Origin of the sequence: Clostridium oceanicum (assembly GCF_039521385.1) — a bacterium.
GTDB classification, from domain to species: domain Bacteria; phylum Bacillota; class Clostridia; order Clostridiales; family Clostridiaceae; genus Clostridium_F; species Clostridium_F oceanicum.
In genome coordinates, this window is sequence record NZ_BAAACG010000006.1 from 1 (window position 1) to 57,671 (window position 57,671).

49 protein-coding genes and 1 other annotated feature (1 of these 50 running past the window's edge) are annotated in these 57,671 nt (G+C 27.6%); of the genes, 47 read left to right on the forward strand and 2 right to left on the reverse strand.

Annotation, left to right across the window (positions count from 1 at the left end; all coding sequences use genetic code 11):
- Both ABDZ71_RS03425 and ABDZ71_RS03430 read right to left on the reverse strand, forming a co-directional pair.
- Positions 1-3,500: discoidin domain-containing protein (locus ABDZ71_RS03425; RefSeq protein ID WP_343758885.1), on the reverse strand; the 3,500-nt coding region annotated here is incomplete at its 3' end.
- Between the two features lie 308 nt (positions 3,501-3,808).
- Complete coding sequence (locus ABDZ71_RS03430) at positions 3,809-7,951, reverse strand: cell wall-binding repeat-containing protein (protein WP_343758890.1); 4,143 nt, start codon at positions 7,949-7,951, stop codon at positions 3,809-3,811.
- A 269-nt stretch (positions 7,952-8,220) separates the two neighbouring features.
- On the opposite strand from ABDZ71_RS03430, the gene ABDZ71_RS03435 reads away from it, so the two are divergent.
- From ABDZ71_RS03435 to rsmB, 47 genes are all read left to right on the forward strand, one after another.
- Complete coding sequence (locus tag ABDZ71_RS03435; protein WP_343758891.1) at positions 8,221-8,736, forward strand: PRC-barrel domain-containing protein; 516 nt, start codon at positions 8,221-8,223, stop codon at positions 8,734-8,736.
- Complete coding sequence (locus tag ABDZ71_RS03440; protein ID WP_343758893.1) at positions 8,729-9,772, forward strand: AI-2E family transporter; 1,044 nt, start codon at positions 8,729-8,731, stop codon at positions 9,770-9,772. The genes ABDZ71_RS03435 and ABDZ71_RS03440 overlap by 8 nt, the downstream gene beginning before the upstream one ends.
- Before the next feature lie 151 nt (positions 9,773-9,923).
- Positions 9,924-10,099: a binding site (T-box leader), on the forward strand.
- A 55-nt stretch (positions 10,100-10,154) separates the two neighbouring features.
- Positions 10,155-12,794 carry an alanine--tRNA ligase gene (alaS, locus tag ABDZ71_RS03445; protein WP_343758895.1) on the forward strand — a complete coding sequence of 880 codons (2,640 nt, stop codon included), beginning with the start codon at positions 10,155-10,157 and terminating at the stop codon, positions 12,792-12,794.
- 114 nt (positions 12,795-12,908) lie between these two features.
- Positions 12,909-13,160, forward strand: a complete 252-nt coding sequence (locus tag ABDZ71_RS03450) for an IreB family regulatory phosphoprotein (protein ID WP_343758897.1) — start codon at positions 12,909-12,911, stop codon at positions 13,158-13,160.
- Between the two features lie 97 nt (positions 13,161-13,257).
- Positions 13,258-13,665, forward strand: a complete 408-nt coding sequence (gene ruvX / locus ABDZ71_RS03455) for a Holliday junction resolvase RuvX (RefSeq protein ID WP_343758899.1) — start codon at positions 13,258-13,260, stop codon at positions 13,663-13,665.
- Between the two features lie 25 nt (positions 13,666-13,690).
- The gene (locus ABDZ71_RS03460) at positions 13,691-13,948 is read left to right on the forward strand and encodes a DUF1292 domain-containing protein (protein ID WP_343758901.1); all 258 of its coding nucleotides are present in this window, start codon (positions 13,691-13,693) and stop codon (positions 13,946-13,948) included.
- Between the two features lie 92 nt (positions 13,949-14,040).
- Entirely contained in the window at positions 14,041-14,493 is a 453-nt protein-coding gene (locus tag ABDZ71_RS03465) for a Fur family transcriptional regulator (protein ID WP_343758903.1), read from the forward strand.
- Positions 14,494-14,600: 107 nt separating this feature from the next.
- The gene (locus ABDZ71_RS03470) at positions 14,601-16,379 is read left to right on the forward strand and encodes a ribonuclease J (RefSeq protein WP_425544695.1); all 1,779 of its coding nucleotides are present in this window, start codon (positions 14,601-14,603) and stop codon (positions 16,377-16,379) included.
- A gap of 391 nt (positions 16,380-16,770) precedes the next feature.
- The gene (typA, locus tag ABDZ71_RS03475; protein ID WP_343758905.1) at positions 16,771-18,600 is read left to right on the forward strand and encodes a translational GTPase TypA; all 1,830 of its coding nucleotides are present in this window, start codon (positions 16,771-16,773) and stop codon (positions 18,598-18,600) included.
- A 76-nt stretch (positions 18,601-18,676) separates the two neighbouring features.
- On the forward strand, positions 18,677-19,489 hold the full coding sequence (mltG, locus tag ABDZ71_RS03480; protein ID WP_343758907.1) for an endolytic transglycosylase MltG: 813 nt from the start codon (positions 18,677-18,679) through the stop codon (positions 19,487-19,489).
- A 194-nt stretch (positions 19,490-19,683) separates the two neighbouring features.
- Positions 19,684-20,349, forward strand: coding sequence for an O-methyltransferase (locus tag ABDZ71_RS03485; RefSeq protein ID WP_343758909.1), 666 nt, complete (start codon positions 19,684-19,686; stop codon positions 20,347-20,349).
- Positions 20,342-21,565 (forward strand): peptidase U32 family protein, encoded by a 1,224-nt coding sequence (locus ABDZ71_RS03490; protein ID WP_343758911.1) that lies wholly within the window; start codon positions 20,342-20,344, stop codon positions 21,563-21,565. The genes ABDZ71_RS03485 and ABDZ71_RS03490 overlap by 8 nt, the downstream gene beginning before the upstream one ends.
- 23 nt (positions 21,566-21,588) lie before the next feature.
- Positions 21,589-22,215: a uridine kinase gene (udk, locus tag ABDZ71_RS03495; RefSeq protein WP_343758913.1), complete on the forward strand. Its 627-nt coding sequence runs from the start codon at positions 21,589-21,591 to the stop codon at positions 22,213-22,215.
- Positions 22,216-22,284: 69 nt separating this feature from the next.
- Positions 22,285-23,958, forward strand: a complete 1,674-nt coding sequence (locus ABDZ71_RS03500) for a penicillin-binding transpeptidase domain-containing protein (RefSeq protein WP_343758914.1) — start codon at positions 22,285-22,287, stop codon at positions 23,956-23,958.
- An 82-nt stretch (positions 23,959-24,040) separates the two neighbouring features.
- Positions 24,041-24,757, forward strand: a complete 717-nt coding sequence (gene sigK, locus ABDZ71_RS03505) for an RNA polymerase sporulation sigma factor SigK (RefSeq protein WP_343758916.1) — start codon at positions 24,041-24,043, stop codon at positions 24,755-24,757.
- A 324-nt stretch (positions 24,758-25,081) separates the two neighbouring features.
- Positions 25,082-26,143, forward strand: coding sequence for a type IV pilus twitching motility protein PilT (locus ABDZ71_RS03510; RefSeq protein WP_425544688.1), 1,062 nt, complete (start codon positions 25,082-25,084; stop codon positions 26,141-26,143).
- Positions 26,144-26,537: 394 nt separating this feature from the next.
- Positions 26,538-27,833, forward strand: a complete 1,296-nt coding sequence (locus tag ABDZ71_RS03515) for a glycosyltransferase family 2 protein (RefSeq protein WP_343758920.1) — start codon at positions 26,538-26,540, stop codon at positions 27,831-27,833.
- Positions 27,834-28,003: 170 nt separating this feature from the next.
- On the forward strand, positions 28,004-29,260 hold the full coding sequence (gene ftsA / locus ABDZ71_RS03520; protein ID WP_343758923.1) for a cell division protein FtsA: 1,257 nt from the start codon (positions 28,004-28,006) through the stop codon (positions 29,258-29,260).
- Between the two features lie 18 nt (positions 29,261-29,278).
- On the forward strand, positions 29,279-30,463 hold the full coding sequence (ftsZ, locus tag ABDZ71_RS03525; protein ID WP_343758925.1) for a cell division protein FtsZ: 1,185 nt from the start codon (positions 29,279-29,281) through the stop codon (positions 30,461-30,463).
- 379 nt (positions 30,464-30,842) lie between these two features.
- Positions 30,843-31,628: a sigma-E processing peptidase SpoIIGA gene (spoIIGA, locus tag ABDZ71_RS03530; RefSeq protein WP_343758927.1), complete on the forward strand. Its 786-nt coding sequence runs from the start codon at positions 30,843-30,845 to the stop codon at positions 31,626-31,628.
- 12 nt (positions 31,629-31,640) lie between these two features.
- Positions 31,641-32,348 carry an RNA polymerase sporulation sigma factor SigE gene (gene sigE / locus ABDZ71_RS03535; RefSeq protein ID WP_343758928.1) on the forward strand — a complete coding sequence of 236 codons (708 nt, stop codon included), beginning with the start codon at positions 31,641-31,643 and terminating at the stop codon, positions 32,346-32,348.
- Positions 32,349-32,420: 72 nt separating this feature from the next.
- Complete coding sequence (sigG, locus tag ABDZ71_RS03540; protein ID WP_343758930.1) at positions 32,421-33,194, forward strand: RNA polymerase sporulation sigma factor SigG; 774 nt, start codon at positions 32,421-32,423, stop codon at positions 33,192-33,194.
- Positions 33,195-33,426: 232 nt separating this feature from the next.
- Positions 33,427-33,696: a YlmC/YmxH family sporulation protein gene (locus tag ABDZ71_RS03545; RefSeq protein ID WP_343758932.1), complete on the forward strand. Its 270-nt coding sequence runs from the start codon at positions 33,427-33,429 to the stop codon at positions 33,694-33,696.
- 177 nt (positions 33,697-33,873) lie between these two features.
- A complete protein-coding gene (gene nrdR / locus ABDZ71_RS03550) occupies positions 33,874-34,335 on the forward strand; it encodes a transcriptional regulator NrdR (protein ID WP_343758934.1) in 462 nt (153 codons plus the stop codon).
- Positions 34,336-34,485: 150 nt separating this feature from the next.
- Positions 34,486-35,220: a peptidoglycan editing factor PgeF gene (pgeF, locus tag ABDZ71_RS03555; RefSeq protein ID WP_343758936.1), complete on the forward strand. Its 735-nt coding sequence runs from the start codon at positions 34,486-34,488 to the stop codon at positions 35,218-35,220.
- Positions 35,221-35,230: 10 nt separating this feature from the next.
- Positions 35,231-35,932, forward strand: coding sequence for a response regulator (locus tag ABDZ71_RS03560; protein WP_343758938.1), 702 nt, complete (start codon positions 35,231-35,233; stop codon positions 35,930-35,932).
- An 11-nt stretch (positions 35,933-35,943) separates the two neighbouring features.
- Positions 35,944-37,662: a two-component system histidine kinase PnpS gene (gene pnpS, locus ABDZ71_RS03565; protein ID WP_343758940.1), complete on the forward strand. Its 1,719-nt coding sequence runs from the start codon at positions 35,944-35,946 to the stop codon at positions 37,660-37,662.
- Positions 37,663-37,942: 280 nt separating this feature from the next.
- Positions 37,943-38,830 carry a phosphate ABC transporter substrate-binding protein PstS family protein gene (locus ABDZ71_RS03570; protein WP_343758942.1) on the forward strand — a complete coding sequence of 296 codons (888 nt, stop codon included), beginning with the start codon at positions 37,943-37,945 and terminating at the stop codon, positions 38,828-38,830.
- A gap of 357 nt (positions 38,831-39,187) precedes the next feature.
- Positions 39,188-40,111, forward strand: a complete 924-nt coding sequence (gene pstC, locus ABDZ71_RS03575) for a phosphate ABC transporter permease subunit PstC (protein ID WP_343758944.1) — start codon at positions 39,188-39,190, stop codon at positions 40,109-40,111.
- Positions 40,108-40,989 (forward strand): phosphate ABC transporter permease PstA, encoded by an 882-nt coding sequence (pstA, locus tag ABDZ71_RS03580; RefSeq protein WP_343759935.1) that lies wholly within the window; start codon positions 40,108-40,110, stop codon positions 40,987-40,989. Before pstC ends, pstA begins: the two co-directional genes overlap by 4 nt.
- Positions 40,990-41,002: 13 nt before the next feature.
- Positions 41,003-41,752: a phosphate ABC transporter ATP-binding protein PstB gene (pstB, locus tag ABDZ71_RS03585; RefSeq protein ID WP_343758946.1), complete on the forward strand. Its 750-nt coding sequence runs from the start codon at positions 41,003-41,005 to the stop codon at positions 41,750-41,752.
- Between the two features lie 177 nt (positions 41,753-41,929).
- A complete protein-coding gene (gene phoU, locus ABDZ71_RS03590; RefSeq protein ID WP_343758948.1) occupies positions 41,930-42,583 on the forward strand; it encodes a phosphate signaling complex protein PhoU in 654 nt (217 codons plus the stop codon).
- A 193-nt stretch (positions 42,584-42,776) separates the two neighbouring features.
- A complete protein-coding gene (locus ABDZ71_RS03595) occupies positions 42,777-44,111 on the forward strand; it encodes a DUF512 domain-containing protein (protein WP_343758950.1) in 1,335 nt (444 codons plus the stop codon).
- Positions 44,112-44,113: 2 nt separating this feature from the next.
- Entirely contained in the window at positions 44,114-45,430 is a 1,317-nt protein-coding gene (gene der / locus ABDZ71_RS03600; protein ID WP_343758952.1) for a ribosome biogenesis GTPase Der, read from the forward strand.
- Position 45,431: 1 nt separating this feature from the next.
- Entirely contained in the window at positions 45,432-46,433 is a 1,002-nt protein-coding gene (locus ABDZ71_RS03605; RefSeq protein ID WP_343758954.1) for an NAD(P)H-dependent glycerol-3-phosphate dehydrogenase, read from the forward strand.
- A gap of 554 nt (positions 46,434-46,987) precedes the next feature.
- Positions 46,988-48,469, forward strand: coding sequence for a stage IV sporulation protein A (gene spoIVA / locus ABDZ71_RS03610; RefSeq protein WP_343758956.1), 1,482 nt, complete (start codon positions 46,988-46,990; stop codon positions 48,467-48,469).
- A gap of 113 nt (positions 48,470-48,582) precedes the next feature.
- Entirely contained in the window at positions 48,583-49,584 is a 1,002-nt protein-coding gene (locus tag ABDZ71_RS03615; RefSeq protein ID WP_343758958.1) for an asparaginase, read from the forward strand.
- A 182-nt stretch (positions 49,585-49,766) separates the two neighbouring features.
- Entirely contained in the window at positions 49,767-50,645 is an 879-nt protein-coding gene (locus ABDZ71_RS03620; protein WP_343758960.1) for a YicC/YloC family endoribonuclease, read from the forward strand.
- 14 nt (positions 50,646-50,659) lie between these two features.
- Positions 50,660-50,941 carry an extracellular matrix/biofilm regulator RemA gene (gene remA, locus ABDZ71_RS03625; protein WP_343758962.1) on the forward strand — a complete coding sequence of 94 codons (282 nt, stop codon included), beginning with the start codon at positions 50,660-50,662 and terminating at the stop codon, positions 50,939-50,941.
- Positions 50,941-51,570 carry a guanylate kinase gene (gene gmk, locus ABDZ71_RS03630; RefSeq protein WP_343758964.1) on the forward strand — a complete coding sequence of 210 codons (630 nt, stop codon included), beginning with the start codon at positions 50,941-50,943 and terminating at the stop codon, positions 51,568-51,570. The genes remA and gmk overlap by 1 nt, the downstream gene beginning before the upstream one ends.
- The gene (rpoZ, locus tag ABDZ71_RS03635; protein WP_343758966.1) at positions 51,551-51,769 is read left to right on the forward strand and encodes a DNA-directed RNA polymerase subunit omega; all 219 of its coding nucleotides are present in this window, start codon (positions 51,551-51,553) and stop codon (positions 51,767-51,769) included. Before gmk ends, rpoZ begins: the two co-directional genes overlap by 20 nt.
- Positions 51,770-52,960, forward strand: coding sequence for a bifunctional phosphopantothenoylcysteine decarboxylase/phosphopantothenate--cysteine ligase CoaBC (gene coaBC / locus ABDZ71_RS03640; RefSeq protein ID WP_343758968.1), 1,191 nt, complete (start codon positions 51,770-51,772; stop codon positions 52,958-52,960).
- A 65-nt stretch (positions 52,961-53,025) separates the two neighbouring features.
- Positions 53,026-55,230, forward strand: coding sequence for a primosomal protein N' (gene priA, locus ABDZ71_RS03645; RefSeq protein WP_343758970.1), 2,205 nt, complete (start codon positions 53,026-53,028; stop codon positions 55,228-55,230).
- 27 nt (positions 55,231-55,257) lie between these two features.
- On the forward strand, positions 55,258-55,716 hold the full coding sequence (def, locus tag ABDZ71_RS03650; protein WP_343758973.1) for a peptide deformylase: 459 nt from the start codon (positions 55,258-55,260) through the stop codon (positions 55,714-55,716).
- A 1-nt stretch (position 55,717) separates the two neighbouring features.
- Positions 55,718-56,659, forward strand: a complete 942-nt coding sequence (gene fmt / locus ABDZ71_RS03655) for a methionyl-tRNA formyltransferase (protein ID WP_343758975.1) — start codon at positions 55,718-55,720, stop codon at positions 56,657-56,659.
- A gap of 205 nt (positions 56,660-56,864) precedes the next feature.
- Entirely contained in the window at positions 56,865-57,548 is a 684-nt protein-coding gene (locus tag ABDZ71_RS03660) for a zinc metallopeptidase (protein ID WP_343758977.1), read from the forward strand.
- Between the two features lie 17 nt (positions 57,549-57,565).
- Positions 57,566-57,671: the 5' portion of a 16S rRNA (cytosine(967)-C(5))-methyltransferase RsmB gene (rsmB, locus tag ABDZ71_RS03665; RefSeq protein ID WP_343758979.1), read on the forward strand. It continues 1,232 nt past the right edge of the window; 106 of the gene's 1,338 nt are visible here — the first part of the coding sequence; its start codon is at positions 57,566-57,568; the stop codon falls past the right edge of the window.

A 57,671-nucleotide genomic window follows, 5' to 3' on the forward strand; every position in this document is an offset into this window, starting at 1 on the left:
ATTCCTAAAGCTTTAATACTATCTTCAGTTTCAGTTGTTACAACGCCAGTACCACCAACGATAGTTATTTTAGTGTCTTCTTTCATGTGAGATTTAATATAATCTAAAGTTTTAGTGTTATCTTCTTTGTTAGTTCCTACTAATAGAACAGGGGCATCATTTTTATTTGCAATTACACTTGATGTTATTTGATCTGCAAATGCAAAGGCATTTGTTACAACTATGTTTGATACTTTATCGCTATACATTTTGTTTGCTATAGAAGTTGCTGTATCAAATCTTGTTTGTCCTCCTAGTCTTATAGCATTTTCAACTTGAGATTCTTGGTTAGTTTGTCCATTTTCATTACCTTGATTCTCTGTTTCTTCTTTAACTTCATTTGTTTGTTTTTCTACTTCTGTAACTCTATTATTTAACTCTTCAATTGTATTTTTAAGAGTTTCTATTTCTTTATTAGCATTTGCTAAATCTTCTTTTGCTTCATTTAATTGATTAGTTGATTCAGCTAAATCATTTCTAAGCTCTTGAGCTTGTGTAGTTAAAGTATCTACTTGTTTCTTTGTATCTTCTTTTAATTTAGTAGTTTCTTCTTTTGCAGATTCTAATTCTGTAGTTGTTGATTCAAGTTGTGCTTTAGCAGCATCTAATAGTTTTTGTAGTTCTGCTATTTGGGCTTTATTAGCTTCAACCTGTTTTTCCATAACACCTGGTAAATATGTTTGAGCTTTATCTCCTACAACAGGCAAAATAGTTGTAATTCTTTCTTCATTTATTTCTTTAAAAAGGTTGATTTCAGAAGCACTTGCTAATTTATCGCTACTCCATGGGTTTTCTGAATCTAAACCAGTAAATTTGATAGCTTTTATAGTTTGAGGGTTATCTATAACTATATTTTTAGCTGTGTTATCGTTAGCTAAAGTTCCTGTTTTTACTTGGGTAAAATTAGTACCATCAGTACTTACTTCTAGTTTGTATTCAGTTATTGTTCCATTAGCCTGTGGAGCTTGTGTTCTTGGAACATATTGAAATTTATTAATTTCAGTAGGAGTATCTAAAGTAATAGTAATACTTTGAGGAAGTCTTCCAATAGCACCTAATTTTGAATCCCAATTTGATTCCCATATAGTGCTAGTATCTCCATCTAATAAGTTTGCAGCAACATCAGTTTTATAAGTACTTGTTGTTTCTGCTGTAAGAGTGTTTTGAGGTATAACTTGTTCTGTAATAGTTTCAGTTTTTTCGCTAGTTTCATAAGTTCTAGTAGGTTCAGCTTCTGGTTTTCCTTCTAAAATTAGAACATCAAATGGTTTTAATTTTATGTTTACAGGCTTACCAGCTGTAACTTCAAATGGTATTTTAATTCCATCTCTTTCTGTAAATAAGTAAGTCTTTGCTTCTCCTTCTGGAATGTTAAATACTTTTTGAGGATCTATTGTAAATGTTTTTTCACTGTTTGAAGGATTTCTTAAAGAAAGTATAGCTTTTTCTTTTGACCAAGAAGCAAATCCATAAACTTGTCCAGCGTCTGGAGAACCGCCTACCCATTGGTTATCTGAAAGTAGTGCAAAATTTTCTTGAGACCATTTTATATTTTTAGCAAGATTATCCCAAATAAAATCTTTATGTTCTTCTGTTAAAGCATCAATCTGATCTTTTTGGATATGAAGTTCTTGTAAAGATCCACCAAGAGCAAATAACATTTTCATATCATGTAATAAAGAATCTTTAACATACTGCTGATTAAGATCATTATTAAATTTATAATTTGCATGAGTTGAGTATGTAACGCCGTGAGTCATAAGTTCATTTATAGTCATATAAGGATTTTCAACTACATTATGCTGACGGATAGCATTATCTCTGTAGTTTATCCATTGTTCTCTATCTCGAATTCCAGGAGCTTCTGGATTGCCAGTTCCTTCTCCAGATATTCCTTGGTCTGCATTGTCTCTCCAAATAGAATCTGTATACCATAACCAATAAGGAGAAGCCCATGTACCAACGGTGCAGTATATAAATACATCAGGAGAATGTTCTCTTATTTCAAGTAAAAGAGTTAAAAGATTTTCATATTCTTTAAATGTAGAAGCATCTGGACCAGAACTTTGAAGCCCCCTACCTACACCATCAAATTTAAAGGAAGTTACACCTTGATTATCTATCATATCAAAAACTCTATCTTTAAATACTTTATAGTAATTTTCGTTTGAAAGTTTGAATCTATAGCCAACAGGACCAAGTTCTGGATTGGCATTAGCTCTATTAGCACTACCTGAGTATCCTCCGAAAGGAGACATCCAAACTCCTAATTGACCATCATGATTAGCTGCTGTTTCTTTAAGATTTTTAAATTCATTTGGAAGAGAATTATGATTAAAACTCCAAACAGGATTAGCATCAATGTTATCCCAACCGTCATCTATTTGGTAGGAATCAACTGTAACCCCTCTAGAACCTAATGCTTCTCCATACATATTTATAAAACCTGTTAATTGTTCTTCTGTAGGTTGTACAGTTTCACCTGGTCCTAGCTCAGGATGGTTTTGATCATAATCATTCATAGGGAATGTCCACCAAGAATTATACATAAGAAGAGGTCTTCTAAAATGTAATCTTTCTCTTTCTAAATAGTATCTAAAGGCTCTTTTAACTTGGTTAGTTGGAGAAACACCAATTCCTGTTGTGTATGTTCTAGATTTACCAGGAGTAAGTTCGTTCATACTTCCTATGTTTATAGAAACAGAAGTATCTTGTACATTAATTTTTGCTAAAGGAGATTCAAGTCCCATAAAAATATCCTTAGCAGTTACAGGAGAACCATCATCATTATTTACTTTAGCTAAATTTTGATTCTCTATACTTAAATCAAATAACTTATAATCTTTTATGTTTACAGCATTGTCTATAGCTTTGTATGTAAATTCTTGTCTAATGTTATTTGAGTTATTTCTTAATATAACATTCCAAGTTAATTCAAAATGAACTCCATTTTTGTTGTATTCAAATACAGTTTCTATTTTCTTTCCAGCATCTCTATCAGATAATCTTATGCCTTTAGGGGCTGCAGGAAGATTAATAAGTTTAGGAGCAGTTTTAATTGTCATATCACTAGCAGATATATGAGAATCATTTGAAAGAGTTAAATCAAATAATTTATTCATTGTGATATTGTAAGTTTCATTAGTTATTTTGTTTATTATAGAAGATATTTTAAAACTTGTACCATCTTTAACAAAGTTTACATTTAGTGCGTTGTTAAAGAGTTTAAAATCGTTTTCGTTAACTGTAGCATTAGCTTCTCCTGGTTGAACAGATCCTGGAAAGGAAATGTTAGATGGAGTAGCATGGTTTGTAGCAGTTGATGGTAATGACGTCGTTATAGGTGATGATGCAAAAACAGTACTTCTTAAAAATGGTATAGTTGGTGCAGCAGCTTGTAATAGCATACACATGGAAATGGAACAAACAACTTTTTTGTATGCTGATGATTTTTTTATCATAAATATTTTCCCCCTTTAAAATAAGAAATAAGTTATAATGATGTACGTACCAATATTATTTAAAAAAATCGGGTAAATAAACCATTACATAAATAATATTAAAAAAATTGTGAAAAGTCAATAAAATTTTTAAAAAAAGTTTAATTAATTTAAAAATAAAAACTAAAGTTTAAAGTATATTAAAAAATAAATAGGAATTATTAATTAGAAATAAAAAATTTTATTAATAAATAATTAAAACTATAGTAAATAAAAGCTGTTGATAAAATCAACAGCTTTTAAGATATATTTTACAATTAAAATAATTTTTATTTAGTTAAGTTTTTTAATAAGTCAGAAGATACAACACCTTCGCCACCAAATACAATTAAATTATTATATTTATGTGCATCTATTAATTGGTTTTGTTTTTCAGTGTTCATACCATTTTTAACTAACATAATAGGTGCTTTTTCTTTTGCTGCATATACACTTCCAACTAATGAATCAGGGAAATCAGTTCCTGATGCTATAGCAATTTTTGAACCTTCAACATTAAAGTGGTTTAATACTTGAAGATTTGTTTCATATCTATCTTGTCCACCTAGTCTTGTTACACTAGAGGATAATTCTTTTAAGGCATTAAATGTTGAATTTGATATAACACCTTCGCCACCTATAGCTAATATTTTAGAAGGAGCTATAGATTTTATATATTCACTAGCTTCTTTTGTAAGGCCAGATTCAGGAGCTAGTATTATAGGAGTTTTATCCATTCCTGCAATACTCATTACGCTAAGAGCATCTGCAAAACCTGTACCACTTGCAACAATTATTGGAGAGCCTTTAGAAACATTTAAGTTTTTAACAGTTTCAAGGTTAGATTTATATCTATCATCACCTGCAAGTCTTTCAATATTTTTGATTCCTAAAGATTTAATACTATCTTCAGTTTCAGTTGTTACAACGCCAGTACCACCAACGATAGTTACTTTAGTGTCCTCAGTCATATGAGATTTAATATAATCTAAAGTTTTTGTGTTATCTTCTTTGTTAGTTCCTACTAATAAAACAGGGGCATCATTTTTATTTGCAATTACACTTGATGTTATTTGATCTGCAAATGCAAAGGCGTTAGTTACAACTATGTTTGATACTTTATCGCTATACATTTTGTTTGCTATAGAAGTTGCTGTATCAAATCTTGTTTGTCCTCCTAGTCTTATAGCATTTTCAACTTGAGATTCTTGGTTAGTTTGTCCATTTTCATTACCTTGATTCTCTGTTTCTTCTTTAACTTCATTTGTTTGTTTTTCTACTTCTGTAACTCTATTATTTAACTCTTCAATTGTATTTTTAAGAGTTTCTATTTCTTTATTAGCATTTGCTAAATCTTCTTTTGCTTCATTTAATTGATTTGTTGATTCATCTAAATCATTTCTAAGCTCTTCAGTTTGTGTAGTTAAAGTATCTATTTGTTTCTTTGTATCTTCTTTTAATTTAGCAGTTTCTTCTTTTGCAGATTCTAATTCTGTAGTTGCTGATTCAAGTTGTGCTTTAGCAGCATCTAGTAGTTTTTGTAGTTCTGCTATTTTAGCTTTATTAGCTTCAACCTGTTTTTCTATAGCACCTGGTAAATATGTTTGAGGCGTATCTCCTACAATAGGCAAAATAGTTGTAGTTCTTTCTTCATTTATTTCTTTGAAAAGGTTGATTTCAGCACCACTTGCTAATTTATCGCTGCCATAAAAATTCGCTGAATCTAAACCAGTGAATTTAATAGCTTTTATAGTTTGAGGGTTATCTATAACTATATTTTTAGCAGTATTATCGTTAGCTAAAGTTCCTGTTTTTACTTGGGTAAAATTACTTCCATCAGTGCTTACTTCTAATCTATATTCAGTTATTGTGCCATTAGCTTGTGGAGCTTGCTTTCTTGGAACATATTGAAATTTATTAACTTCAGTAGGAGTATCTAAAGTAATAGTAATACTTTGAGGGATTCGTCCAACAGTACCTAATCGTGAATCATAATTTGATTCCCATATAGTTTCAGTATCTCCATCTAATAAGTTTGCGGCAACATCAGTTTTATAAGTACTTGTTGTTTCCGCTGTAAGAGTATTTTGAGGTATAACTTCTTCTGTAATAGTTTCAGTTTTTTCGCTAGTTTCATAAGTTCTAGTAGGTTCAGCTTCTGGCTTTCCTTCTAAAATTAGAACATCAAAGGGTTTTAATTTTATGTTTACAGGTTTACCGGCGGTAACTTCAAATGGTATTTTAATTCCATCTCTTTCTGTAAATAAGTAAGTTTTTCCTTCACCTTCTGGAATGTTAAATACTTTTTGAGGATCTATTGTAAATGTTTTTTCGCTGTTTGAAGGATTTCTTAAAGAAAGTATAACTTTTTCTTTTGACCATGAAGCAAATCCATAAACTTCACCTTTGTTAGGAGAACCTCCTACCCATTGGTTATCTGAAAGTAGGGCAAAGTTATCTTGGGACCATTTTATATTTTTAGCAAGATTGTCCCAAAGGAAGTTTTGGTTTTCTTCACTTAATCTATCTACTTGGTCTTTTTGAATATGAAGTTCTTGTAAAGATCCACCAAGAGCAAATAACATTTTCATATCATGCAATAAAGAGTCTTTAACATATTGCTTATTAAGATCATTGTTGAAAATATAATTACTATGTGCTGAAAATGCAACACCATGAGTCATAAGTTCATTTATAGTCATATAAGGGTTTTCATTTACATTATGAATACGAATAGAGTTATCTCTATAATTTATCCATTGTTCTCTATCGCTAAATCTATTACCAACTTTATCCCATTTATAGCCATCTTCTGCTGTTGCTATTTCTTCTTGTCTACCAGTGCCTTCACCGGATATCCCTTGGTCTTCTTCGTCACGCCAAACACTATCACAGTACCATAACCAATAAGGAGATGCCCAGGAACCAACAGTACAATATATAAATACATCTGGTTTATGTTCTCTCATTTTTATAAGAAGATCTAATAAATTTTCATATTCTTTAAGAGTTTCAGGATTATTTCCAGGGCCAGAAACTCTAAGTCCTACACCAACACCATCAAATTTAAAGGAAGTTACACCTTGCTCATCCATCATATTAAATACCCTATCTTTGAAAACTTTGTAATAGTTTTCATTAGAAAGCTTAAATTTACCTCCAACGGCGCCAAGCTCTGGATTTGCACCGGTTCTATGATTACGACCGGAATACCCACCAAAAGGAGACATCCATACACCTAATTGACCATTATGATTGTGAGCTGTTTCTTTAAGGTTTTTAAATTCATTTGGAAGAGAATTATGATTAAAGCTCCAAACAGGATTAGCATCAATGTTATCCCAACCATCATCTATTTGATAAGAATCAACTGTAACACCTCTAGAGCCTAAGTTATTTCCATACATATTTATATAATCTGTCAGTTCTTGTTCAGTAGGTTGAACAGTTTCACCAGGCTCTAAATTAGGATGATTTTGATCGTAATCATTATTTATAAATGTCCACCAAGAATTATACATAAGTAGAGGCCTTCTAAAATGGACTCTTTCTCTTTCTAAATAGTATCTAAAAGATCTTTTCATTTGATTTTCTGGAGAAACACCAATTCCTGTTGTAAAGGTTCTAGTTTTATCAGTAGTAAGTTCATTCATGCTGCCTATGTTTATAGAAAGGGAAGTATCTTGTACATTAATTTTTGCTAAAGGAGATTCAAGACCCATAAAAATATTATTAGCAGTTACAGGAGATCCATCATCATTATTTACTTTAGTTAAATTTTGATTTTCTATGTTTAAATCAAATAACTTATAATCTTTTATGTTTACAGCATTGTCTATAGCTTTGTATGTAAATTCTTGTCTAATATTATTTGAGTTATTTCTTAATATAACATTCCAAGTTAACTCAAAATGAACTCCATTTTTGTTATATTCAAATACAGTTTCTATTTTCTTTCCAAAATCTCTATCAGATAATCTTATTCCCTTTGAAGTAGCAGTAAGATCAATAAGTTTAGGAGGAGTTTTAATTGTCATATCACTAGCTGATATATGAGTATCATTTGAAAGTGTTAAATCAAATAATTTATTCATTGTGATATTGTAAGTTTCTTTAGTTAATTTGTTTTCTATAGATGATATTTTAAAGCTGTTACCGTTTTTAACAAAATCTACATTTAATGCCTTGTTAAAAAGTTTAAAATTGTTTTCGTTAACTGTAGCATTAGCTTCTCCAGGATGAATAGATCCAGGAAAGGAAATATTAGCAGGAGTAGTGTGGTTTGTAGCAGTTGATTCTAATGAAGCTGTTATAGGTGATGATGCAAAAACAGTACTTCTTAAAAATGGTATAGTTGGTGCAGTAGCTTGTAATAGCATACACATGGAAATGGAACAAACAACTTTTTTGTATGCGGATGATTTTTTTATCATAAATATATTCCCCCTTTAAAATAAGAAGTTAGTTATAATGATGTACGTACCAATATTGTTATAAAATAGACTATATAAACCATTACATTCATAATATTAAAAATATTGTGAAAAGTCAATATTTTTTTAAAAAAGTTTAATTGTTTTAAAATTATGTTTAAAATATATTGAATTTAAAAATAAGTTTAATAATATATATTTGAAAAGTAATTTTTTAAAAGAATTTGTGAAAGACTAATTATAAAATCATAAGAAAAGAGGAAACTTATATGTATAGAAGTAAATTTTTCTATTTAATGGATGTGTTTTCTGAAAAAGGTAGAAAAATAGGAACAGTAAAGGATATACTAATAGATTTAAATAATTATGAATTAAAAGGGTTTTCAGTAATTTCTAAAGGTTTTTGTTGCAATAATCATTCTTTGCTTTTAAAAGATATAGTTTATATTAATGACAACATGATAGTAGATATAAATAAATTTAAAAAAGAAGGTAGAGCTTTTTTAAAATTTAGCAAGATAAAGAATATGGATATATTTGATATGAAAAGTAAATACATAGGATATTTAGATGACATTATAATAGATGAAAAAAAATTTAATATTAAAGGAATAATAGTATCTACAGGTATTTTTAATGATTTTATACAAGGGAAAAGGATTATACCATCAGAAGATATAATTTTTGGAGAAGAAAATATACTTTATTTTAATAATAAATGCAATAATATTGATTTTAAAATAACTCTTAAAAATAATAAGGAAAAAATTAAAGGAAATGATTAATTTGATAAAAAATAATGATAAATTCTATAAATACATTAAATATTTTATTTTAGGTATTATACTTTTATTTTTATTATTTTTAATATTTAAATTAAGAATAATAAGAGAACTATTAAACTTGATTTTGATATCTTTTATTTTTTATTATATATTAAAACCTGTACATAAGTTTTTAAAAAGTAAGGGAATAAATAATAAAGTTTCAGCTTTAATGTTAATAATATTTTCTATAATTTTTGTAACTTTAGTTATAACATCCATAATACCATCTATATTTAAAGAAACTACAGGAATGAACAATTCAATAAAAAATATAGAAAATATTTTAGATGGTTTTTATAAACATATAAAGTTTCTAAAAAATAATAAGACTATGTATATATTATTAGATAAAATAAGTGCAAAATTTAATAGTGCTATGTTAGAAATTGGAACTAAATTTTTAGAATACATATTAAATTTAGGCAGTAACTTATTAGATTTTGCCGTTATACCAATAATATGTTATTATTTTTTATCAGATGAAAAATTTATAAAAAGGAATATTTTTAGAATTTTCCCTATAAAAATAAAAAAAATAGCAGAAAATATAGCTAAAGATATAGATAAAATTTTAGAAAAATATATTATAAGTCAAATATTTTTATGTGCACTTATAGGTATAGTAACTTTTTTAATACTTATAATGCTAAAAATTGAATTCCCTATAGTTTTGTCTTTATTTAATGCTTTTTTTAATATTGTTCCCTATTTTGGACCTATAATAGGTGCAATTCCAGCTGTTTTTATAGCTTTTATTAAATCTCCAAAGAGTGCACTTTGGACTCTTATTTTATTATATTTACTTCAACAAATAGAAGGAAATATAATTTGTCCTAAAGTTACGGGAGAAAGCATAGATATGCATCCTTTAACAGTAATACTTTTGCTAACTATAGGTGGAAAATTAAGTGGATTTGTTGGTATGATTTTAGCAATACCTGTAGGAGTTATTATAAAAGTAATCTATGAAGATTTGAATTATTATTTATTTTAACTTATTATTTATTTTTATATGTTAATGAAATAAGTGATAATCTAGTGTAAAATATAATAGTATAAATAAATTTCTTCTTAATATATGAGAAAAGAGCATATTATTGACATAAAAGATATTTTTATTTATAATTTGAACATAATTGTATATTCAATGAGCTATGATTAAAATTAGTAAATATAGTTTTCTATTCAGAGAAAAAGTGGGTGGTGAAAACTTTTTAGAAGACGTATTGAAGCTATTTAGGAGCTGTAAAAGTAATAAGAGTAAATACAGTTTTTGTATTTAAATTAGGGTGGTACCGCGAATAAAACTTTCGTCCCTTTATGGAATGAGAGTTTTTTTGTTGTCTAATTATATTTATTATAAGGGAGAGGATCGTATGGAAAAGATTGGGTTAAATAAAATAAGAGAAAGTTATTTGAAATTTTTTGAAAGCAAAAAACATTTAAGATTAGAAAGTTTTTCTTTAGTTCCTAAAAATGATAATAGTTTACTTTTGATAAATGCTGGTATGGCGCCTTTAAAACCATATTTTACAGGGCTTAAAACTCCGCCAAGTAAGAGGGTTACAACATGTCAAAAGTGTGTAAGAACTGGGGATATAGAAAATGTAGGGAAAACATCAAGACATGGTACTTTCTTTGAAATGTTAGGAAACTTTTCTTTTGGAGATTATTTTAAAGAAGAAATTATTCCCTGGGCTTGGGAATATATTACGGAAGTTTTAAAATTACCAAAGGATAAGATTTTTGTAACAATTTATTTAGATGATGATGAAGCTTATGATATATGGACTAAAAAAACAGATGTAGATCCTAAAAAAATATTTAGATTAGGTAAAGAAGATAATTTTTGGGAACATGGTCAAGGACCTTGTGGACCTTGTTCAGAAATGCACTATGATAGAGGGGCAGGAGAAATAAAGTCTTCAGAAGACTTTATTAAAGCTAGTGATGAAGATAAAATAGTAGAATTTTGGAATTTGGTATTTACACAATTTGATAGAGACGAAAATGGAAATTATAATAAGCTAGAAAATCCTAATATAGATACAGGAATGGGGCTTGAAAGAATAGCTACTATAATGCAGGATGTACATACTATATTTGAAGTAGATACTATAAAGAATATATTAGATAGAGTAAGTAATATGTGTGGTGCTAAATATGGAAAAGATAAAGGAAAAGATGTATCTTTAAGAATAGTTACAGATCACATAAGAAGTATAACATTTATGATAAGTGATGGAATATTACCATCTAATGAAGGTAGAGGATATGTTCTTAGAAGACTTTTAAGAAGAGCTGCAAGACATGGTAAAACTTTAGGAATGAACAAATCATTTTTATATGAGCTTACAGATACAGTTATAGAAAATTCATATGAAAATTATCCAGAACTAAAGGAGAAAAAAGATTATATTAAAAAAATAATAAAATTAGAAGAAGAAAGATTTGATGAAACTATAGATGCAGGTATGCAAATATTAAATGATTATATAGTTGAAATGGAAAAATCAAAATCTAAAATTCTTTCAGGGGAAAATGCATTTAAATTATATGATACATATGGATTCCCTGTTGAGCTTACAGAAGAGATATTAGAAGAAAAAGGTATAAAAGTTGATAAAGATGGATTTAATAAAGAAATGAAAAAGCAAAGAGAAAGAGCAAGATCTGCTAGAGAAGAAACCACTTATATGGGAAAAGAAGATACTGTTATAGATAAAATATCATTAGATATAAATACTAAATTTTGTGGATATAATAGTTTAGAAATGGATTCAAAAGTTAGTATAATTGTAAAAGATGAAAAATTTGTAGATACCTTAAAAAAAGGAGAAGAAGGAGTAATCTTAACAGAAAAGACACCATTTTATGCAGAAATGGGAGGTCAAGTAGGTGATACTGGAGTAATATATGGTGAAGGATTTAAATTAGAAGTTTTAGATTGTAAAAAAAATATTTCTGGTAAAATAATTCACTTTGTAAAAGTATTAGATGGAATTATTTCAAAAGATTCTAAAGTGACTTTAAAAGTAGATGAAGAAAGAAGAAATTCTATAGGAAAAAATCATACAGCAACTCATATATTACATGCTGCATTAAAAGTTGTTTTAGGAGATCATGTAAAACAATCAGGATCATATGTTAACGAGGAAAGATTAAGATTTGATTTTAGTCATTTTGAAGCTTTAAATGGAGAAGAACTAAAAAAAGTCGAAATATTAGTTAATAAAGAGATTATGAAAGCTAATAAAGTAAATACTAAAGTAATGGATGTAGATGAAGCTAAAGAAGAAGGTGCTATAGCTTTATTTGATAACAAATATAAGGACGAAGTTAGAGTTGTATCAGTAGGAGATTTTAGCAAAGAACTTTGTGGAGGTACTCATATAGCTAATGCTGGAGAGATAGGTCTATTTAAAATAATTTCAGAAACAGGTGTTGCTGCAGGAATTAGAAGAATAGAAGCTATTACAGGAATAAAATCTATAGAGTATATAGAAGAAAGAAATCTTTTAATAAAAAATATAAGTGATACATTAAAATGTAGTGATGGAGAGATTGAAGTTAAATTACAAAATCAAATATCAGAAATAAAAGAAAAAGATAAAATAATAAATGAATTAAAATCAAAATTAGCTAGTGGTTCAGAAGATGACATATTAAATAATACTAAAGAAATAAAAGGTATTAAAGTAACTTTTGGAAAAGTTAATGATGTAGATGGAAATGCATTAAGAGAATTAGGAGACAAGATAAGAAATAAAATTGGAGAAGGATTAGTGGTTTTAGGTAGCGAATGTAATGGTAAGGTGAATTTTGTGGCTATGGCTACAAAAGAGGCGGTATCTAAAGGCATCCATTGTGGTAAAATTATAAAAGAAGTTGCATCTATCGCAGGCGGCGGCGGTGGTGGAAGACCAGATATGGCTCAAGCTGGTGGTAAAAAACCAGAAAAAATAGAAGAAGCACTTAATACTGTAGAAAGTATTGTTGAAAGTTTAGTTAAATAGTATACTTTTTATTGAATATGATTTATAATATAAATATATTAAAAATATAAAATATTATAAAAGTTTAAAAGTATATATTATAATTTTATAGGATTGTATGGTGAGGTGATTATAATGTGTAAAGATGAAACAATACAGTTTGAACCAGCAGAAAATAAGCAAATTTTGACTAAAGAAATATTAACAAAAGTATATGATGCATTATTAAAGAAAGGATACAATCCAGTTAATCAGTTAGTAGGGTATTTGATTTCAGGAGATCCTACATATATAACTAATTATAATGGTGCTAGAGCTTTAGTAAGAAAACTAGAGAGGGACGAAATTTTAGAAGAAGTTTTAAAATCATATTTAGGTATAAATTAGATTTATAAATAAAAATGCCCTTATGAGGGCATTTTTATTTTAAATATGGAAAGAATAATCAAATGTGTATTTATATTATAAAATTAGGAGAGAAAAAATGAGAATATTAGGACTGGATATAGGAGATAGAACTATAGGTGTAGCAATAAGTGATCCATTAGGGTTTACAGCTCAGGGTATTACTACAATAAGAAGAAAAAAAGAAGAAATTGATTTAGATGAATTAAAAAAAATATGTGATAAATATGGAGTAGATACCATAGTATCAGGTCTTCCTAAAAACATGAACGGAACTTTAGGTCCACAAAGTCAGAAAGTAATAGATTTTTGTGAAAAAATCAAAGAACATATAAATATTCCTATAAAAATGTGGGATGAAAGATTAACAACAGTAGCAGCTACTAAAGCAATGCTTGAAGCAGATCTTTCTAGATCAAAAAGAAAAAAAATAGTGGATAAAATAGCAGCTACATACATACTTCAAGGATATTTAGATAGTATATAAAAGAAGATTAAGGAGAGAATAAGATATGGATAATAATGTAAATGTATTAACACTAAAAGACGAAAATGGAAAAGAAACAGAATTTGAAGTTTTAACTAAATTAGATATAGAAAACAAGGAATATGTTATAGTAGTTCCTAAAGATGAAGATGTAGATGAAGCTATAGCTTTAAGAATAGATAGTAGCGATTCTGGCGAAGAACTACTTTTACCAGTAGATGATGATAAAGAGTTTGCTATGGTTTCAGAGGCATATGAATTATTATTTCAAGAAAATAATTAATGTAAATATTTAAATTAATAAAGTTTATCAATTGACAATCAATTGATTACGTATTAAACTTAAAATAAAAAGTAGTGAAGGTGGCGAGTAATATGGTAGATTTCATTCAGGAAGAATTGGAAAAACTAAAAGAAGATTTAAAGATAAAAGGATATAAGCTTACTCCTCAAAGGAGAGCTATCATAAAAATGATAATAAAAAATGAAGGTACCCACCTAACTACAGAAGAATTATATGATTTAGTAAAGAAAGAATGCCCAGAAATAGGGCTTGCTACAGTATATAGGACAGTTCAGCTCCTAGATGATTTAGGGGTTATATATAAATTAGACTTAGATGATGGATGCAGTAGATATGAACTAGTAAGTAAGGGTGAAAATCATCAACATCACCACTTGATTTGCAGTGAGTGCGGGAAAGTTATAGAAGTTAAAGATGATTTTTTAGAGCCCTTAGAAAACAGTATAGAAAAAGAATATAATTTTAAAATAAGAAACCATAGTTTAAAGTTCTATGGTATCTGTGATGAGTGCCAGAAAAAATAAGGTTTATTACGAAAATACTAATAAGAAAAGGAGGGAAGAGATTGAAAAATGAAAATGAAAAAGAAAAAGTTATAGTAAAAAATAGATCTATGGTAAAAAATAGACCTATGGTAAAAAATAAAACTGTAGCAAAAGATAAAGCTAAAGTTAGAGAAAAAGCTATAGTGAAAGATAAAAGTAAAGCTATAGTAAAAGATAAAAATAGAGAAAAAGTTAAAGAGAAAGTAAAGGATAAAATAAAAATTATTCCACTAGGTGGATTAAATGAAATAGGTAAAAATTTAACTGCTATAGAATATAGAAATGATATAGTAGTTATAGATTGTGGTCTTAAATTCCCAGATGAAGATATGTTAGGAATAGATGTTGTAATACCAGATATAACTTATTTAAAGAAAAACAGAGATAAAGTAAAAGGAATATTTTTAACTCATGGTCATGAAGACCATATAGGGGCGCTACCATATGTACTAAAAGAAATAAATGTTCCTGTATATGGTACTAAACTTACATTAGGGATAGTAGAGACTAAATTAAAAGAACATGATTTGTTAGATGTAGTTAAATTAAATAGAGTAAAACCAAGGGATATAATAAGACTATCTAATGTTTCGGTAGAATTTATAAGAACTAGTCATAGTATTGCAGATTCTGTAGCTATAGCAGTTCATACTCCTTTAGGAGCAATTCTTCATACAGGAGATTTTAAAATAGATTATACTCCTATAGATGGATGTGTAGCAGATTTAGCTAGATTCAGTGAGATTGGTAAACGCGGAGTAATTTTGATGATGGCAGATAGTACTAACGTTGAGAGACCAGGATATACTATGTCTGAAAGTACTGTTGGAGAAGCCTTTCAAGATATTTTTGCTGGAGCTAAAGGAAGAATTATAGTAGCTACTTTTGCATCAAATGTTCATAGAATACAACAAATAGTTAGAGCTGCTGAAAAATATGGAAGAAAAGTAGCTGTTTCTGGAAGAAGTATGGAGAATATAGTTGAAGTAGCAATAAAACTTGGATATATAACTACAAAGAAAAAAGATATATTTATAAGCATTGATGCTATAAATAAATATCCAAATAATAAGATTGTTATAGCAACCACTGGAAGTCAAGGAGAGCCGATGTCAGCTCTTTCAAGAATGGCTGCTTCAGAACATAGAAAAGTTAATATAATTCCTGGAGATATGGTAGTTATATCAGCAAGTCCAATACCTGGAAACGAAAAATTAGTATCAAGAGTGATAAACCAATTATTTAAAAAAGGTGCAGAGGTAATATATGAAAAATTAGCAGATATACATGTTTCTGGCCATGCGTGTCAGGAAGAACTTAAACTTATGCATACATTAGTAAAACCTAAATTTTTTATGCCAGTTCATGGTGAATATAGACATTTAAAGCAACATGTAGAGCTTGCATGGAAATTAGGACTTCCTCATAATCATGCTATGATTTGTGATATAGGAGATGTCGTTGAAATAACAAGAAGTAGTATTAAAAAAGCGGGATCTGTTGTATCAGGTCAAGTCTTCGTAGATGGATTAGGAGTAGGAGATGTAGGTAATATTGTACTTAGAGATAGAAAGCATTTATCTCAAGACGGAATACTTACAGTTGTAGTTACAATAGAAAAAGCTTCAGGGTCTGTAGTAGCAGGACCAGATATAATATCTAGAGGTTTTGTATATGTTAGACAATCAGAGGATTTAATAGAAGAAGCTAAAGAATTAGTTAAAGAAGCTCTTCAAAAATGTGAAGAAAAACATATAACAGAATGGGCTACTATTAAGTCTAATATAAAGGATGTACTAAGAGGCTTCCTTTATGAAAGAACAAAAAGAAAACCAATGATATTACCTATAATAATGGAAATATAATTTAGATTTAAAGAACACTGATTGATTTTTTCAGTGTTCTTTTTTAATAAATTTATAGTATTGTTTAAAATTAATTTGTCTAGTAATATTAAAATAAATACTGAATATCTTTTTAAATAATAGATATACCTTGTTTTAAAATTATATTAATATGGGTAGAATGATTTAATGGAACATTAGATTTAGATTTAAATCAATAATAATATGTTACATAAGTTGACTTTTTACGAGTATAATATTAAAATAGTAAAGTGAGTTGAATTGGGTACTAGACGGTATCCAATTTTTTTAAGTAATTATTAATGAGTTTTAAATATTATTTATATGGAAAGTATCATGAAATCATATAAAATCATATAAATTTTTTAATTAAATAATTGGAGGCAATAATATGGAAAAATTCGTAAGAAATGATATAAGGAACGTGGCAATAATCGCCCATGTTGACCATGGAAAAACAACTTTAGTAGATGCCCTTTTAAAACAAAGCCATGTGTTTAGAGAAAATGAAAAAGTAGAAGAAAGAGTCATGGATTCTAATGACATAGAAAAAGAGAGAGGAATAACTATACTATCTAAAAATACAGCTGTTAACTATAACGGTGTAAAAATAAATATAGTGGATACTCCAGGACATGCGGATTTTGGTGGAGAAGTTGAACGTGTACTTAAAATGGTAGATAGTGTACTATTAGTAGTTGATGCTTATGAAGGTGCAATGCCTCAAACAAAATTTGTAACTAAGAAAGCTTTAGAACTTAACTTAAAGCCAATAGTTGTAATAAATAAAATAGATAGACCAGATGGAAGACCAGAAGAAGTTTTAGATGAAGTTTTTGATTTGTTTGTTGAATTAGGAGCTAATGATGATCAATTAGACTTCCCAGTAGTATATTGTTCTGCTAAAGAAGGATTTGCTAAAAAAGAGTTAGATGATGAAAAAGACAATATGGAAGATTTATTTGATGTTATAATTAAGAATGTAAAATCTCCAGAAGGATACTTAGATGAGCCACTTCAAATGTTAGTAACAACTGTAGATTATAATGAATATGTAGGTAAAATTGGTATAGGTAAAATAGAAAGAGGAGAAATAAAAAAGAATCAACAAGCAGCTTTAATAAGAAAAAATGGAGAAACAGAAAATGTTAAAATATCTTCATTATATGTATATAATGGATTAGCTAGAGAAGAAACAGAAACAGCTAAACTTGGTGATATAGTAGCAATAGCAGGTATACCAGATATAAATATTGGAGAAACTGTTGCAGATAGCAGTAATCCAGAAGCACTACCATTTGTTGAAATAGATGAACCAACATTAAGCATGTATTTTATGGTTAACAATTCACCTTTTGCAGGACAAGATGGTAAATATGTTACATCAAGACATTTAAGAGATAGACTTATGAAAGAATTAGAAACTGATGTAAGTTTAAGAGTTGAAGATACAGATTCTGCAGATTCTTTCAAAGTTAGTGGAAGAGGAGAACTTCATCTTTCTGTTTTAATAGAAAACATGAGAAGAGAAGGATATGAATTCCAAGTATCAAAACCTATGGTTATATTCAAAGAAGAAAATGGAAAGAAAATGGAGCCGATGGAAATATTAACTATAGATGTTCCAGAAGAATTCATGGGCGTAGTTATGGAAAAACTAGGACCAAGAAAAGCAGAAATGATAAATATGACTTCTGCTGTAAATGGTTATACTAGATTAGAATTTAAAGTTCCTGCTAGAGGTCTTATAGGATTTAGAAATGAATTTATGACTGATACAAAAGGAAATGGTATCATGAACCATGTATTTGAAGAATATGCACAATATAAAGGTGAAATACCAGAAAGAACAAGAGGATCTTTAGTTGTATTTGAACCAGGTGAATCTATAACATATGGATTATTTAATGCTCAAGAAAGAGGTAAACTATTTATAGGACCTGGAATACCTGTTTATGAAGGTATGATAGCAGGAGAATGCTCAAGAGCTAATGATATAGATGTTAATGTTTGTAAAAAGAAACATTTATCTAATACAAGATCATCAGGAGCAGATGAATCATTAAAATTAGTTCCAGTAGTTAAAATGTCATTGGAACAAAGTCTTGAATTTATAAATTCTGATGAATTAGTAGAGATTACTCCTAACAATATAAGAATGAGAAAGAAAATCTTAGATTCTGATTTAAGAAGAAAAGCTGCTAACAGAAAAAATAGATAGTTTTGCTTAAAAACAACTAGCATGAGCGCAGTGTGCTGGTTGTTTATCTATATATAAATCTATAGAGGTGATTGGTGTGAAAAAAAAATATATATTTGCACTTTTGATTTTAACTTTAGTATTAATTTTAGGAGTTATTGGTTTTAGAAATTATAAAAGAAAAAATGATTTGGAAAAATTAAGATTAAAAAGACTACAGTCTACTGTAAATGTAACTATTCCAGAAGGATATAATATAGAGGAAATAGCTTCAAAACTAGAAAGTTTAAATATAATAAATAAAAAAGAATTTTTACATAGTGTAGATATTTATAAAGCTCCATCATATATAAAAAAAGATAACAAAAGAAAACATCAATTAGAAGGATTTCTTTTTCCTGATACATATAAATTTATGAAAGGGGAAAAAGGAGAAGACATAATAAAAACAATGCTTAATAGATTTGAAGAAGTAAGAAAAGAAATAGAAGATAAGAATAAAATAAAGATAGAAAATAAAGATATTGATAAAATAATGACTATGGCATCAGTTGTAGAAAAAGAAGCAAGGGTAGATAGTGAAAGAGGAAAAGTTGCATCTGTATTTTATAACAGATTAAATAAAAATATAAAGCTAGAATCTTGTGCTACAGTTATATATGCTTTAGGATATCATAAGGATAAACTGTTATATAAAGATTTGAAAGTTGATTCCTTATATAATACATATTTGCAAAAAGGGATGCCTGTAGGACCTATAAGTAATCCTGGAAGAAAATCTATAGAAGCTGCTGTTAAACCAGATAAAACTAATTATCTTTATTTTGTTTCTAAAAATGATGGAACTCATTTTTTTACAAATGATTATAATGAATTTTTGAAAATGAAGAAAAAAACTCAAGATATTTAAAATAAACTTAGGCTTATTAAGATAAATAACAAGTAAAAGATATGACGTAATTTCTTTGAGGTACTTACTTGAATTTTGTTTATAGCTTTATTATTAGTAGATTAAAGGAAGAAGTATTCTAAAAAATATTACCATGTTAATTAGGTGTTTATATGAATAAGCCTTATGTAACGACTAGTAATTTGGAGGAAAATATGAGTAAAATAGCTTATGATTATATGGAGAGTTATATAAGATCAAAAATAGCTGATCACGGTGGAATATTAAAAGAATTAGAAGAATATGCAAAAGAAAATTCTGTTCCTATAATACATAAAGAAGTGGCAAACTTTTTAGATTTAATGATAAATATTATAAAGCCTAAAAAAATATTAGAGTTAGGAACTGCAATCGGTTATTCAGCTATATTAATGCATGAAAAATCACAAGAAAATACTAAGATAACAACTATAGAACGAGATGAAAAAATGATCAAGATAGCTAAAACTAATATAGAAAAATGTGGACTTAATAAAGATATTCAAATATTAGAAGGGGATTGCCTTGATATTTTAAAATCTATGGAAGTTGAAAATTTAAAGTATGATTTGATATTTATGGATGCAGGTAAAGGACACTATAATGAATTTTTCCCTCATTGTTTAAACTTATTAACTGAAGATGGAGTTATAATAGGGGATAATGTTTTATTTAGAGGAATGGTAGCTTCTAATGATTTGGTAATTAGAAGAAAAATAACTATAGTAAAAAGAATGAGAAAATATATAGATATGATTAGTAATGAAAAGAAATTTACTACGTCAATAATACCTATGGGGGATGGCATTGCAGTGACTAAGAGGAGGAGAGAACATGAATAGTATAAAGCCAGAGATACTTGCACCAGCAGGTAATTTGCAAAAGCTAAAGACAGCTATAAACTTTGGAGCTGATGCAGTTTATTTAGGTGGAAGTAAGTTAAACTTGAGAGCATTTGCAGATAACTTTACTGATGAAGAGTTAAAAGAAGGAATAGAGTATGCCCATAAAAGAGGAAGAAAGGTATATGTAACTGTAAATGTATTTCCTCATAATGGAGATTTATATGGGTTAGAGGATTATTTGAAAAAATTATATGATTTTAAAGTGGACGCTATTATAGTATCAGATCCTGGAATAATAATGACTTGTAAAGAATGTGCACCTAATTTAGAAATACATTTGAGTACACAAGCTAATACAGTAAATTGGAAGTCAATAATGTTTTGGTATAAACAAGGCATAAAAAGAGTAGTTACTGCTAGAGAATTATCTTTAGATGAAATAAAAGAGATAAAAGAAAAAATACCAAAAGATTGTGAAATTGAAGCTTTTGTACATGGGTCTATGTGTATGTCTTATTCTGGAAGATGCCTTTTATCAAATTACATGACAGGAAGAGATTCTAATAGAGGAGCCTGTGCTCAACCTTGTAGGTATAAATATTATTTGATGGAAGAAAAAAGAAAAGAAGAATACTATCCAATCCTAGAAGATGATAGAGGTACATATATAATGAATTCAAAAGATTTATGTATGATAAAGTATATACCAGACCTTGTAAAAAGTGGTATAGATTCTTTTAAAATAGAAGGAAGAATGAAGAGTGCATTTTATGTTGCTACTGTAGTTAAGGCTTATAGAGCTGCTGTAGATGCATATTTTGATGATCCAACAAATTATAAATTTAATGAAGCCTGGATGGATTGCTTGGAAATGGCAAGTCATAGAAAATTTTATACAGGATTTTATTTTAATGAACCAAACAAACAAATATATGAATCTTCATCTTATATAAGAAATTGTGATATTATAGGTATAGTAAAATCATTTGATAAAACTAATAATGTAGTAGAAGTAGAACAAAAGAATAAGGTTTATGATGGAGATGAAATTAAAGTTCTTAGACCAGATGTTGAAATATTTAATGTTAATATAGAAAATATGGTTGATAAGGATGGAGAAAAAATAGAATCAGCACCAAGAGCTCAAATGATATTTAGATTTAATTCATCTAAAGAATTAAAAGAAAATGATATATTAATAAAAAATAAGTAACCAAAGGTTAGGGGGAAAGACTAATGAGAAAACCAGTCTTAATAGGAATAACTGGTGGAACTGGATCAGGAAAAAGTACTGTTGCAAATGAAATATATAATAAGTTTGATGAAGATTGTATTGCTATGATACAACAAGATTCCTATTATAAAGATCAAAGTAATGTTCCAATAGAAGATAGAAGTAAGAAAAATTATGATCACCCAGATGCATTTGATAACGATTTATTAATAGAACATTTAAATAGTTTATTAAATTTTAAAGCTGTAAAAAAACCTATATATAATTTTGAACTGCATAATAGAGAAAAAGATTTTGTGAATGTGGATCCTAGAGAGATAATAATAGTAGAAGGGATAATGATACTTCAAGATCCAAGATTAAGAGAACTTTTAGATATAAAAATATATGTTGATACAGATGCGGATGTTAGAATAATAAGAAGAATTTTAAGAGATATAAATGAAAGAGGAAGAACAGTAGATTCTGTTATAAACCAATATTTGAATATTGTAAGACCTATGCATCTTCAATTTGTAGAACCATCTAAAAGATATGCAGATATAATAATACCAGAAGGTGGACATAACAAAGTAGCAATTGATATGATGGTTGCTAATATAAAACACCTTTTAAATAAATCTGAATAATAAAATGATATTTTGAATAAACCACCTAATTTTGGCAATAATTTTAGCTAAGATGAGGTGGTTTATATTATGAAAAGATATTTGAATAAAAAAAGAATTTATAAGGTGCTAATAATATTTATATTGATTTTTTCAGTTCTTATATTAAGAATATATAAATTTCAATATTTGGATAGAGATAAGTTTGCTGTAATGGCTGATGCACAGTATGCATATAAGGAGCCTATATGGGAAAATAAATTTAAGCTCTTAGATACAAATGGTAAAGATCTTCTTAAATATAAAGATAAATATTATGCTGTTATAGTTCCTCAAAGTTTTGAGGACAATGAAAAAGAAGAAGAAAAAGTGTTATCCATATTATATACTCTTAAAAATTATAATAAAGATTATGATTTAGCAGAGAGTAATGTAACTAAAAGTGGAAAATTGTATTATGAAATAGATAAGAATACTTATGAAAAATTAATGAAAATGAAAAAGCTTAAAGGCTTTTATGTTTATAAAACTTCTGTAGTAGATAAAGATTATAATAATAGAAAAGAGCATTGGAAATTAGAAAATATGCTTTTAAATCCATATAAAAAGGATGGAAAGACCTTTAAAAACAAAGATTCTTTGGAGTATAAAATTTATGATAAAACTAAAGATAATGATATAGATAAAATTGTATATAATAAGGATTTAAATGGACAAATTATGTCTAATGAAATAGAAAAAGCAAGTAAAAGTGTTAATCCAAAGCTTACTTTAGATTCTAATATTCAAGATAAAATAAGAAAGGTTTTAGAAAATAAAAAATATAAAAAATATTCTCAAATTGGAGTAGCTTTGATGGAAAGTGACACTGGCAAAATAAGTGGTATGGCACAAAAGGATGAAACCCTTCCAAATGTAATTATAGGGGCATCTAGTAAAAATGGATTTCCACCAGGATCTATTTTTAAGGTTATAGTTGAAGAAGCAGCTTTAGAAAATGATGTTATAACAGAGGATGATAAATTTTATTGTAAAGGTCAATTTGAAAAAAACCATGAAGGGTGCCATGGGAATCTAAATTATAAAGATGCTTTCACAGTATCTTGCAATGATATATTTTCCCAAATAGGTAGAAAAGTAGGTTTTGGAAATATTGATGATATTATGAAAAGACAAGATTTGTTTGGTAAAGTTTTGAACTTGAATTATGAACAAAAAGGAAGTTTTCAACTCTCAAACAATAAGAAGCCTAGTTTAGAGGATGGAACATTATCTTTAATTTCTTTTGGACAATTGATGAGGATGACTCCTATAGAAGCTTTGTCTATGGTTAATGTAGTTGTTAATAATGGAGTTTATACAAAACCCTATTTATTAGAATCTTACGTTGATAACAATAATAAAACTTTACAAACTGAAAAAACTATTAAAAAGAAAATTATTGATAAAGACAATGCTATAAATATTAAAGATCAAATGATAGATGTAGTTAAAAAAGGTACAGGAAAGTTAGCTTATAATAAAAATATTTTAATAGGTGGAAAAACAGGATCCACAGAAAGAACAGAAAAAGATGGAAAAGGAAAAATTAAATCTAAATCAGATGGATGGTTTATAGGTTTTTTCGAAAATAATGGAAAGACTTATTCTATGGTAGTTTTTGTTCCTAATATAGATTCGGAAAAAGAAAGTGCAGGAAATACTGCAGTGCCTATATTTTACGATATAGTTAAAGAGTTAAATAAAGGTGAAATATTAAAATAAAATTATAAAATATAATTATACATGCAATTTTTTCTGTATGCTTACATATTATATTAATAAGCACTATTAGGGGGAACAACTTGTGTTTTTTGTAGAATGCTTATTAGATATGATTGGAAGTATGATACTTTTAACAGGGTATGTTACGGGTAATAGCTCGTTTCCACAACCTTTAAATGAAAAAGAAGAAAAGTACTATTTAAAAAAATTAAAAGAAGGAGATCCTTTAGCAAAAAACATATTAGTAGAAAGAAATTTAAGATTAGTAGCACATATAGTCAAAAAATATTCTTATCCAGGGAAAGATATTGATGATTTAATATCAATAGGAACAGTTGGATTAATAAAGGCTATAGATTCTTTTGATAATTCTAAAGGAACTAGATTAGCTACTTATGCTGCTAAATGTATAGAAAATGAAATATTGATGCTTATGAGGAATAATAAGAAAACTAAAGGAGAAATGTATCTTCAAGATCCTATAGGTATAGACAAAGAAGGAAATGAGATATCCCTTATGGACATATTAAGCACTGATGAAAATTCTATAATAGAAATAGTAGAAAATAAGATACAAATAAAAAAATTATATGGAAAAATAGATACAGCTCTTAAAGGAAGAGAAAAAAAAGTAATACAAATGAGATATGGGCTTAAAGATGGGAAACCTAAAACTCAAAGAGAGATAGCAGCAATTTTGAATATATCAAGGTCTTATGTTTCTAGAATAGAAAAAAAGGCTTTGAAGAAGTTATATAAAGAGCTTAATTGTGGGAGCAATTTAAAAAATGCAAAATGATTTATGATTAAGAATTAAGGATTAAGAATGTATTACATAAATATAATTCTAATTCTTAATTCTTAATTTTACCATTATATTTTAGTAAAAAAAAATTATTTAGAGTTAATATGTAAAATAGATTAAAAATATAGTGTTTATGAACGAAAATATAAAGGGGATTGTTAAACAATGTGTTAATAAATTTATATGATTATCTAAAAATATGCTTTATTAAATTAATATATTATTTATAACTTATATAATAAAAGATTAAAATAATAATATTAAATTTATAGGATAATAATAGATATTAAAGACAAAGGATAGATTGACGAAAGGAGAATGCCAGTGATATTATTAGAAAAATTACTAGAAAAAACTATTAAAGAAAAGGCATCAGATTTACATTTAACTGTAGGAGTATCACCTATAATAAGAAAAAACGGTGAATTAACTCATTTGGAAGCTGAGAAGATATCTCCTTTAGAAACAGAAAATTGTGCAAAAGAACTTTTAGGAGATTTATATGGAGAATACATAAAAAAAGGAGAAATAGACACTTCCTATTCAGTCCCTGGTCTTGGAAGATTTAGAGTGAGCATATTTAAGCAAAGAGGAAGTACAGCTATTTCAATAAGAGTAGTTACATTAAAAATACCTACATTAAAAGATTTAAAAATGCCAGAGGTAATAAAGGATCTCACATATAAAAAGAAAGGACTTGTATTAGTAACAGGATCTACAGGAGCAGGGAAAAGTACTACTTTAGCTGCAATGATAAATGAGATAAATGCTAATAAAGCTAGCCATATAATTACCTTAGAAGATCCTATAGAATTTCTACATAAACATAATAAATCAATAATCAATCAAAGAGAAATAGGAAGGGATACATTAAATTATAAAAATGCTTTAAAAGCAGCATTAAGAGAAGATCCTGATATAATATTAATAGGAGAACTTAGAGATTTAGATACTATATCAATAGCTCTTACAGCAGCGGAAACAGGTCACTTAGTATTTTCTACATTGCATACTATAGGAGCTGCAAAAACTATAGATAGAATTGTTAATGTATACCCACCATATCAACAACAGGAAGTAAGAATGCAATTAGCTAGTGTTATTGAAGGAATAGTCTGTCAGCAGTTAATTCCAAAAACAAATGGTAAAGGAAGAATTGCAGCTTTAGAAATAATGACAGGAACTAATGCTATAAGAAATATGATAAGAGAAGGTAAATCTTATCAGATAGAATCATCTATTCAAACAGGATCAAAATATGGAATGAAAACTATGGATATATCTTTAGCAGAACTTTATAAACAAGGCTTAATATCTTATGATGCAGCTTTAACATATGCAATGGATAAAGAATTAATTATGAAAATAATTAATATCTAAAATATGGAGATTATAGTAAATAAGAAGGCTTTAAAAGGCCTTTTTATTTATTTGGAGTTATTTACTATTAGTAGCTATTTGCTTTATGTATTATAATTAATAGTAAGAGTCTTATAAATGAAACATTGAATAATATATTAAAATAGAGTAAAGCTAAATATGACTATTATATAAATAAGTTTTTATATAATTAATAACATTAGAATAAATTTAATATACTTATATTAAGTATTTATTAATTATTTAGTTTGTTTATAATAATAATGCTTATTAATTCTATTATAAATGTAGATTTTTCATATAAGTTTAAATAATTTTAATATAATTGTCCATAATTGTATAGTAATTAATTTTCATTTATGCTAAAATAACTTTGAACCAAGGGGGGATACTGTTGGATATCATAAATGATATATTAACCTATAGTTCCAAAACAATAACTTACATAGTATATTTTGTTACAATGTATCAATTATTTATATCATTTTTTGGAATATGGAGAAGGAAAGACAAGAAAAAATATGATGATAAAACAAAATTTGCGCTTATTGTAGCTGCTCACAACGAACAATTAGTTATTGCTGATATTATAAATAGTTTAAAAATGTTAAATTATAATAAAAAATTATATGATATATTTGTTATAGCAGATAATTGTACTGATAAAACAGCAGAGATAGCAAGAAAAAATGGAGCTTTGGTTTATGAAAGATGTGACAAAAAGAGAAGAGGCAAAGGGTATGCCCTTGAGTGGATGTTTAGTAAAATATATAAAATGGAAAACAAATATGATTCCGTAGTTATTTTCGATGCAGACAATTTAGTTCACAAAGATTTCTTAAAAGAAATGAACCAAAAAGTGCTTCAAGGATACAAAGTAGTTCAGGGATACTTAGATAGTAAAAATCCTTTAGATAGCTGGATAACAGGAAGTTATTCAATATCATTTTGGACTATGAATAGAATGTTCCAATTAGCTAGATATAATTTAGGGCTTTCAAGTCAATTAGGTGGAACAGGATTTTGTATAGGTATTGATATATTGAAAGAATTAGGTTGGGGAGCTACTTGTCTTACAGAAGATTTAGAGTTCTCTTGTAAACTTGTATTAAATGGATATAAAGTTGGATGGGCCCACGATGCAATAATATATGATGAAAAGCCTTTAAAATTAGCACAATCATGGAGACAAAGAAAAAGATGGATGCAAGGCTTTGCAGATGTATTTAGTAGATACTTTTTTAAGCTTATGAAAAGAGCAGTAACAAAATTTAGTTTTACATCTTTTGATTGCGCACTTTATAGCATACAACCAATAGTAAGTATATTTATTGGTTTGTCAGTTATAATAGGTTTTATAAAATATATAATTGGTGCAGTTGCTTTAGTTAATAATTTTAGTAGTGTAGTTAGTTCTATAAACTTTAATCTTTCTACTATAAATTTTAATGCAGTTACTATAATTGTAATATTACTTTCATTATTGCAAATATTATATTTTCCATTTATCTTGGGACTTGAAAAAAAATTAAGTTTAAAGGTTATATTGTATTATATAGTATTTCCAATATATACAATAACCTGGTTCCCTATTTCTATACAAGGTATATTGGATAAAAATAAAAAAGAATGGAATCATACCGTTCATACAAGAAGTATGAATATAGAGGAATTAGAAAAAGTAAATTAAACTAAAAGGGAAAGGTATACTTTCTCTTTTTCTAATTTATGGTAAGCAATGGAAAATTAATTTAATTAAATTCTAATTATCATTATAATTATTAATTAAAATAAAAGGAAATAAGGCTTTTTTGTTGAATATATATTTTGATGGTTTTCTATGCAAAGGGGGAAGTCCGAATGAATGAATATATAGTTGGAGTGGATATAGGATCCTCTAAAATATGTGCAGCAGCAGGGAAATATGATAAATATGGTAAACTACAAATAAGAGGTATTACTTCTGTAAGTTATAGTGGCATGAAAAACGGAGTAATAGTAGATATGGACAATACTGCTAATGCTATAAAAAATTGTATAAAGCAATTAGAAGGTATGGTTGACACTCAAGTTTTAGGGTTTTATATTTCTTTACCATCTAGAATAGGAACGTTAGTTTCTAACCGGGGAGTGGTGGCTGTAGCCTCAGATGACAGAGAAATATCTCAAAAAGATGTAAAAAGAGTTATAAATGCGGCTAAAATCGTAAAAGTTCCGACCGATAAAGAGATTATAGGAGTTATACCAAAACAATATATCATAGATGGATACGATAAAATAAAAGATCCAGTAGGGATGAGTGCTTCAAGATTAGAAGTAGATTCATATGTTATATTAGCCGAAAGTACAGTTATTAGTAATTTATTTAAAACTGTTGAAAAAGCAGGATATGAAGTCCTAGGAATGGTATTTCAACCTATGGCTGATGCTGAAGTAGTTCTAAAAAAAGAAGAAATGGATTTAGGATGCGCATTGGTTAATATAGGAGCAGATTCAATCGATATATCTATATACAAAGATGAGAAGTTATCTTATACATCTTGTATAAATATAGGTGGCAATAGTATAACAAATGATATAGCTATATGTTTAAAGCTTCCTTTTTCAGAGGCAGAAAAGTTGAAGATTAAATATGGTATTATAGGGATAGATAACTTAGAATTAAAAGATAGTATAAAAGTAAATCTAGGTTATAATAATGTCATAAAAATAAACTCTTCTATGCTTTTAGACGTAATTGAAGCAAGAGCAGAAGAACTTTTAAAACTTATTATGAAAAATCTAAAAGAAAGTGGACAATATAGCCAAATATCAGGTATAGTTATAGCAGGAGGAGGTCTTGCAACAATAAAAGGTATAGAAGAGTTAGGAGAATATGTTTTTAAAAAGCCAGTTAGAGTAGGAACTCCAGACTACGTTGGAGCAATAAATCCAGCATATGTGTCAGCAGTAGGAACAGTAAGAGATGTTTTAAACACAATGAAAGCAAATAAAAGTAACAATAATGTAGAAGATGAAGCAGCTGTGGCTTGTGAAGAAACTTCTAAGAAAACTTCAAGTAAACAAAAGGGTCCAATAATAAAGATAAAAGAGTTTTTAACAGAATTTTTCGAATAACGATAAGGAGGTATTATTGTGCTAGATTTCGATGTAGATGTAAAGCAATTTGCTCAAATAAAAGTAATTGGATGTGGTGGCGGTGGAAACAACGCTGTAAATAGAATGATTATTGAAGGATTAAAAAATGTAGAATTTATTGCTATAAATACAGATAAACAAGCTCTAATGCTTTCACAAGCGTCTCAGAAGATACAAATAGGAGACAAGCTTACAAAAGGATTAGGTGCTGGTGCCAATCCAGAAATAGGACAGAAAGCTGCTGAAGAAAGCAAAGATGAGATATCTCAAGCTATTAAAGGTGCTGATATGGTATTCATAACTGCTGGAATGGGCGGTGGAACAGGAACAGGTGCAGCCCCTGTAATTGCTGAAATAGCTAAATCAATGGGTATACTTACAGTAGGAGTAGTTACAAAACCTTTCCCATTTGAAGGTAGAAAAAGAATGGTACATGCAGATATGGGAATTAATACTTTAAAAGAAAGAGTTGATACATTAGTTACTATACCTAATGAAAGATTATTAAGTATAGTTGACAAAAAAACTAGTTTAATGGAAGCTTTTAAATTAGCAGATGATGTATTAAGACAAGGTGTACAAGGTATTTCTGACCTTATAACAATTCCAGGACTTGTTAACTTGGATTTTGCAGATGTCAGAACTATAATGTTAGATAGAGGATTAGCTCATATGGGCGTAGGACGGGGCACAGGAGATAATAGAGCCCAAGAAGCAGCTAAGCAAGCTATATCAAGTCCTCTTCTTGAAACATCAATAGTAGGCGCTACTGGAGTGCTTTTAAACATAACAGGTGGTGGAGATTTAGGATTATTAGAAATAAATGAAGCTGCTGAAATAGTACAGGAAGCTGCTGATCCTGATGCCAATATAATTTTTGGTGCTGTTATAGATGAAAACTTAAAAGACGAGTTAAGAATTACTGTAATTGCTACTGGTTTTGAAGTTGAAGCAGAAGAGGAAGAACCAGAAAACACAAATTCTGTAAATATTAATCGTAATGTTAATAATAATTCAAATAACATAAGAGTAAATGGAAATGATTTAAATAGAAAACATGAATTAAATAGAGAACATGATATAAATAGAAAGCACGATGAAGCAGCAGCTTCATCAGAATATGATTCATTAAATGAAGATGATTTAGAAATACCAGCTTTCTTAAGAAGAAAAAGAAGATAAAAGGTTATATGGCTAGGTTTGCCATATAACCTTTTATCTTTAAAATTATTATATGCAATAAAAAGCACCTGTAAATTTTTATAGGTGTTTTTTGTTGTATATGAAAGTATAAAGTTTCTAAAATAAATTAATATTTCTTAGTGAAGTGATGATTTTTCTAGAAATATATGTTTTTCTTTTTCAAAAGTAATATTAATTTACGTATATATAGTGTTTTATTCATAAAAATATATATGCAAGTTAAAATTTAATATTTAATGATAGATTTTGATGTATAAAAGTATAAATTTATAATATGAAGTGACAAAATTTTAAATAGATAAGTTATATAATAGTAAATAAATGGAAAAGGTTTTACTATCATGATAGGGGGGGTATGGTGGTAATATATTTAGATGTATTAATTTTTCAAAATTTTATAGTGAATTTATTTCTCTTAGTTGTTACGTCACAAACGTTAAAGATAAGTAAAAAAATTTTAAGTTATGTTTTAGCTGCTTTTTTAGGAAGTTTATATGTTTTAGTTATTATTTATCCTAGCTTGAATTTTTTTAGTTCTATTATATTTAAAATTTTAGTAGCTTTTTTTATTGTTTGGATAGCTTTTAGAAAAAATAATATATTTTTTAATTTAAAAGCAACAGCAATATATATATGTTATTCAATGATTATTGCTGGTATATGTATTTTTATGGAATGTAGTTACAATAGTAGTTCTTTTAATATTATTATAGGCAATTTTTCCTATAAGAAATTATTGATGGCTTTGATGATTTTATATATTGTAGCATCTAAAGTTGTATGGTTTATAAAAGATAGAAAAGATATAAGTCAATTTATATATGATGTAAATATAGTATTAAATAATAGAATTACTAAAGTAAAAGCTTTTTTAGATACAGGAAATGAACTTAGGGAACCTGCAACAAATCTTCCAGTAATAATAGTAGATAGAGAAGTATTTTTGAACATAAACTTAGATGACTATGATAAATTTTATATACCTTATAGTGTTATAAATGGACATAGTGGAAATTTAAAAGGTTTTAAACCAGAAGGTATATATATAGGGGATGAAAAAAAACAAGCCATAATAGGTATTTCCGAGGAAAAGTTAAGTTCTATAAAAGATTATCAGGCATTATTATCAAGAGGAATTGTATAGGGAGGTATAGGGATGTTAAATTTTAAAATATTATTAAATAGAATATTAATAAAACTTAAGTTTTTGGCTAAAAATGTATACTACATAGGAGGAAACGATGCGCTTCCACCTCCACTTACTAAAGAAGAAGAGGTAAATTTAGTAATGCAACTTGTAGATGGAGATGAAAATATTAGATCTATCTTAATAGAGAGAAACCTAAGGCTCGTAGTATACATTGCAAGAAAATTTGAAAATACAGGCATTTGTATAGAGGACTTAATATCCGTAGGCACTATAGGACTTATTAAAGCTGTAAATACTTTTAAACCAGATAAAAAAATAAAATTAGCAACTTATGCTTCAAGGTGCATAGAAAATGAAATATTAATGTATTTAAGAAGAAATAGCAAAGTTAAAGCTGAAATATCTTTTTATGAACCTTTAAATATTGATTGGGATGGAAATGAGCTATTGTTATCAGATATACTAGGTACAGAAAATGATATAGTATATAATTTGATAGAAGATGAAGTAGACAAACAGTTACTCATTTTAGCTATGAAAAAACTTAATGATAGAGAAAAAGAAATAGTAAAGCTTAGATTTGGATTAACAGGTAAGGGAGAAAAAACTCAAAAGGAAGTAGCAGATATGTTAGGTATCTCTCAATCATATATATCCAGGCTTGAAAAAAGAATAATCAAAAGATTAAAAAAAGAAATAAGTAAAATGATATAGTTTGTCTTTAGTATAAAAAAAACCTCCTTTGGAAACAATTAAAATGCAATCATTCTAAAGGGGCTGATAATAATGATTACAAACAAGGTAGAAATATGTGGAGTAAATACATCAAAATTACCAGTGTTAAAAGACAAGGAAATGAAAAAATTATTAGTTAGAATAAGAAATGGAGAAAATGAATGTAGGGAAAAGTTTATTAAAGGAAACCTAAGATTAGTGTTAAGCGTTATTAAAAGATTTAATAACAGAGGTGAAAATGTAGATGACCTTTTTCAAGTTGGATGTATAGGACTTATAAAGGCTATCGACAACTTTGATTTAAGTCAGAATGTAAAATTTTCTACTTATGCAGTTCCTATGATTATTGGAGAAATAAGAAGGTATTTAAGAGATAATAATTCAATAAGAGTAAGTAGATCATTAAGAGACATAGCGTATAAATCATTACAGGTAAGAGATAGACTTGTAAAGAAAAATAACAAAGAACCTACAATATCTCAAATATCAAAAGAATTAGAAATACCTAGAGAAGAAGTGGTATTTGCTTTAGATGCTATTCAAGATCCTGTATCTTTATTTGAACCTATATATCATGATGGTGGAGATGCTATATATGTTATGGATCAAATAAGTGATAGTAAAAATTTAGATCAAGATTGGATAGAAAATATTTCTATAAAAGAAGCAATGAAAAAATTAAATGATAGAGAAAAACTAATAGTTAATTTGAGATTCTTTGATGGAAGAACTCAAATGGAGGTAGCAGACGAAATTGGAATATCTCAAGCTCAAGTATCTAGATTAGAGAAAACAGCTTTAAGACATATGAGAAAACATTTATAAAAAGATGTAAAGAAAATAAAGAACCAATAAATATTTCTTAATAGACTAATATTTCTATAGAAATAATATATTGGTTCTTTTTCTTTTTGGTATAAAGATATTTATAATACATAAATTTATAAATAATATAAAGTATTAATTGGATTTTGTAGAGGTTTATTTTTACATTCATATAATTATTATAAATATCATATATATTTATAGTAATTATTAATAATAGGGGGAGTAGCATATGGAAAGTATGGAATTGAATTCTATAGGAAGTTTAAAGAATATGGAAGTTATAGACATAAATACTGGAAGTAAAATGGGGTACATAAAAGATTTGAAAATAGATTGTGATGGTTATAAGATAGTATCCATAATACTTCCTTCTAGAAAAGTATCTTTCTTTGGGAAAAGCCAAGATATTGATATACCATGGAGTGATATAAAAAAAATAGGAGTAGATGTAATACTAGTAAATTCACAAGAAGATTTTCAAAAAACAGAAGATATGTAGTATGGAGGATAAAGTATTAAAGTCTACTAAATAAAATAACTAGTTAGCATATAAGTTTTATACAAATTGGTAATTACAGCTTTAATTTGTTATTTGTTTTCATATGCTTAGCTTATAATTGAATATGTGATATAATGATGAATATACGACTATTCTAAAGAAAAGGGTGTGGATAAATTGAAATGTCCATATTGTTCATATGGAGAAAGCAAAGTAGTTGATTCTAGATCAACAGAAGATGGAACTTCCATAAGAAGAAGAAGAGAATGTTTAAAATGTAATAAAAGATATACCACTTATGAGAAAATAGAGAATATACCTATTCTTGTTATAAAGAAAAATTTAAGCAGGGAGTATTTTGATAAGACTAAGATAATTAATGGGTTAATTAAAGCTTGTCAAAAAAGACCTGTATCAAGAAATCAAATTGAATTTATTGCTAGTGAAGTTGAAAGAAAAATAAATAATAAAATGCTTACAGAAGTAAGGTCAGAGTATGTAGGGGAAATAATAATGGATGTATTAAAAGATATAGATGAGGTTTCTTATGTTAGATTTGCTTCTGTATATAGGCAGTTTAAAGACATAAATACCTTTATGGAAGAAATCAAAAATTTAATGGGAAAAGATAAAAGCTGACGTGTATAATAATAGCACGCCAGTTTTTTGTAAAATATAAATTAAATATATTTAATGTTAAAACAAAGTTAACTTAGTTAAAAAAAGAAACATAATCTAGTGTTTTTATTTTTATTAATGTTAAAATAATTTTGAAAGGTGATAGAGATTATGAAGTTTAATTTAGATACTATCAATATATGTAATAATATTTTTATTAAAGTTTCCTTAGATAAAACTAATTTTATATTTTCAACGGCAGAAAATAATTTGGATTTTAATAAGAATTCAGAAATAGGACAAGACAATTTGGCTAAATTAAAAAACTGGTTTTCAGTAGAAAAAGTAGGTTATTTGAGTCAAATACATAGCAATAATATTTACGAATATAAAAATCAGATATGTGATAACTTAGAAGGGGATGCTATAATAAGTAATAAAAAATCTGTAGCTATAGGAATTTTTACAGCTGATTGTGTGCCTATTCTTTTGTATGATAAAAAAAATAAAGCAATAGCTGCTATTCACAGTGGGTGGAGAGGTACTTATAATCATATAACTATGGATACAATAGATAGATTAAACAAAGAATATAATACTAAAGCAGAAGATATAATAGCAATAATAGGACCTCACATATCAAAATGTTGTTATGAAGTTAGCGAAAGTCTTATAAGTAAGTTTAAAAATGATAATTTATATAATGATTTTATAATAGATGATGGTAATAGAAATTTAGATTTATCTCAATGTATAATTGCACAGCTTTTAAATAAAAAAGTAAGTAATGAAAATATTTTAGATTTAAATATGTGTACTTATTGTAATGAGGATTATAGATTCCATTCTTATAGAAAAGATCAAAATACAGGGAGACAGTTTTCTTTTGTATATATAAGTGAGTAGGAGGAGTAGTATGTCAGTTAAAAAAGTATTGATGGTTGATGATGAAGAACATATTTGTGAACTTGTGAAATTTAATATAGAAAAAAATGGGTATAAATGTATATGTGCTAATGATGGATTAGAAGGATTAAAAATGGCTAAAGAAGAAAGACCTAATCTTATATTATTAGATCTAATGCTTCCTGGTATGGATGGATATGAAGTATGTAAAGAGATAAGAAAAGATAGTAATATATCTAATACGCCTATAATAATGATTACAGCAAAGAGTGAAGAATTAGATAAGATACTAGGATTAGAATTAGGAGCAGATGATTATATAACAAAACCCTTTTCAGTTAGAGAGATGATTGCAAGAGTAAAAGCAGTTTTAAGAAGAGTCTCTTCAGTGCAAGAAGTTACTAAATCTTATAAATTCGGTAATATAGAAATAAATTTTGAAAAACATTTTTTAAGTAAAAATGATAAAAAAATAGATTTAACTTTAAAAGAGTTTGAACTTTTGGAAGTTTTAATTAGAAATAAAGGGAAAGTTATGAAAAGAGATTTTCTTTTAGATAGAATATGGGGATATGAATATATAGGAGAAACTAGAACGGTAGATGTTCATATAAGACATTTAAGAAAAAAAATAGAAGATGATGATAAAAATCCAAAATATATAGAAACTATAAGAGGAATAGGTTATAGATTTACTAATGATTTTAATTAAAGGTGAGTAGTATGAAAAAAAAGATAATGATATCTATGCTAGGTGTGTTAGTTCTTAGTTTAACTATTGTGTCTTCTTTATTTATGATAATAATAAATTATCAATATGTTGAAAATGCAAAAAAAGAATTAAAAAATACAAACTATATGTTTATAAACATATACAAAGAGCAGAAAGGGGATATTAAAAAGTTTTCATCTTTTTCTAAGAAGCTCTTAAAAGAAAGCGATATAAGAATAACTTTAGTTGATAAAAAGGGAAAAGTTTTATCTGATTCTAAAAATGATATATCTAAATTAGATAATCATAATAAAAGAGATGAAGTAATTGATGCAAGACAAAAAGGACAGGGGTATAGTATAAGGCATAGTGCTAGTATATATTCAGATAGCTTATATTATGCTACAAAATTTGATGATTCTTATATTATAAGAACTTCTATGAAAATGAAACAAGTATCTTTTTCAGAAGGAGAATATTTTAAATATTATATATACATAATAATTTTTTCTCTTGTGGTTTCAATACTTTTTTCATCAAGATTATCTCATGCTATTGTAGAACCTATAAAATATTTAAATTTTATAACATCTAGAATGGCAAAAGGAGAGCTTGATAGAAGAGTCACAATAACATCAGATGATGAAATAGGAGAACTTGGAAAGACTTTCAATAATATGTCTGATAAATTAGAAAATACTTTAAGAGAAGTTATAGATAAGCAAAATAGATTAGAAGCCATATTAAAAAGTATGGATAGTGGAGTTATAGCTATAGATAAAGAATTTAAAGTAATAATGATAAATCCATATGCTAAAAAATTATTTGGTATAAAAGGCGATGTTATTGGTGAAAATCTTATGGATAAAATAAGAGATTTTGAATTTGAAAATATATTTAGAAATGATGATATAGATAATAAAGAAATAAATATATTATGGCCTAATAAAAGAGATTTAAGAGTTAAAACAGCTGATATAGTAAGTAAGTATGATTTAATAGGTAAAGTGGCTGTAGTTCAAGATGTAACAGATATAAAAAGGCTTGAAAAGATGAGAGAACAATTTGTTGCAAATGTATCTCATGAACTAAAAACTCCTTTAACTTCAATAAAAGGTTTTGCTGAAACTTTAAAATATGTTGAAAATAAAGATACAAGAGAAAAATTTTTAAAGATAATTAATGATGAAGCAGAAAGATTAACAAGATTAATACAAGATATACTTGTTTTATCTAACATAGAAAAAAATAAAAACACAGAAGAAATGCAAACTTTTAATATAAATGATTTAATAGAAGATGTTTTGTATTTAGTTAAAAAATCTGCAGATAATAAGAGTATATCTATATTTTTAAATAAAGATGATTTACCTAATATAAAAGGATATAAAGATAAATATAAACAATTAGTAATAAATCTTATAGATAATGCTATAAAATATACGGAGCCAGAAGGAAGAGTAATTGTAACTACTAATTTAGATAACACTAGTAATAATATAGTTTTAGTAGTTGAAGATACAGGAGTTGGTATACCTAAAAAATATTTAGATAGAATTTTTGAAAGATTTTATAGAATAGATAAAGCAAGATCTAGATCAGAAGGTGGAACAGGACTAGGCCTTGCCATAGTAAAACATATAGTAATAAGTATAAATGGGAAAATAGAAGTACAAAGTGAACCTAATAAAGGGAGCAAGTTTATAATAAGGATACCTATCTATCAATAAAATAAATATAAAAAATAAAGAAGTTAAGATTTTATCTTAACTTCTTTATTTTTATATTTAGGAAAGTACAAGTTTTTTATATAAATATTCAAAGCTATCTATTGAAATTATACAGAATAAAAGAAAATCCTTAAGTTAATAATAAGCTTAATAAAATAATATTTAGGCTATGTTAAATTTAATTAACACTAGCATAATTTTTACTTAACTTAAGTGTTTTAATATGTTAATAGAACTTAAATTATTTACATATGGTCAAAATGAATGGAGGTTTATGTTAATGAAAAGAAAAGGACTTAAACTATTAGTATCTGCTTTAGCAATCACACTTACAATGGGAGTACTTGCAGGCTGTGGAAATAAGGAAGAAGCTAAAAAAGAAGAAACTAATAAGAATGCTATAAGTGGGACAATTACTTCTTTAGGATCTTCAGCACTTCAACCATTAGCTGAACAAGCGGCTAAAAACTTTAGAGAAAAAAATCCAGATGCTACTATAAATGTTCAAGGTGGAGGTAGTGGAGCTGGAGTTAAACAAGTTTCTTCTGGAGCAGTAGAAATAGGAAACTCTGATGTGGAAGCTAAAGAAAAATTAAAAGATGAATCTAAAGTTAAAGAATTAGTAGATCATAAAGTATGTGGTATAGGATTTGCAGTTGTAGTTAATAAAGACGTAAAAGTTGATAATTTAACTAAAAAACAAATTCAAGATATATTTACAGGGAAAGTTACTAACTGGAAAGATATAGGCGGCCAAGATGAAAAAATAAATGTTGTAAATAGATCTAAATCTTCAGGAACAAGAGCTACTTTTAAAAACACAGTTATGGAAGGTAAAGATGAAAAAGAAGGATTAGGAACAACTCAAGACTCAAGTGGAAGTGTTGAAAAAGCAATAAGTCAAACTAAAGGAGCTATAAGTTACTTAGCTATGTCATATATAACTGAAGAGAAAAAAGAAAATCTTAAAGTTTTAAAAGTAGATGGAGTAGAAGCTAATAAAGAAAATATAACTGCTAAAAAATATCCATTCTGGTCTTATGAACATATGTATACAAAAGGTGAACCTAAAGGTTTAACTAAAGCTTTCTTAGATTATATGGTTAGTGATGATAATAAAGCATTAGTTGAAAAACTAGGATATATACCAATGGGAGATCTTAAATAATAATTAATAATTAGCAAATAACAGATAACAATTAAGGGATATTAATTAATGATTGATAAATAAGAATTTATAGGTGAGATGGATTGATAATTTCAATAATTTCAGTAAAGGTAAAATATATTATATCTTAATAACTTATTCAAAATATTATATTAATAGTTTCAAAGATAAAGTATCATTGGATAATTTAGCTTACTGTATTAGATAAATTTTTGAAAGAACTTTATATTTAATAGTTTAGAATAAATAATTTAAATATAAAAAATGAGTATAATGAGTTAATTTAGCAAAAAAATATAAATTAGGGTTTAGTGCTTTTAGCATTAAACCTTATTGATGGGTTTGAGGTAGATAGGTATGAAATCAACTAAAATTAAAAAAAGTGCTATGAATGATAAGAAAAAAATTAACATTCAAAATTTAAAAAATGAATATATAGGAAGAGGTTTATCCACTATATGTGGAGTTTTAATAGTAGTACTTACTTTATCAATAATAGTATTTGTTGCTTCAAAAGGATTGAAATTATTTTCTTCTGGTTATTCAATTCAAGAATTTTTAACATCAATGAAATGGGCACCAGATGCTGATAAACCTAAGTATGGGGCACTTATATTTATAGCAGGATCAACCTTTGTGTCTATAGGGGCAGTAATAATAAGTGCTCCTATAAGCGTAGCTTTAGCTATATTTATGAATCATATATCTCCTAAATTAGGGAAAAAAGTTTTACAACCAGCTTTGGAACTCTTTGTAGGAATACCCTCAGTTGTTTATGGGTGGTTAGGACTTAGTATACTTTTACCAGTTGTAAAGAAAATATTTGGAGGAACAGGATTTAGTTTATTATCAGGAATAATAGTATTAAGCGTAATGATTTTGCCAACTATAGCTAGTATTTCTTCCGATGCAATAAAGAATGTACCAAAGTCATATGTTAGTGCTTCTTATGGGTTAGGGGCTACTAGATGGCAAACTATTGTGAAGGTTATAGTTCCATCAGCTAAAAATGGTATATTAACAGCTATAATACTTGGATTAGCTAGAGCCTTTGGAGAAGCACTAGCAGTTCAAATGGTAATAGGAAATTCTATAAAATTCCCTAAATTATTAAATCCTACATCAACTTTAACTGGTGCAATAACTATGGATATGGCAAATACAGTAGAAGGAACGCCATGGAATGATGCTCTTTGGTCATTGGCATTCTTACTTTTAATAATGTCATTCATATTTATAGCAATAATAAAAGTAGTAAGTAAGAGAGGTGAAGCTTCATAATGTCAAAGTTAATAGATAAGATTTGGACTACAATATTGTACATTATATCAGCTTTTGTAGTAACTTTACTTCTTATACTTATAGGTTATATTTTATACAAAGGAGTAGGAAGTTTAAGTCCCAGCTTTTTATTTGGAGATCCTAAGATAGGAGAAGCAGGGGGAGGAATAGGGCCTCAACTGTTTAATTCGTTTTATATGCTTGTTATTTCTTTAGCTATAAGTATTCCTTTAAGTATAGGAGCAGGAATATATTTAGCTGAGTATGCAAAAGAAGGAATGTTTCTAAATATAGTAAGAACTAGTATTGAAACTATGGCATCATTGCCTTCTATAGTAGTAGGTTTATTCGGGTTTTTAATATTTGTTAAGATGACTAATTGGGGATTTACTTTGCTTTCTGGTGCACTTGCTATAACTATAATAAATTTACCAGGACTTACAAGAGTTTGTGAAAATGCCATAAGAGCTTCATCAAAAGGAGTTAAAGAAGCTAGTTTAGGATTAGGTGCAACACGATTTCAAACTATAAAGAGAGTGGTGATTCCAGCAGCTATACCAGAGATAATTACAGGAGTTATATTAGCAGCAGGTAGAATATTTGGAGAAGCAGCAGCTCTTTTATATACAGCAGGAATGAGTGCTCCTTCTTTGGATTTTACAGCTAATATTACTTCTAAAGCTTCTCCTTTTAATTTGATGAGACCGGCAGAAACTTTAGCTGTATATATATGGAAAGTTAATTCAGAGGGAATGATTCCTGATGCTACTAAGATAGCTAATGGATCTTCTGCAGTTCTTATAATAATGGTTTTATTATTTAATGTTTTAGCAAGACTTATAGGAAAAAAAGTTTACAAAATGTACAGTGGAAGCTAATAGGAGGAAAAATATGAGTATAATAAGTACAGAAAACTTAAATTTATATTATGGGACGGTAAGAGCTTTAAGAGATATAAGCATGTCTATAGAAAAAAATGCAGTTACTGCATTAATTGGACCATCTGGATGTGGAAAATCAACTTTTTTAAGGACTATAAATAGGATGAATGATTTAATAGATTCTGTAAAAATAGATGGAAAAGTTTTATTTGAAGGTCATGATATATATAAAGATTATGATGTAATAGATCTTAGAAAAAAAATAGGAATGGTTTTTCAACATCCAAATCCTTTTCCTATGTCTATATATGATAATGTAGCTTATGGGCCAAGAATTCATGGAATTAAAAATAAGAACAAATTAGACGAAATAGTAGAAAAGAGTTTAAAAGGTGCAGCTCTTTGGGAGGAAGTTAAAGATAGATTAAACAAAAATGCTTTAGGAATGTCCGGTGGACAACAACAAAGGTTATGTATAGCTAGAACACTTGCTATTGAACCAGAAGTTTTACTTATGGATGAACCTACATCTGCATTAGATCCAATATCTACTCTTAAAATTGAAGAATTAATGGATGAGTTAAATAAAAAATACACAGTTATAATAGTAACTCATAATATGCAACAAGCAGGAAGGATATCAGATAATACAGCATTTTTTTTAACAGGGGAAGTAGTTGAGTTTGGAAAAACTGAAGATATATTCTATAAACCTAAAGATAAAAGAACAGAAGATTATATAACAGGAAGATTTGGTTAAAGGAAAAAGATTTTCTAATCTTTGTAAAAAATAAACTTATATAAAGATTTAGAAAATCTTATTCCATATAAAATTATCTTAATTTTGTCTATGTAAAGCTTAAAAGGTTATAATTTAAATATTAAGTGTAATTTTTTATTCTTTTTAATTATAATTAGGGAAGAAGGTGTTTATAAAATGAGAAAAGCTTTTGATAGTGAACTTGTAGAACTTCATAATAGTATGCTTAGAATGGGAAGTATAGTAGAGAAACAATTAAATTCTTGTGTTCAAGCGTTAGTAGATAAAGATGAAGTTTTAGCTAAAAAAGTAATAGAAAAAGATAACATAATAGATGATTTAGAAAAAGAGATAGAAGATAAATGTATAATGCTTATAGCAAAAGAACAGCCAATAGCTACAGATTTAAGAATTATATTTACAACACTAAAAATAGTAACTGATTTAGAAAGAATGGCAGATCATGCAGTAGATATTGCTAAAATATCAATAAGAATAAAAAATGAAAATTATGTGAAAAAGTTGGTTAATATCCCTAAAATGGCAAATCTAGTACAAAAAATGATTAAAGAAGCATTAGATGCTTATGTAGATGGAGATAAGAAAGCAGCATATGAAGTTTGTGCAATAGATGATGAAATAGATGCTTTATATAAAGAAGCTTTTAAAAGTTGTATAGAAATAATGATAAAAGATAAAACAACAATAAATCAATTAACTCAATTTTTATTTGTATGTAAATACTTAGAAAGAATAGGGGATCATGTTACTAATATTTGTGAATGGACTATATATCTAGTAACAGGAGAACATGTAGATATGAATGAGTAAAATTAAATTGAGGTTTTACTCATTAAAGAAAATCTAAGATGAAAACATATATTTAATAAAAGATGTTTAAAAAATATCTTTAGATAAATATATGTTTTCATTTTGTTTTAAATAAAACCCCTTCCATTGACTAAATCTTCATATTAATGTAATATAACTTAATGACAAATATAATAAATGTGGAGTTGAAACTATGAAAAAGGAAATACTAAAAGTACATAGAGGTAGTATAGCTGAGGAACTTGATATAGAGCCTGGCGATTACTTAATTTCTATAAATGATAATAGTGTAAAGGATATAATAGACTATAAATTTTTAGTAACCGATGAATATCTTAAAGTAGATATAGAAAAGAGTAGTGGGGAAATATGGGAACTTGAAATAGAAAAAGAATATGACGAGGATTTAGGGGTAGAATTTAAAGAAGCAATATTAGATAAACCACAAACTTGTCGTAATAAATGTTTATTTTGTTTTATAGACCAACTTCCAAAAGGCATGAGGAAAACTTTATATTTTAAAGATGATGATTCAAGATTATCTTTTTTGCAAGGAAATTTTTTAACGCTAACTAATATGAGTGATGAAGATATAGATAGGATAATAAAGTATAAAATAAGCCCTATAAACATATCAGTTCATACCACAAATCCAGAACTTAGAGTAAAACTTTTGAATAATAGATTTGCAGGAAACTTATATGAAAGAATAACTAAACTAGCTAGTGCAGGGATAAAGATGAATTGTCAAGTAGTTTTATGTCCAGGTCTTAATAATGGAGCAGAATTAAAAAGAACTATAGAAGATTTATATAAATTTTATCCTAATGTAGAAAATCTAGCAGTAGTACCTATAGGTGTTACTAAGTTTAGAGAAGGTCTTTATCAATTTGAACTTTTTAATAAAGAGACTGCAAGAAAAGAAATAGATATGGTTAAAGAATATCAGATGAAATTCTTAAAAGAAGTAGGGAAACCTTTTGTTAGATTATCAGATGAATTTTATGTTATAGCAGAGAGAGATGTGCCAGATTCAGGATTTTACGATGGATTTAATCAGTTAGAAGATGGCGTAGGTGTAATAAGGGTTTTTAGAGAAAATATACATAATAGTTTAGAAAATTTAAAGAAAAATACTAGAGGTAACTTCACGGTTATTACAGGGGCTTCAGCATATAATGAAATACTGGGTGCGTGTGAAAAAGTTAATTATTTTAATAATAATATAAAAATAGAACCTATAAAAATATTAAATAATTTTTTTGGAACTACAATCACAGTAGCTGGACTTATAACTGGAATAGATATTATAGAGCAAACTAAAGATAAAGAGCTTGGAGAGTATGTTATAATTCCTGATGTAATGCTTAGAAAAGGGTATGAATTAGCAGATAATGATTTCAAAGTATTTTTGGATGATACAACTTTAAGTGAACTTGAAATTAGGCTTAAAAGAAAAATTTTGGTTTGTGATTATACTGGTGAAGATCTAATAGATTTAATAAATAAACATAGCAAGGAGGAGTAATTATGGGAAAACCTATAGTTGCAATAGTGGGAAGACCTAACGTAGGAAAATCTACACTATTTAATAAATTAGCAGGAAAAAGAATATCGATAGTAGAAGATACTCCAGGAGTAACAAGAGATAGAATTTATGCAGAAGCTGATTGGCTTAAGTATAATTTTACTATAATAGATACTGGTGGTATTGAACCTGAAAGTTCTGATGTAATAGTATCTCAAATGAGAAGACAGGCACAAATAGCAATTGAAATGGCAGATGTTATTATATTTATAGTAGATGGAAAAGAAGGAATAACACCAGCAGATGAAGAAGTTGCTCATATGCTTAGAAAAAGTAAAAAATCAATAGTTTTAGCAGTAAATAAAATAGACAGAGTAGCACTACAAGAGAATATATATGAATTTTATAACTTAGGAATTGGAGATCCTATAGCTATATCTGCATCTCAAGGGTTAAGTTTAGGTGATATGTTAGATGAGGTTGTAGAATATTTTAAAGATAATGAAGATGCTCTTTTAAAAGAAGAACGTGTAAATATTGCTTTCGTAGGTAAACCTAATGTAGGAAAATCTTCATTAATAAATAAATTATTAGGGGAAAATAGAGTTATAGTAAGTAATATTCCAGGAACTACTAGAGATGCTATAGATAGCTTTTTAGATACTGAAGAAGGTAAATTTACTCTTATAGATACTGCAGGACTTAGACGTAAAAGTAAAGTAAAAGAAGAAATAGAAAGATATAGCGTTATAAGAACATATGCATCTATAGAAAAAGCAGATGTATGTATACTTATGATTGATGCTGAAGAAGGAATATCTGAGCAAGATGAAAAAATAATAGGATATGCTCATGACTTAAACAAAGCAATATTAGTTATAGTTAATAAATGGGATTTAATTGAAAAAGATGATAAAACAATGTATAAATTTAAAAATGACATAAAAGTAAAATTAGCATTTATGCCTTATGCTAAATTCTTATTTATTTCTGCTAAAACAGGCCAAAGAGTACATAAGGTTTTAAGTTTAGCCAAAGAATGTTATGCAAACTATAGCAAAAGAATAAAAACCGGTGTATTAAATGATGTTATAAGTAAGGCAATAATGATGAAAGAGCCTCCTGTTATGGGAACAAGAAGACTTAAGATTTATTATGCAACTCAAGTAGCTACAAAGGCTCCTACTTTTATATTATTTGTAAATGATACTGGCTGTGTACATTTTTCATATAAGAGGTATTTAGAAAATAAACTAAGAGAAAATTTTGATTTCTCTGGAACAGGCATAAAAGTGGAGTTTAGAGAAAGGAAGGAATAAAATGATTGGCCAAATTACTTTTATAGGTGCAGGAAGTTTTGGTAGTGCGTTATCAGTTATGTTAGCTAAAAAAGGATTAAAGGTTAATATATGGGATAGAAAAAAGCATACAGTAGATGATATAAATATTAAAAGAGAGAATATAAGATATTTACAAGGAGTAGTTATACCATCATCTGTAATAGCTTATGAAAATATTGAAGATTCTATAAAAGAAAGTGAAGTTATAGTTTTATCAGTTCCTTCCCATGTAATAAGAGAGATTTCTAAAAAGATTAAAGATTTTGTAAAACCTAATCAAATAATAGTAAGTATAGCTAAAGGTATAGAAGAAAATTCAGGAAAAAGACTTTCAGAGGTTATAGAAGAGGAATTGCCAAATAATAAAGTAGTTGTACTTTCAGGACCTAGCCATGCAGAAGAAGTAGCTAAAGATATTCCTACTACAGTTGTTGTTAGTTCTAAAGATAGTGATTCAGCTAAGAAAATACAAGATTTATTTATGACAAATAAATTTAGAGTATATACTAATGAGGATTTAATAGGAGTAGAAATAGGTGGAGCTGTAAAAAATATTATAGCTTTAGCTGCTGGAGTGTCAGATGGTATAGGCTATGGAGACAATACTAAAGCTGCCCTTATTACAAGGGGAATGTTTGAAATTACAAGAATAGGAAAAGCTCTTGGAGGAAAAGTAGAAACATTTTCAGGACTTACAGGAATGGGAGATTTAATAGTTACCTGTACTAGTATGCACAGTAGAAATAGAAGAGCTGGAATACTTATAGGTAAAGGTTATTCTAGAGAAGAAGCAGTAGAAGAAATTGGAATGGTAGTAGAAGGTATAAAGGCATGTAAGGCTTTTCATGAACTTAAAGAAAAGTTAGGAGTTAAAATGCCTATAACAGATACACTTTATAAAGTTTTATTTGAGAAAAAGGATGCTAAATATGGTGTATATGAATTAATGACTAGAGATAAAAAGAGTGAATCTTATAATTAAAATAAAATTTAATATAATTTATATAAAAAAAAGAAGGTGCTTTAAAGTACCTTCTTTTTTTATATTATAAATTTATAAGTATCAGATTTAATTAATGTTTTTAAATAGATTAATTTATATCAAAAGAAAAAGTTAATAAATCTTATTAATTTTTCAATCATTCTCATCTAAATTTATTAATAGTGAAAAGATAAAAAAGAAAAATATTTTAACTTTAAAGTTAAGATTTATAAATTATAATCATATATTTAAAAAATAAGAATAGAATTTGTTAATGACATAAGAAATTTTTGTAAGACCTATGAAAATAAATAATAAGTGAAAGAGGTTATGGATATTTTATGAAATAGAATCACTTAGGTTTTTTTTATAGTTTTGATATCAGTAAGTTCTAAGGAAAAAGTAGTTTTAAAAATACACTAGAATACTTATTAGTTATTTATTATATGAGGCTAAATATATATTTGTTTTATAAAAGCACAGTAAATAGTAATAAGTTATATATATATTAAATATATATATAGTGTCAATATTATATTAATGGGGGGTATACTTTGGAAAATTTTGATATATACAAAGATATAGCGGAAAGAACTCAGGGAGACATATATGTAGGGGTAGTTGGCCCAGTTAGAACAGGGAAATCTACTTTTATAAAAAGATTCATGGAACTTATGGTTATACCTAAAATAGACAATGGTTATAAAAAACAAAGAGCTAAAGATGAATTGCCACAGAGTTCCTCAGGCAAATCTATCCATACTACAGAGCCGAAATTTGTTCCTAATGAAGCAATTGAAGTTAGTTTAGAAAATGAAACAAAGTTTAAAGTAAGAATGGTAGATTGTGTTGGATATATAGTTAAAAGTGCATTAGGGTATATGGAGGATCAAGGTAAGGCTAAGATGGTAACAACTCCTTGGTATGATTACGAAATACCTTTTGAAGAAGCTGCAGAAATTGGAACTAAAAAAGTTATAAATGAACATTCTACAATAGGTCTTTTAGTTAGTACAGATGGCTCCGTTGCAGGAATAGATAGACAAGACTATGTAGAGGTTGAAGAAAGGGTAGTAGGTGAGTTAAAATCTATAAAAAAACCATTTATAATAGTTTTAAATTCAGCTCATCCTTATGAACCAGAAACAATAGAATTAAGAAAAGAAATGGAAGAAAAATATGATGTTCCTGTTCAAATAATTGATGTTTTAAATATGAAAGAAGACGACATTACAGATGTATTTCAAAGAGTACTTAAAGAATTTCCTGTAAAAGAAATAAATATAGATATGCCAAAATGGATAGAAGGATTAAAACCTTCCCATTGGTTAAAAGCGGATTTTTTAAATGTAGTAAAGGATATGTCAAAGGATGTATACAAAGTTAGAGATGTAAATAAAGTAGTAACTAGCATAAATGACTTTGATTTTCTAGGTCCATGTTCACTATGTGAAATGAATATGGGAGAAGGTACAGCTAGGGTCAATTTAAAACCTAAAGATGGTCTTTTCTATAAAATATTAGGAGAAGTTTGTGATGAAGAAATTGATAATGAAAATGATTTATTAAACATATTTGCAACTATGAATAGTGCTAAAAAAGAATATGACAAAGTTTGTAAAGCTCTAAAGGATGTTAAAGAAACAGGATATGGTTTAGTTCCACCACAACTTAGTGAAATGAAATTAGAAGAACCTCAAATAGTTAAGCAAGGAAGTAGGTATGGAGTTAAATTAAAAGCTAGTGCTCCTTCTCTACACTTTATAAGAGCAGATATTCAAACAGAAGTATCACCAATTATGGGAACAGAAAGAGAAAGTGAAGAAATGTTAAAATCTTTACTAGAAGAATTTGAAAATGATCCTTCAAAAATATGGCAAAGTAATATGTTTGGAAAATCACTAGAAGTTTTAGTAAAAGAGGGGCTACAAAATAAGCTTTATAAGATGCCAGAAGATGTTCAAAGTAAGATACAAAAAACTTTGCAGAAAATCATAAATGAAGGAAATGGTGGACTAATTTGCATTATATTATAATAACAAAAATAAGTAAAAAATCCTATTAGATAAACTAATAGGATTTTTATTTTACGATTCAATTAAATAATGTTATATTAGATAAAGAAGTTATTTTTGAAGGGAATGACAGTATGAAAAAAGTAGCAGTTGTGTTTAATGGTGGCACAATATCAATGAAAGTTGATCCTAGACTTGAAGCTGCAGTTCCAAGTTTAAAAGGAGAAGAAATAATGAATATGGTAACTGGTATAGAAGACTATGCTAAGATAGAATCCCATGAGTTTTCAAATGATCCTAGTCCATATATAACTCCTAATGATATGATGGAACTGTCAAGATATATAAAAAATATATTAAAAAGAGAAGATATATGTGGAGTAGTAGTAACTCATGGTACTGACTCTTTAGAAGAAACAGCATATTTGTTAGATTTAACTATTAAATCAGACAAGCCTGTTATAATTACAGGGGCTATGAGAAGTAGTTCAGAATTAGGATATGATGGACCAGCTAATTTAGCTGCATCTATATGTACTGCTATATCAGAAGAAGCTAGAGGAAAAGGAGTACTTGTTTGTTTAAATGGAGAACTAAATTGTGCAAGTGAGGTAACTAAATCAAACTCAACATCTCTTGGAACTTTTAAAAGTCCTATTTTTGGACCAATAGGTATAGTAGACAGTAATCAGGTTATATTTTATAGAAATAAAGTTATAAATCAGCTTTTAGAAACAGAGAATATAGAGACTAATGTAGGACTTATAAAGTGTGCTTCTGGTATGGATTCTGACATAATAGATTTTTATATAAATAAAGGTAGCAAAGGAATAGTTATAGAAGCTATGGGAAGAGGAAATATCCCTCCTACAATGGTTGAAGGAGTTAAAAGGGCAATAGATTCTAAAATTGCTGTAGTTATAGTTTCAAGATGTTATGAAGGAAGAGTTTTAGATACTTATGGGTATAAAGGTGGCGGAAAAGGTCTTAGAAATATGGGGGTTATATTTGGATACTTCATGCCAGGTCAAAAGGCCAGAATAAAGCTTATGCTTGCTTTAAAGAAAACCAATTATGATATAGAAAAAATAAGAGAAATATTTGAAAATGATACTTATAATTACGTTACTAGATAATAATTATAATATATAAATATTTTATTTGTATGCTATATATTGTATTTTTAGTGTATTTATAAGCTTATTTTATGATATAATTTCTTTTATGGGTTAAATAATTAATAATTTGTTTTAGTTGTAAATCTTATTTAATTTATGTATAATTATCATATCTGACGGTTTATGGAAGGATGAAAAGTATGATTAAAAGCATGACAGGTTTCGGAAGAGGGACTGTTGAGACGGACAAAAGAAGTTTTATTGTAGAGATGAGAAGTGTAAATCATAGGTATTGTGATATAAACATTAGAATGCCTAAAGTATACATGACTTTAGAAGAAAAAATGAGATCTTGCATAAAAGAAAAGATACATAGAGGAAAAGTGGATGTATATATAACAAAGAATACATATGATAAAGATGATGTAGAATTAAATTTTAATGAATCTATAGCAGATAGTTATTATGGTTGTTTAAAACAAATAAAAGATAAGTATGATGCTAAAGATGACATATCAGTATCTTTAATTTCAAGATTTCAAGATGTAATAACTTCAAAGCAAAAGGAAGAAGACATAGATAAAGTATGGGAAGAACTTCAAATACCTATAAAAGAAGCTATTAATTCTTTATGCTCTATGAGAGAAAGAGAAGGCATAAAGCTTTATGAAAATATAAATATGAGATGTAAAAGTGTAAAGACATGTTTAGACAAAATAGAAAAGAGATTTCCACTTATAACAAGTCAATTTAATGATAAAATTCATGAAAGAGTATCTGATTTATTGAAAGATTCAGAAATTGATGAAGGAAGAATTGCAATGGAAGTTGCACTTTTTGTGGATAAGTCTTCTATAGACGAAGAGATAGTCAGACTAAATAGTCATATAGTGCAGCTTACAGAAACTTTAGAGCTAGGTGAGCCTGTAGGAAGAAAATTAGACTTTATAGTTCAAGAAATGAATAGAGAAGCTAATACAATAGCATCTAAAACAACAGATTTAGAGACAGTAAACTTAGTATTAAATATTAAGAATGATATAGAAAAAATAAGAGAGCAAATTCAAAATATTGAATAATTAGGAGGATTACGATGGGAATAAAATTAATAAATATAGGATTTGGTAACATAGTTTCAGCTAATAGATTGGTGGCTATAGTTAGTCCAGAATCAGCGCCTATAAAAAGAATAATACAAGAAGCAAGAGATAGAGGAATGCTTATAGATGCTACATATGGAAGAAGAACTAGAGCAGTTATAATAACTGATAGTGATCATGTAATATTATCAGCAGTTCAACCAGAAACAGTAGCTCATAGATTAGTTACAAAAGGTGAAGATTCTGTAGCTGATGAAAATGAGGGAAATATGTAATGGATAAAAAAGGTTTACTTATAGTTATATCAGGGCCATCAGGAGCAGGTAAAGGTACAATATGTAAAGAACTTATAAAACAAGAAGAATTATGGGTTTCAGTATCTGCTACAACTAGATCACCTAGAAAAGGTGAAGAAGATGGTGTTAACTATTACTTTTTAAACAAAGAAGACTTTAAACAAAAGATTAAAGAAGATGATTTTCTAGAATATGCTGAGGTTTATGGCAATTATTATGGAACACCTAAATCAAAAGTACTAGAAAAAGTCCATAATGGTAATAATGTAATATTAGAGATAGATATTCAAGGAGCTCTAAAAGTAAAAGAAAAATATCCAGAAGGAATATTTGTTTTTGTACTTCCACCTTCTATGGAAGAGCTTAAAAAAAGAATAATAAATAGAGGTAGTGAGACTGAAGAGTCTTTTATGACTAGATTTAAGTCTGCATACAGAGAAATAAATTATGTATCTAAGTATAACTACGCAGTTGTTAATGATACTGTGGAAGATGCAGTAACAAAAATTAGAAACATAATCTCAGCAGAAAACTGTCGGGTAGACAGAATTAAAGAAAGTATATTAGAGTCAAAGGAGGAATTTATTCATGAGCAATTCTATGATTAATCCATCTATAGTAGATTTAATGGAGAAAGTTGATAATAGATATGCATTAGTTGTTTTAGCGTCTCAAAGAGCAAGACAAATAATAGCAGGTGAGGAACCTTTAATTGATATAGAGTCAACTAAGCCAGTAACTATAGCAATTAATGAGATAAATGAAGAAAAGTTATCTTATGAAACAGTTGAAGAAGGTATTAAATAAATGAAAGAAAAAAAGTCTATAGTTATAGGGGTAACTGGCGGCATTGCTAGTTATAAAGCTTTAGATATAGTTAGTAGATTAAAAAAGAAAAATTATGATGTACATGTAATTATGACAGAATCTGCAACAAAATTTGTAACACCACTGTCTTTTCAAAGCTTAAGCCAAAACATGGTTACTATAGATATGTTTAATGAGCCTAAAGTTTTTGAAATACAACATATATCTTTAGCTAAGAAAGCAGATTTAATGATTATAGCACCAGCCACTGCAAATATTATAGGAAAAGTTGCAAATGGAATAGCAGATGATATGTTATCTACAACTATAATGGCATGCAAAAGCCCAGTTGTATTTGCTCCTGCAATGAATACAAACATGTATGCTAATCCTATAGTTCAGGATAATATTAAGAAATTAAAGAAATATGGATATGAATTTATAAATCCAAAATCAGGAAGACTTGCATGTGGTGACGTAGGAGAAGGGAAATTAGAAGATACTGAAATTATAGCTGAATTTTTAGATAGTAAATTATATTCTAAAAAGGATTTGAAAGGTAAAAATGTACTTGTTACAGCAGGACCAACTTTAGCTCCCATAGATCCAGTAAGATTTATAACTAATAAATCTTCCGGTAAAATGGGCTATTCTATAGCAAAAGAAGCTAGAGATAGAGGGGCAAATGTAACTTTAGTTTCTGGTCCAAGTAATTTAGAAGTTCCTTTTGGAGTTGAATTTTTAAAAGTTTCAACTAATGAGGAAATGTTTAATGCAGTTAAGTCTAATTTTGATCAGCAAGATATTATTATAAAATCTGCGGCTGTTGCAGATTTTAAACCTAAAGAATACTCTAATCATAAAATAAAGAAAACAGAGGATGATATGTCTTTAAAACTTACTAGAGATAAAGATATATTAAAAGAATTAGGGAAAATGAAAACAAATCAAGTTTTAGTAGGATTTGCTGCTGAAAGTAGAGATGTTTTTGAAAATGCTAAAGGTAAACTACATAGAAAAAATTTAGACTATATTGTTGCAAATAATATACTTTCAAAGGATACAGGCTTTGCTTCTAATGATAATATGGTTACCATAATTTCAAAAGATGGTAAAATTAATTCACTACCTAAGATGACAAAAAGAGAGGTAGCAGAGAATTTATTTGATATAATATTAAAGAAAATATAATTTTTAAAAGAGGCAAAAACCGAATAACGGTGTAGCCTCTTTTATTTAATTAAAAGGGTGATAAAGTGTTTAACTATGCAAAAGTTATAGTAAATAATTCTTCAATAAAATTAGATAGATTATTTACTTATAAAGTGCCAGATGAACTTTTGGGAAAGTTACAAATTGGTCATAGAGTTAAGGTGCCCTTTGGAAAGGGTAACAGAAAATTAGACGCTTTTGTTTTAGACTTAGAAGAGTATATAAAAGAGGATATAAAAAACATAAAATATATAGATAAAATATGCGATAGATATCCTATGCTTACTGTAAATAATATAAAACTTATAAAACAGATGAAAGTTAAATATTTATGTACTTATTTAGAAGCTATAAAAGTTATAATTCCACCAGGTATAATAAAAGGTGTAAAGCATAAAGTAGAAAATTTTTTATTTACAGGTAAAAGGTTAGAAGGAAAGTATAACAAAGAAAATTATATGAGCATTTATAATTTTGTAAGAAATAATGAGGGAATATATAATAAAAGTAAGTTAAGTAAAGAAAAAGGACTTTCACTATCTTCTATAAATACTTTAATAAAACATGAATTTTTAATTCAAAGATCTAAAATAATAAATAGATATAATGAAAAAAAGTATAATGATTATAAAGAAGTTATGCTTAATTCTAATCAATCCTTGGCATTATATAAAATAATTAATTCAAAGGATATAAAATTTTTAATCCATGGTGTTACTGGAAGTGGGAAAACAGAAATATATATGCATATAGTAAAAAAAATGATGGAAAAAGATAAAGATTCTATAATATTAGTTCCAGAGATATCTTTAACCCCTCAGATGGTAGAAAGGTTTAAAGGAAGATTTGGAACTAATATAGCAGTTTTTCATAGTAAGCTTTCTGATGGAGAAAGATATGATGAATGGATGAGAGTTAAGGAAGGAAAAGTAAAAGTTGCTATAGGAGCCAGATCTGCAGTTTTTTTACCTTTTAAGAATTTAGGGGCAATTATAGTGGACGAAGAGCATGAAAGTAGTTATAAATCTGATAGTGACCCTAAATATAATGCAAAAGAAATAGCTGAACTTAGAGCTTTAAATGAAGGCTGTAAAATAGTTCTAGGTTCTGCAACTCCTTCTTTAGATACTTATTATAGAAGTAAAAAAAGAGAGTTTAATTTAATTAATATAGATAAGAGAATAGATGGAGTAGATATGCCAGAAATTATTGTAGAAGATATGAGAGAAGAACTTATATCAGGCAATAAATCTATATTTAGTAGAAAGTTATACAGTGAAATAAAAGAAAGATTAATAAAAAAAGAACAAATTATTTTATTTTTAAATAGAAGAGGTTTTTCTACTTTTGTATCTTGCAGAAAATGTGGATATGTATTTAAATGCGATAAATGTGATATATCATTAACATATCATAACAATAGTAATTTTTTAAAATGCCATTATTGTGGTAGTGTGAAAAAAGTACCTAAAACTTGTCCTAAATGTGGAAGTAAATATGTTAAATATTTTGGAGTAGGTACAGAAAAGGTAGAAAGTGAAATAAAAAGATGTTTTAGTGATGCTAAAGTTATAAGAATGGATTTAGATACTACAAGGAAAAAAAATTCTTATGAAAAAATATATAATGATTTTAAAATGGGAAAAGCAGATATATTAATAGGAACTCAAATGATAGCTAAAGGTTTAGATTTTAAAAATGTAACTTTAGTTGGAGTTTTAGCTGCAGATATGTCTCTTAATTTACCAGATTATAGATCCGCAGAAAAAACATTTCAGCTTATAACTCAGGTCTCTGGAAGATCTGGAAGAGGAAGCAAAAAAGGAAAAGTTATAATTCAAACTTATAATCCAGACAATTATAGTATAATAGCTGCATCTAAAGGAGATTATAAAGATTTTTACGATAAAGAAATAAAAATAAGAGAAGATATGAGATACCCACCCTTTACTACATTATTTCTTATAAACTTAAGTAGTAAATATGAAAATAAGCTTATAAAGAAAGCACAATCTATAGGAATAATTTTAAAAAATAAATTATCTTCTTATAAAGATTTAAATATTTTAGGACCTTGTCCTTCCCCACTTTCAAAGATAAAAGAAAAGTATAGGTGGCAAATAGTTATAAAAGGTAATATAAATTACCATATAGCTGAAAATATTAAAAAAATGGTTTATTCTTTATTAGAACATGTTTATAATGATATAAGGGTAAGTATGGATATTAATCCAAATAGCTTATTATAAAATAGAATTAATTCGGAGGTAGATAATATGGCATTAAGAAATATAAGAAAATATGGAGACGATTTATTAAGAAAAAAAAGTAGAAAAGTGGAAAAAATTGATGATAGAGTTTTAACTCTTATAGAAGATATGAAAGAAACTATGTATGAGGCTGATGGAGTAGGTCTTGCAGCTCCACAAGTAGGGATTTTAAAAAGAATAGTAATTATAGATGTAGGAAATGGTCCTATAGTTTTAATAAACCCAGAAATAATAGAAACAGAAGGAAGTTACATAGATGTAGAAGGTTGTTTAAGTGTACCAGGTAAACAAGGAAAAGTTGAAAGACCTATAAAAGTAAAAGCTACAGCTTTAAATGAAAAAGGTGAAAAGATAATTATAGAAGGAGAAGACTTACTTGCAAGAGCTATATGTCATGAAACAGATCATTTAAATGGTGTATTATTTGTAGATAAAGTTATAAAAGATGTGGAAGGGGATAAATAAATTGAAAGATACTACTATAGTTTTTATGGGAACTCCTGAATTTGCAGTTCCTTCACTAAAGAAACTAATAGAAAATTATAATGTTAAAGCAGTTTTTACTCAACCAGATAGACCAAAAGGTAGAGGTAAAAAGATTTCTATGTCACCAGTAAAAGAAGTAGCTATGGAAAAGGATATCGCTGTGTATCAGCCATTAAAATTAAAAAATGATACTGAGTGTATAGAAAAACTTAAAGAAATTAATCCTGACTTTATTATAGTTGTGGCCTTTGGGCAAATACTATCTAAAGAAGTTCTTCAAATACCTAAAATAGGTTGTATAAACTTACATGCATCACTTTTACCTAAATATAGAGGAGCAGCACCTATAAATTGGGCCATAGTTAATGGAGAAAAGGAAACAGGAAATACTACTATGTTTATGGATGTAGGATTAGATACTGGAGATATGCTTCTTAAAAGTAAAGTTAAAATAACAGATACTATGACAGCAGGAGAACTTCATGATATATTAATGGAAGATGGAGCTGAGCTTCTTTCAAAAACAATAGATGGTTTAGTTTCAAATGATATAGAAAGAATTCCTCAAAATACTGAAAAAACTATCTATGCTTCAATGCTTAATAAAAAAATGGCTAATATAGATTGGAATAAAAAAAGTGAAGAAATAAATTCATTTATAAGAGGATTAAATCCTTGGCCAGTTGCATATACTCAATATGAAAATAAGATTATGAAAATTTATGAAAGCGAAATTTTAAATGAAAAATCTTCTAAAAAACCAGGATGCATTTTAAAAGTATCTAATGATGGAATAAAAGTTTCAACATCTGATGGAAGTTTACTTGTTAAGACTATTCAATTTCCAGGTAAGAGACCTATGAGTGTATCAGACTATATAAAAGGGCATAATATTAAAGAAGAAATATTATTAGGAATATGAAAATAAATAACAGGTCAAAGATGGGATGGATATTTTGTGAAATACAATGACTTGGGTTCTGTTAATAGTTATGCTATTAGTAGGTTCCAAGGAAGAAGTAGTTCACAAAATAAACTAGCATACTGACTAGTTATTTATTTGAATGTGCCTTAGGTAAATAAGTTATAAGTAAACAAAAGTAAAAGAGTTAAAAGGAGGGCGTTATATGTTTTATTATGATAGTACCATTTTAATTTTAATTCCTTCTCTTATAATAGCAGGATTAGCTCAAGCAAAGGTATCTAGTTCTTTTCAAAAATATTCTAGAGTGCAGTCTTATAATAATTATACAGGAGCACAAGTAGCTAGGATGCTTTTAGATCATAAAGGACTTCAAAGTGTACCTATAGAACTTATAGAAGGTAAGCTTTCAGATCACTATGATCCTAGGACAAAAACTCTTAGATTATCTAAAGATGTTTATTATAGTACTTCTATAGCATCTATAGGAGTGGCGGCTCATGAAACTGGCCATGCTATGCAAGATTTGGAAAAATACTCTCCCCTTGTCATAAGAAATTCCATAGTTCCAGTGGTTAATTTTAGTTCAAGTGCTTCATGGATACTATTTATAATGGGGATATTTTTTAGTATGCCAAGACTTTTAAGTATTGGAATAATACTTTTTTCAGCAGTGGTTTTATTTCAAGTAATTACTCTTCCTGTGGAATTTAATGCATCAAAGAGAGCACTAATAATGCTTAAAGATAATAGAATTCTTTATGAAAATGAGATAATAGGTGCAAAAAAAGTACTGGATGCAGCTGCTATGACTTATGTTGCTGCCGCTTTAACCGCCATATCACAGCTTATAAGACTTATACTAATAAGTAATAGAAATAATAACTAGAAAGGTTTAGGTATATAATGATAAATGCTAGAAAAGTAGCCTTAGATGTAGTAAATTCTGTTTTTTATAAAGATGCATATTCAAATATAGTATTGAATATGCATCTGAATAAATCAAATTTAA

Coding starts and splice junctions, on each gene's coding strand:
- sigG (WP_343758930.1), top strand. CDS start 32,421: ATGATTACAAACAAGGTAGAAATATGTGGAGTAAATACATCAAAATTA.
- phoU (WP_343758948.1), top strand. CDS start 41,930: ATGAGAAAAGCTTTTGATAGTGAACTTGTAGAACTTCATAATAGTATG.
- ABDZ71_RS03620 (WP_343758960.1), top strand. CDS start 49,767: ATGATTAAAAGCATGACAGGTTTCGGAAGAGGGACTGTTGAGACGGAC.
- ABDZ71_RS03570 (WP_343758942.1), top strand. CDS start 37,943: ATGAAAAGAAAAGGACTTAAACTATTAGTATCTGCTTTAGCAATCACA.
- alaS (WP_343758895.1), top strand. CDS start 10,155: ATGGAAAAGATTGGGTTAAATAAAATAAGAGAAAGTTATTTGAAATTT.
- typA (WP_343758905.1), top strand. CDS start 16,771: ATGGAAAAATTCGTAAGAAATGATATAAGGAACGTGGCAATAATCGCC.
- ruvX (WP_343758899.1), top strand. CDS start 13,258: ATGAGAATATTAGGACTGGATATAGGAGATAGAACTATAGGTGTAGCA.
- pgeF (WP_343758936.1), top strand. CDS start 34,486: ATGAAGTTTAATTTAGATACTATCAATATATGTAATAATATTTTTATT.
- ABDZ71_RS03545 (WP_343758932.1), top strand. CDS start 33,427: ATGGAAAGTATGGAATTGAATTCTATAGGAAGTTTAAAGAATATGGAA.
- ABDZ71_RS03465 (WP_343758903.1), top strand. CDS start 14,041: ATGGTAGATTTCATTCAGGAAGAATTGGAAAAACTAAAAGAAGATTTA.
- ABDZ71_RS03435 (WP_343758891.1), top strand. CDS start 8,221: ATGTATAGAAGTAAATTTTTCTATTTAATGGATGTGTTTTCTGAAAAA.
- pstC (WP_343758944.1), top strand. CDS start 39,188: ATGAAATCAACTAAAATTAAAAAAAGTGCTATGAATGATAAGAAAAAA.
- ABDZ71_RS03485 (WP_343758909.1), top strand. CDS start 19,684: ATGAGTAAAATAGCTTATGATTATATGGAGAGTTATATAAGATCAAAA.
- pstB (WP_343758946.1), top strand. CDS start 41,003: ATGAGTATAATAAGTACAGAAAACTTAAATTTATATTATGGGACGGTA.
- pnpS (WP_343758940.1), top strand. CDS start 35,944: ATGAAAAAAAAGATAATGATATCTATGCTAGGTGTGTTAGTTCTTAGT.
- udk (WP_343758913.1), top strand. CDS start 21,589: ATGAGAAAACCAGTCTTAATAGGAATAACTGGTGGAACTGGATCAGGA.
- ABDZ71_RS03560 (WP_343758938.1), top strand. CDS start 35,231: ATGTCAGTTAAAAAAGTATTGATGGTTGATGATGAAGAACATATTTGT.
- ABDZ71_RS03440 (WP_343758893.1), top strand. CDS start 8,729: ATGATTAATTTGATAAAAAATAATGATAAATTCTATAAATACATTAAA.
- der (WP_343758952.1), top strand. CDS start 44,114: ATGGGAAAACCTATAGTTGCAATAGTGGGAAGACCTAACGTAGGAAAA.
- ABDZ71_RS03595 (WP_343758950.1), top strand. CDS start 42,777: ATGAAAAAGGAAATACTAAAAGTACATAGAGGTAGTATAGCTGAGGAA.
- rpoZ (WP_343758966.1), top strand. CDS start 51,551: ATGAGCAATTCTATGATTAATCCATCTATAGTAGATTTAATGGAGAAA.
- ABDZ71_RS03500 (WP_343758914.1), top strand. CDS start 22,285: ATGAAAAGATATTTGAATAAAAAAAGAATTTATAAGGTGCTAATAATA.
- sigE (WP_343758928.1), top strand. CDS start 31,641: ATGTTAAATTTTAAAATATTATTAAATAGAATATTAATAAAACTTAAG.
- def (WP_343758973.1), top strand. CDS start 55,258: ATGGCATTAAGAAATATAAGAAAATATGGAGACGATTTATTAAGAAAA.
- ABDZ71_RS03490 (WP_343758911.1), top strand. CDS start 20,342: ATGAATAGTATAAAGCCAGAGATACTTGCACCAGCAGGTAATTTGCAA.
- gmk (WP_343758964.1), top strand. CDS start 50,941: ATGGATAAAAAAGGTTTACTTATAGTTATATCAGGGCCATCAGGAGCA.
- ABDZ71_RS03615 (WP_343758958.1), top strand. CDS start 48,583: ATGAAAAAAGTAGCAGTTGTGTTTAATGGTGGCACAATATCAATGAAA.
- ABDZ71_RS03510 (WP_425544688.1), top strand. CDS start 25,082: ATGCCAGTGATATTATTAGAAAAATTACTAGAAAAAACTATTAAAGAA.
- ABDZ71_RS03460 (WP_343758901.1), top strand. CDS start 13,691: ATGGATAATAATGTAAATGTATTAACACTAAAAGACGAAAATGGAAAA.
- ABDZ71_RS03450 (WP_343758897.1), top strand. CDS start 12,909: ATGTGTAAAGATGAAACAATACAGTTTGAACCAGCAGAAAATAAGCAA.
- ftsA (WP_343758923.1), top strand. CDS start 28,004: ATGAATGAATATATAGTTGGAGTGGATATAGGATCCTCTAAAATATGT.
- ABDZ71_RS03605 (WP_343758954.1), top strand. CDS start 45,432: ATGATTGGCCAAATTACTTTTATAGGTGCAGGAAGTTTTGGTAGTGCG.
- ABDZ71_RS03430 (WP_343758890.1), bottom strand. CDS start 7,951: ATGATAAAAAAATCATCCGCATACAAAAAAGTTGTTTGTTCCATTTCC.
- ABDZ71_RS03470 (WP_425544695.1), top strand. CDS start 14,601: ATGGTAAAAAATAAAACTGTAGCAAAAGATAAAGCTAAAGTTAGAGAA.
- ABDZ71_RS03660 (WP_343758977.1), top strand. CDS start 56,865: ATGTTTTATTATGATAGTACCATTTTAATTTTAATTCCTTCTCTTATA.
- remA (WP_343758962.1), top strand. CDS start 50,660: ATGGGAATAAAATTAATAAATATAGGATTTGGTAACATAGTTTCAGCT.
- coaBC (WP_343758968.1), top strand. CDS start 51,770: ATGAAAGAAAAAAAGTCTATAGTTATAGGGGTAACTGGCGGCATTGCT.